The sequence below is a fragment of the Salinarimonas sp. genome (genome assembly GCF_046292825.1).
Classification (GTDB): Bacteria; Pseudomonadota; Alphaproteobacteria; order Rhizobiales; family Beijerinckiaceae; genus Salinarimonas.
This window is the reverse complement of record NZ_JBKBQG010000008.1, coordinates 56,235-113,869: the sequence shown is the minus strand read 5'-3', so window position 1 is coordinate 113,869 and position 57,635 is coordinate 56,235. Positions and strand designations below refer to the sequence as shown.

General features: G+C 66.1%; 48 protein-coding genes (1 of these 48 only partly in view). 33 read left to right on the top strand and 15 right to left on the bottom strand.

Annotated elements, in window-relative coordinates; all coding sequences use genetic code 11:
- On the bottom strand, positions 1–284 hold a 284-nt coding region (locus ACK4UM_RS06630; protein ID WP_409797069.1), incomplete at its 3' end, for a hypothetical protein.
- Between the two features lie 3 nt (positions 285–287).
- Positions 288–581, bottom strand: a complete 294-nt coding sequence (locus ACK4UM_RS06625; protein WP_409797067.1) for a hypothetical protein — start codon at positions 579–581, stop codon at positions 288–290.
- Positions 582–828: 247 nt separating this feature from the next.
- On the opposite strand from ACK4UM_RS06625, the gene ACK4UM_RS06620 reads away from it, so the two are divergent.
- From ACK4UM_RS06620 to ACK4UM_RS06580, 9 genes are all read left to right on the top strand, one after another.
- The gene (locus ACK4UM_RS06620; protein WP_409797065.1) at positions 829–1,656 is read left to right on the top strand and encodes a hypothetical protein; all 828 of its coding nucleotides are present in this window, start codon (positions 829–831) and stop codon (positions 1,654–1,656) included.
- Positions 1,657–2,074: 418 nt separating this feature from the next.
- Positions 2,075–2,269 (top strand): hypothetical protein, encoded by a 195-nt coding sequence (locus ACK4UM_RS06615; RefSeq protein WP_409797064.1) that lies wholly within the window; start codon positions 2,075–2,077, stop codon positions 2,267–2,269.
- 284 nt (positions 2,270–2,553) lie between these two features.
- Entirely contained in the window at positions 2,554–2,919 is a 366-nt protein-coding gene (locus tag ACK4UM_RS06610) for a phosphoglycerate kinase (protein WP_409797062.1), read from the top strand.
- 566 nt (positions 2,920–3,485) lie between these two features.
- Positions 3,486–3,716, top strand: coding sequence for a hypothetical protein (locus tag ACK4UM_RS06605; RefSeq protein ID WP_071923249.1), 231 nt, complete (start codon positions 3,486–3,488; stop codon positions 3,714–3,716).
- A gap of 505 nt (positions 3,717–4,221) precedes the next feature.
- Positions 4,222–4,773, top strand: coding sequence for a plasmid mobilization protein (locus ACK4UM_RS06600; RefSeq protein WP_409797060.1), 552 nt, complete (start codon positions 4,222–4,224; stop codon positions 4,771–4,773).
- Positions 4,763–6,463, top strand: coding sequence for a relaxase/mobilization nuclease domain-containing protein (locus ACK4UM_RS06595; RefSeq protein WP_409797059.1), 1,701 nt, complete (start codon positions 4,763–4,765; stop codon positions 6,461–6,463). Before ACK4UM_RS06600 ends, ACK4UM_RS06595 begins: the two co-directional genes overlap by 11 nt.
- Positions 6,464–6,540: 77 nt before the next feature.
- Entirely contained in the window at positions 6,541–7,158 is a 618-nt protein-coding gene (locus ACK4UM_RS06590; protein WP_409797057.1) for a plasmid pRiA4b ORF-3 family protein, read from the top strand.
- Positions 7,159–7,262: 104 nt separating this feature from the next.
- Complete coding sequence (locus ACK4UM_RS06585) at positions 7,263–7,712, top strand: type II toxin-antitoxin system ParD family antitoxin (protein ID WP_409797055.1); 450 nt, start codon at positions 7,263–7,265, stop codon at positions 7,710–7,712.
- A complete protein-coding gene (locus ACK4UM_RS06580) occupies positions 7,712–7,840 on the top strand; it encodes a hypothetical protein (RefSeq protein WP_409797054.1) in 129 nt (42 codons plus the stop codon). The genes ACK4UM_RS06585 and ACK4UM_RS06580 overlap by 1 nt, the downstream gene beginning before the upstream one ends.
- Before the next feature lie 108 nt (positions 7,841–7,948).
- On the opposite strand, the gene ACK4UM_RS06575 is transcribed toward ACK4UM_RS06580, so the two are convergent.
- The 6 genes from ACK4UM_RS06575 to ACK4UM_RS06550 form a co-directional block, all read right to left on the bottom strand.
- On the bottom strand, positions 7,949–8,281 hold the full coding sequence (locus tag ACK4UM_RS06575; protein ID WP_409797052.1) for a type II toxin-antitoxin system PemK/MazF family toxin: 333 nt from the start codon (positions 8,279–8,281) through the stop codon (positions 7,949–7,951).
- Positions 8,275–8,526, bottom strand: coding sequence for a hypothetical protein (locus ACK4UM_RS06570; RefSeq protein WP_409797050.1), 252 nt, complete (start codon positions 8,524–8,526; stop codon positions 8,275–8,277). Before ACK4UM_RS06570 ends, ACK4UM_RS06575 begins: the two co-directional genes overlap by 7 nt.
- Before the next feature lie 49 nt (positions 8,527–8,575).
- Positions 8,576–8,965, bottom strand: a complete 390-nt coding sequence (locus ACK4UM_RS06565; protein WP_409797049.1) for a hypothetical protein — start codon at positions 8,963–8,965, stop codon at positions 8,576–8,578.
- 15 nt (positions 8,966–8,980) lie between these two features.
- Positions 8,981–10,576 (bottom strand): type IV secretory system conjugative DNA transfer family protein, encoded by a 1,596-nt coding sequence (locus ACK4UM_RS06560; RefSeq protein WP_409797048.1) that lies wholly within the window; start codon positions 10,574–10,576, stop codon positions 8,981–8,983.
- A 272-nt stretch (positions 10,577–10,848) separates the two neighbouring features.
- A complete protein-coding gene (locus ACK4UM_RS06555; RefSeq protein WP_409797046.1) occupies positions 10,849–11,076 on the bottom strand; it encodes a hypothetical protein in 228 nt (75 codons plus the stop codon).
- A gap of 1 nt (position 11,077) precedes the next feature.
- Positions 11,078–11,731: an AAA family ATPase gene (locus ACK4UM_RS06550; protein ID WP_409797044.1), complete on the bottom strand. Its 654-nt coding sequence runs from the start codon at positions 11,729–11,731 to the stop codon at positions 11,078–11,080.
- A 116-nt stretch (positions 11,732–11,847) separates the two neighbouring features.
- Between ACK4UM_RS06550 and ACK4UM_RS06545 the strand changes: the two genes are divergently transcribed.
- The 9 genes from ACK4UM_RS06545 to ACK4UM_RS06505 all read left to right on the top strand — a co-directional run bounded on the left by ACK4UM_RS06545 (position 11,848) and on the right by ACK4UM_RS06505 (position 23,038).
- Positions 11,848–12,597 (top strand): helix-turn-helix transcriptional regulator, encoded by a 750-nt coding sequence (locus ACK4UM_RS06545; RefSeq protein WP_409797042.1) that lies wholly within the window; start codon positions 11,848–11,850, stop codon positions 12,595–12,597.
- A gap of 39 nt (positions 12,598–12,636) precedes the next feature.
- Positions 12,637–13,314, top strand: coding sequence for an acyl-homoserine-lactone synthase (locus ACK4UM_RS06540; RefSeq protein ID WP_409797041.1), 678 nt, complete (start codon positions 12,637–12,639; stop codon positions 13,312–13,314).
- Positions 13,311–13,496 (top strand): hypothetical protein, encoded by a 186-nt coding sequence (locus ACK4UM_RS06535; RefSeq protein WP_409797039.1) that lies wholly within the window; start codon positions 13,311–13,313, stop codon positions 13,494–13,496. The genes ACK4UM_RS06540 and ACK4UM_RS06535 overlap by 4 nt, the downstream gene beginning before the upstream one ends.
- A 120-nt stretch (positions 13,497–13,616) precedes the next feature.
- On the top strand, positions 13,617–14,195 hold the full coding sequence (locus ACK4UM_RS06530; protein WP_409797037.1) for a recombinase family protein: 579 nt from the start codon (positions 13,617–13,619) through the stop codon (positions 14,193–14,195).
- A gap of 126 nt (positions 14,196–14,321) precedes the next feature.
- Positions 14,322–14,525 carry a type II toxin-antitoxin system prevent-host-death family antitoxin gene (locus ACK4UM_RS06525; RefSeq protein ID WP_409797035.1) on the top strand — a complete coding sequence of 68 codons (204 nt, stop codon included), beginning with the start codon at positions 14,322–14,324 and terminating at the stop codon, positions 14,523–14,525.
- A 5-nt stretch (positions 14,526–14,530) separates the two neighbouring features.
- The gene (locus tag ACK4UM_RS06520; RefSeq protein ID WP_409797034.1) at positions 14,531–17,395 is read left to right on the top strand and encodes an SNF2-related protein; all 2,865 of its coding nucleotides are present in this window, start codon (positions 14,531–14,533) and stop codon (positions 17,393–17,395) included.
- The gene (locus ACK4UM_RS06515) at positions 17,395–19,179 is read left to right on the top strand and encodes a site-specific DNA-methyltransferase (RefSeq protein WP_409797032.1); all 1,785 of its coding nucleotides are present in this window, start codon (positions 17,395–17,397) and stop codon (positions 19,177–19,179) included. Before ACK4UM_RS06520 ends, ACK4UM_RS06515 begins: the two co-directional genes overlap by 1 nt.
- Before the next feature lie 2 nt (positions 19,180–19,181).
- Entirely contained in the window at positions 19,182–22,037 is a 2,856-nt protein-coding gene (locus ACK4UM_RS06510; protein ID WP_409797030.1) for a DEAD/DEAH box helicase family protein, read from the top strand.
- A 113-nt stretch (positions 22,038–22,150) separates the two neighbouring features.
- A complete protein-coding gene (locus ACK4UM_RS06505; RefSeq protein ID WP_409797028.1) occupies positions 22,151–23,038 on the top strand; it encodes a hypothetical protein in 888 nt (295 codons plus the stop codon).
- Between the two features lie 69 nt (positions 23,039–23,107).
- Here the strand turns inward: ACK4UM_RS06505 and ACK4UM_RS06500 are convergent, their stop codons facing one another.
- The 4 genes from ACK4UM_RS06500 to ACK4UM_RS06485 form a co-directional block, all read right to left on the bottom strand.
- The gene (locus ACK4UM_RS06500) at positions 23,108–23,329 is read right to left on the bottom strand and encodes a DNA-binding protein (protein ID WP_409797027.1); all 222 of its coding nucleotides are present in this window, start codon (positions 23,327–23,329) and stop codon (positions 23,108–23,110) included.
- Positions 23,330–23,380: 51 nt separating this feature from the next.
- On the bottom strand, positions 23,381–24,514 hold the full coding sequence (locus ACK4UM_RS06495; protein WP_409797025.1) for a tyrosine-type recombinase/integrase: 1,134 nt from the start codon (positions 24,512–24,514) through the stop codon (positions 23,381–23,383).
- 195 nt (positions 24,515–24,709) lie between these two features.
- Entirely contained in the window at positions 24,710–25,468 is a 759-nt protein-coding gene (locus ACK4UM_RS06490; protein ID WP_409797023.1) for a zinc ribbon domain-containing protein, read from the bottom strand.
- A 45-nt stretch (positions 25,469–25,513) separates the two neighbouring features.
- Entirely contained in the window at positions 25,514–25,834 is a 321-nt protein-coding gene (locus ACK4UM_RS06485) for a recombinase family protein (protein WP_409797022.1), read from the bottom strand.
- Between the two features lie 300 nt (positions 25,835–26,134).
- Here ACK4UM_RS06485 and ACK4UM_RS06480 point away from each other — a divergent pair, with 300 nt between their 5' ends.
- From ACK4UM_RS06480 to ACK4UM_RS06415, 14 genes are all read left to right on the top strand, one after another.
- Positions 26,135–31,414, top strand: coding sequence for a DEAD/DEAH box helicase (locus ACK4UM_RS06480; RefSeq protein ID WP_409797020.1), 5,280 nt, complete (start codon positions 26,135–26,137; stop codon positions 31,412–31,414).
- On the top strand, positions 31,411–34,206 hold the full coding sequence (locus ACK4UM_RS06475) for a helicase-related protein (protein WP_409797019.1): 2,796 nt from the start codon (positions 31,411–31,413) through the stop codon (positions 34,204–34,206). Before ACK4UM_RS06480 ends, ACK4UM_RS06475 begins: the two co-directional genes overlap by 4 nt.
- An 18-nt stretch (positions 34,207–34,224) precedes the next feature.
- A complete protein-coding gene (locus ACK4UM_RS06470) occupies positions 34,225–35,691 on the top strand; it encodes a hypothetical protein (RefSeq protein ID WP_409797017.1) in 1,467 nt (488 codons plus the stop codon).
- Entirely contained in the window at positions 35,655–38,180 is a 2,526-nt protein-coding gene (locus tag ACK4UM_RS06465) for an Eco57I restriction-modification methylase domain-containing protein (protein ID WP_409797071.1), read from the top strand. Before ACK4UM_RS06470 ends, ACK4UM_RS06465 begins: the two co-directional genes overlap by 37 nt.
- Before the next feature lie 16 nt (positions 38,181–38,196).
- Complete coding sequence (locus ACK4UM_RS06460; RefSeq protein ID WP_409797015.1) at positions 38,197–39,147, top strand: hypothetical protein; 951 nt, start codon at positions 38,197–38,199, stop codon at positions 39,145–39,147.
- 1 nt (position 39,148) lies between these two features.
- Positions 39,149–39,367, top strand: a complete 219-nt coding sequence (locus tag ACK4UM_RS06455; protein WP_409797013.1) for a hypothetical protein — start codon at positions 39,149–39,151, stop codon at positions 39,365–39,367.
- Positions 39,368–39,461: 94 nt separating this feature from the next.
- On the top strand, positions 39,462–39,944 hold the full coding sequence (locus tag ACK4UM_RS06450; RefSeq protein ID WP_409797011.1) for a hypothetical protein: 483 nt from the start codon (positions 39,462–39,464) through the stop codon (positions 39,942–39,944).
- A gap of 100 nt (positions 39,945–40,044) precedes the next feature.
- Positions 40,045–41,181 carry an ImmA/IrrE family metallo-endopeptidase gene (locus tag ACK4UM_RS06445; protein ID WP_409797009.1) on the top strand — a complete coding sequence of 379 codons (1,137 nt, stop codon included), beginning with the start codon at positions 40,045–40,047 and terminating at the stop codon, positions 41,179–41,181.
- A complete protein-coding gene (locus tag ACK4UM_RS06440) occupies positions 41,174–41,932 on the top strand; it encodes an HNH endonuclease (protein ID WP_409797007.1) in 759 nt (252 codons plus the stop codon). The genes ACK4UM_RS06445 and ACK4UM_RS06440 overlap by 8 nt, the downstream gene beginning before the upstream one ends.
- A gap of 152 nt (positions 41,933–42,084) precedes the next feature.
- Positions 42,085–42,468, top strand: a complete 384-nt coding sequence (locus tag ACK4UM_RS06435; protein ID WP_409797005.1) for a hypothetical protein — start codon at positions 42,085–42,087, stop codon at positions 42,466–42,468.
- Positions 42,469–42,601: 133 nt separating this feature from the next.
- The gene (locus tag ACK4UM_RS06430; protein WP_409797003.1) at positions 42,602–43,576 is read left to right on the top strand and encodes a nuclease-related domain-containing protein; all 975 of its coding nucleotides are present in this window, start codon (positions 42,602–42,604) and stop codon (positions 43,574–43,576) included.
- A 17-nt stretch (positions 43,577–43,593) separates the two neighbouring features.
- On the top strand, positions 43,594–46,584 hold the full coding sequence (locus ACK4UM_RS06425; RefSeq protein ID WP_409797001.1) for a serine/threonine protein kinase: 2,991 nt from the start codon (positions 43,594–43,596) through the stop codon (positions 46,582–46,584).
- A 13-nt stretch (positions 46,585–46,597) separates the two neighbouring features.
- Positions 46,598–48,436, top strand: coding sequence for a hypothetical protein (locus ACK4UM_RS06420; protein ID WP_409796999.1), 1,839 nt, complete (start codon positions 46,598–46,600; stop codon positions 48,434–48,436).
- Positions 48,433–53,358: an ATP-binding protein gene (locus tag ACK4UM_RS06415; protein WP_409796997.1), complete on the top strand. Its 4,926-nt coding sequence runs from the start codon at positions 48,433–48,435 to the stop codon at positions 53,356–53,358. Before ACK4UM_RS06420 ends, ACK4UM_RS06415 begins: the two co-directional genes overlap by 4 nt.
- Positions 53,359–53,599: 241 nt before the next feature.
- On the opposite strand, the gene ACK4UM_RS06410 is transcribed toward ACK4UM_RS06415, so the two are convergent.
- Positions 53,600–55,057, bottom strand: a complete 1,458-nt coding sequence (locus ACK4UM_RS06410) for an ADP-ribosylglycohydrolase family protein (RefSeq protein WP_409796995.1) — start codon at positions 55,055–55,057, stop codon at positions 53,600–53,602.
- Between the two features lie 90 nt (positions 55,058–55,147).
- Here ACK4UM_RS06410 and ACK4UM_RS06405 point away from each other — a divergent pair, with 90 nt between their 5' ends.
- A complete protein-coding gene (locus ACK4UM_RS06405; RefSeq protein WP_409796993.1) occupies positions 55,148–55,816 on the top strand; it encodes a recombinase family protein in 669 nt (222 codons plus the stop codon).
- A 193-nt stretch (positions 55,817–56,009) separates the two neighbouring features.
- On the opposite strand, the gene ACK4UM_RS06400 is transcribed toward ACK4UM_RS06405, so the two are convergent.
- Positions 56,010–56,597 (bottom strand): hypothetical protein, encoded by a 588-nt coding sequence (locus ACK4UM_RS06400; RefSeq protein WP_409796991.1) that lies wholly within the window; start codon positions 56,595–56,597, stop codon positions 56,010–56,012.
- Positions 56,594–57,635, bottom strand: the 3' portion of a protein-coding gene (locus ACK4UM_RS06395; protein WP_409796989.1) for a gamma-glutamylcyclotransferase. Its footprint extends 152 nt past the window's final position; only the last 1,042 of its 1,194 coding nucleotides appear in the window; the start codon falls outside the window, past its right edge; the stop codon is at positions 56,594–56,596. Before ACK4UM_RS06395 ends, ACK4UM_RS06400 begins: the two co-directional genes overlap by 4 nt.

Here is a 57,635-nt window from a genome sequence, read left to right as displayed (position 1 = left end):
CGCACGCCCGAATTGCTGTTGGTCGTGCAGAGCACGCCGTCATTGGCAATCTGATAGGTGCCCCGCGCGCTCATACGGCTATCGTCATACCGATAGGTGCCATCCCGCGAGAACATGAACGTTCCTGTTCCCTGACTCCATGCCCGCCCAACAAAGGTGCTACGCACCTGATCAGCCGTCAGACGGTTGCCGTTATCGGCCGCTGCTGTCTGGCAGGCCATCAGGCCCAGCATGAAAAGCGCGGCGAAGACCGCGCCGCAGCGTGACAAGCTCGGGAACATCATTGTTTACCTCGGTAGCGCGGCTTTGATGCGGTCGAGGATCGTCAGCGACTCCCGCATGGCTCCGGTGTCGTTCTGTTGATGGGCGCGGTCGTGCAGGGCGCGGCCCCTTTCGAGTTGCCGGGTAAGGTCGGCTTTCCTGTCGGCGGGCAACGAGGCGGCGGCCAGCTGGGACGCCACGTCCGGGTATTCCGCCGTACCCCTGCAGGCAAGCGCGCTCGATGCGCCCGCCACGGTGAACATAAGCCCGCCTAAGAGAAGTGCGGCAGGCCACAGGAAATGTTTGTGTTGGTTGGTCATAGGTGGCCCCGGCTTCCGTAAAGATTGTTCATGCCGCCCGCCTCATATGCGAACAGGCGCACGACTGCGACCCGTGCGACGCGCCGCCCGATTATTTTCATAAGGGTGGCTACCAGCAGGTGTCACCGGCAAAGTTGGAAGGCATGGAAAAATCGGAAAACGCGCCGAATAGGCGATCCTTCTCAAAAGCTTGATCGGGAGTCCCGGTCTGGCTAGAAAGGAAAAAAGAGCCGCGTGAGGGGACGGCATGGGGGATAAGTTCGCCAGTTTTGCAGAATGGTGGAAGCTGTTTGATGCTTTGTGCATCGAGCGCGGCCATGTCGATAACGACCAGCTTGCCAGCGAATATTGCAACCTGACCAAGAAAAAGGCGGACGGCGCGTACGAGAGTGCGCTGAAAAGCCTGAACAATTGGCGCAGGGGGTTGCACACCCCCAGCCGCCGCAACTTCCGCATCCTGACCCTGCTGCTTCGCGTGGAGGACATGGCCGATGCGCTGCCGTACTGGCACCGGCTTTATGAAGATGCCCATCGGCGCACGCCTGCCACCGAACAGGCCAACGGCGACGCGAACGGACACACGGGCACCCCCGAAGGGATCGCACCGCCCCATCCTGCTACAGCGTCCCGCCGCGTCCATCACTGGCAGATTGCCGGTATCGTCGCCCTTGTGTTGTTGGCCGCTGGCGGCGGCATGATCGGATTGAGCGGTTGGCAGGAGTCGGAAAGCGCGGCCATCCAAAGGAAGCGGCCCGAACCCGGCCCGCGTGTGATCGACATGACTGACCAGCGCATTTATTGGCGTGAGCTTTCTGAGGTGAGGGTAGGCGAGTCGGTGGTGATCCACGCAAAGCGCGGGCGCTGCGGCGAGCAGCCGCCATCCTGGGAAGATGTGTTCGAGTATCTGCCGGAACTCGCCACGGGCGTTTGGTCAGATGGAGGGGTAGGCTACCGCGTCAGCCGCTCATGTGGCGGAGCGACGCCCGCTAGGGCGGTCGTGTTCACGGCCACGCGCCCCGGAGAAGATCGGTTCATGCTTTACGAAGACCCCATCACGATCCGGGTGGAAGAGTAGGAGCGCTCTCTATACGGACATTGCGGCGAGGCTTGTTCGACGCCCCATGCTTGGCATGGGAGCCGGGTGTGATCGCGGCTATCATCAGGCAGATTCCCTACTTCCGACCTCAGGTCGCTTCCGGTCGTATATTGAGCAGAGGAGCAAGCCAAGCATCAAATGAAGCGCGGCTGTCTCCGAAGACGCCGACCGCCGCCTCGCCGCAGCCGAGGACAGCGACGATCCCGACGACTGGGATGCGTGGAATGAAGCCGACGGCATCGCGACCGGCTTCAAGCTCGCCCTTCAGGAGCTTGCCCGCGAGGCTGCCAATCCTGAGCCGACGCCGCCCGCGCCCGCTCTCAGCTACGACGACTGGCGCGATGCCTATCGCCCCGTCCTGAACACCTTGCGCACGGATGCGCCGTTCGACGGCTGCATGTTTGAGATCTTCGGCCCCGAACTCGATGCTGTTCGTGCGGCCGACCCGGCTTGCGTCTGGACGCTCGTCAGCAGCGATGACGACGACGGCCTCTACGTTCTGAGCGGCTTCCATTTCGTCGATCAGATGGGATACCTCGTCACTGAGCGCCCATGGCAGGGCGACGGTCAGCTCGACATCCGCGTCGACTGACGGTGCGTTCCGCCCCCGTCGCTTTGGCGGCGGGGGCGTTTCGTGTGTCCCATCGGCGGCTCTTCGGCGGAGGGCGCAGGCATCCAGTCCCGATTCCTTCCGGTCGGTTGCCCGTCCTTTGGAGGTTCCGCGTCCCTGGCAGGCGGCGCCTTGCCGTCCATGACCTGCCCGCGCCGGCGGGTCGGTGCCCCGCCCGTGTTGGTCAGGACGGCGGCGGCTCATGCAGCCCGCCCTTTCGGTCGCGTCCGTCAGGACGATCCACCAACGACCGAAAGGAGATCATCATGGGACTGGATATGTACGCCTTCACCACCGCCGAGCCCGTCGCGGCCGCAGTGGACTTCACCACCGAGACCGCCACCGAACTCGCCTACTGGCGGAAGCACCCCAATCTGCATGGCTGGATGGAACAGCTCTATCGCGCCAAGGGCGGCACGGACGCCGACTTCAACTGCGTGAACGTCGCTCTCGACGCGGACGATCTCGATCGACTGGCGCGTGACATCCGCAATCAGGCGCTGCCACACACCGAGGGATTCTTCTTCGGCACAACTCGCCCCGACGAGATCGACCTCGATCTCTCCTTCATCGAGAAGGCGCGCGCGGCCATCGCCGAAGGGAAGACGGTATTCTACACATCCTGGTGGTAAGCGCCGCTCGAACGAGGCCGCCCGCGCCAAGGGCGGCCTCGACCGCGTTTTCCGCCAGTATACCCTCGACGGACGCGGGGTCGGCTGGCCGGTGCGTCATGCGGTCAGACGTGGGCGGCTCCCATCGGGCTCCGCTGGCGCGACGCTGCTTCTGACGAGCGGCGTCTGCGAGGCGCGACGTGGCGAGCTGGCCCCGGCACAGGCGTCGGTCGGCCGACACGGGTCTTATGAAGGTGAAGGTCACCCCGGCGGCTGACATCCTCACGGTCAGCGGGTCGGCGGTCAGGCATGCAGGGCGGGGCTTGTCCCCCTCCGACGCACGCGACCGATGCGGGCCTTCCAACTGGGCAAACTGGCGTCGGCGGCGTCCGCCGCAACGGCGCTGCCCGACTTTCTTCCCCGGCGCCGATGGCGCCTTCCTCGCGGTCGCTGCGCTCCAAGAAAGACCGGCCTCGCCGTCTGCCGCTGCGCTTCGCCCTTCGGGTGCGGCTGGCCGCCCTTGCCGACGCCTCACGTTGCCCATGGAAGGCCGCGGTCGCGGCCACAGCAACGGAAGGAGGCAAACCATGAACACCCTGCACACCATCGACACCGACTACGAGCTGACCTGGGACGAGTTCCTGATCACCGTGGAGGACCTGCACCTTATCGAGACCGGCGCCGACCTGGCCGACGACGACTACGCCACGGTGCTCGCCGCCTTCGAGCGCGGCCTCAGCCCGAACGGCTGTGTCATGAGCATCATCGACGCCCGCCGCCCGTTCGACGCGCGCGAGCACTGGTTCCACGCCGCCTGACCCGGCGGCGGCCGGAAACCCCAGCCCCGTCGGGTCTCCCGGCGGGGCGTTTCGCGTGCCTGTCCGCCGGCAGTGTTCGGGCGGCCGCGACGGCGCTGACGCGCCTCCGTCCGCCCGCTGGCGCTGTGCCGGGTTTCGGCGGCGATGTTGTGTTGGTGGCCGTTGGCAGGTGTTGAAGCTTGTGGAGAATGGCGATTGCGGTTAGTATCGCGTTGTCCATCGTTGAGATTAAGTGTCTGACCTGTCAGTCCGAATCCACTCCACCCTGTGGACCGACCCCATAAGTGGGGGAGGGTTTTCGTGTCACAGGGGGGGAGGCAAGATGGATGTTGTGTTACAAAAACTCCCGCGTCGAGGCTGCCGCCCCGACACCGGCCGCGGCTTCGCCGACCGGCCCGGCGGGAGTTTTCTCCAACCAACAGCGCCCGCATTCGACCCCCTGACGGGGTCTCAAGCGCAGCTCATCTTGCTCTGCGAGGCGACCGGAAGAGGGGGCATCTGAGCCATGGCACGGCCAACCCTCGATCCCCAGCGCAGGCGCTCCGAGACCCTCAACCTTCGGCTCTCCCCGACCGAGATGTACGACCTGCGGCGCCGGGCGGCCGAGGCCGGCGTGACCCTGGCCGACTATGCCCGCGCCACCCTGACGGGGCGGCGGCCGAAGCCGAAGCCGGTCAAGGACCGGGTCATGGCAGCGCTGCTTTACGAGCTGTCGTCCATCGCCACGAACCTCTCCCAGCTTGAGGATGCCACGGGCGAAGCCAACTTCGGCCAATGGGCACGCTATGTCGGCGGCGAGCTGGTCGAGCGGGTGACCGACCGCCACGAGCTGACGCCCCTCATCGAGGAGCACCTGGAGGCGATCAACGGCGCCGGGCACATGGTCAACGCCTTGGCGCGGCGCGCCAACATGGGCAAGCCGCTGGACGCGGGCGAGGTCGAGGAAACCCTCTCCATCCTCCGCCGCGTGCTGGAGCCGATCCACCGTGCGGTGAAGCGACCGGCCAAGGCAGGCGACGGCGTGCCCGATCCTGGAGACGGGCCGGATGCGCTTTAAGGTGCCCGCCCGTCAGCCCGAAAGCTTCCGGGCCTCCGCCCTCTATCTCGCCGGCCGGGTGAAGGGCCTGTCGCCCGACCGGGTGGAGTTCGTCGAACGGCGCAACCTGCACACCGACGATCCGCGCTCGGCGGCGGCCGTCATGGACGCGACCGCCCAGAAGTCGGCGCGGTGCCGCCAGCCGGCCTACCACTTCATCGTCACCTTCGATCCTGACGACGCGGCGGCGGGGAAGGTGACGCCGGAGCTGAAGCGCCGCGTGGCGCAGCAGGTCATCGAGCGGATGGGGCTTACCGAGCACCAGCTCCTCGTCTATTCCCACACCGACACCGACCACCCCCACCTGCATTTCCTGGTCAACCGGGTGCACCCGACGAAGCACATTGCCTACGACCGGCATCAGGACGGGCGGCGACTGACTGGCATCGTGCAGGAACTGGCGCGCGAGCACGGCCTCAACATCCTGCGTAACCGCGAGTACGAGCGCCAGCTCGGCCGTGAGGTGGTGGAAGATTTCGGCCCGGCCCCGACCGATGCCGAATACTGGCGCGCCCGGCGCGAGGACCGCGAGGCGCAGCGGCCCTTCGACAAGGATGCCGTCACCGACCTGCGCCGCCGTCTGAAGGACGACTTCATCCGCGCCCGGGAGTGGGATGACCTGGCCGAACGGCTCGCGGCCAAGGGCATCACCATGGAGCGCAAGGGGCAGGGCCTGGTGCTTACCGACGGCGAGCGCTTCGCCAAGCTCTCCGACATGGGAAAGGGCGTGCGCTTCCATGTCCTGGAGGAACGCTACGGCGAGAGCTTCGACGACCACATGGCCCGCCGCGCCGCCCGCGTCGCCGAGCGGGACCGGGGCAAGGAAGATCGCGCCCCCGACACCAGCGGCATGGCCCCGGCCGAACGGCGGACGGTGGAGGGGATGTTCGACGAGGAGCCCGATCGCGATTCAGCCGAGGCCGCCGTGCGGCGCTTCGACCAGGCGGACATGGAGTTCCGCTACTGGAGCCAGATCGAGGCGTCCTACCGCTCTGCCGCCGGCAAGGTGCGCTACGCCGAACGCCAGCAAGCCTTCAACGAGAAGCAGGTGCACCGGGACGAGGCGTGGCTTGGCAAGCGCAGCCGCAGCCTCGACGAGATTCTGGGCAAGGTCTATCGGGACGCCGCCAAGGCGCGGGCGATCTGGGATGACTTGGAGGAGAAGTTCGGCATCCGCGACGCCGAGCGGATGATCGAGAAGGACCCCTTCATCCTCGGCGCGGCGCGGGGCATCCGGCTGGGCGACACCCGCACGGCCGATCGGCGGGAGGCCAAGCGCTATTTCCGCTACATCGTCGAGCGCCGCCAGCGCTGGCGTGATGCGAAGAACCGGCTGGAACACACCCGCGCCGAGATCGAGCGCGCCCGCCAGCGGGTGAAGCTCGCCGTGCGCGAGTACGAGCTTCTCCAGCATGTCGCTGGCTCACCGCAGATGCTGCGCGAGACCATGCTGGAGAAAATCAAGGCGCGGGCACGCGCCCTGTCGCGGGTGACCGAAAGAGCCATCGAGCGCAGCCGCCTCGCCGACGAGCGGCGCGAGCAGTTGCACCGTGCCTGGCGCGTGGCCAAGGAAAAGCGGCTAGAGCGGGAGCGCAAGCGCGAGCGAGGCCGGGCGTTCGGGCTCGACCTCGATCTCTTCGACAAATATTGATCGTTGGTGTGCACGCCGTTTTGTCGAATGTTCGAGTGACCGGCAGGGTCGATGGCGACAAAAGAGGGGAACAGAGTATGCCCAGCAAGAGGAAGCCCGCTGTCGCAAACACGGCATTTCAGCTCAAGGTTCGGATCGAGGGCATCGAGCCGGAAATCTGGCGGCGCCTCATCGTCCCGGCTTCGCTGACGCTGCGGGAGCTTCATGCCGTCCTGCAAGGCGCCATGGGCTGGCAGGACTACCACCTGCACATGTTCGAGATCGACGGAAAGCGTTTCGAGGTGCCGGAAGATGACAGGATCGGGCCGGAGGACGGCTATGCGGACGAGCGGAAGCAGGCGCTGCGGTCGATCCTCTCCAAGGGGATGCAGTTCCTCTACGTCTACGATTTCGGCGATGATTGGAGACATTTGGTCACGGTCGAGGATATCGCCGCTTCTGCCTCTGTGCGCCAATTCCTGCCGCGCTGCATCGCCGGCGCGCGCGCATCCCCGCCGGAGGACTGCGGCGGCGTCCATCGCTACCCGGAGTTTCTGGAGGCGCTGGCCGAACCCGACCACCCGGAACACCTGGACATGGTCGATTGGGCAGGCGGCTTCGACCCGGAGGTCTTCAGCTTGTCGCAGGCAAACGCACTGATTGGGGCGCTGTGTGCGTTGTACCGGGAACGCGGCTGGGGCTTTGACGCAGCGTGATGCGGCTTGAGGCGCGCAGGCCCGGCGTCTCGCTGAGCAAAAGTAACAAAGATTGATATTATTGGACATCGCACCTATCCTCTTGCTTGGAGAGGTATAGGCCGATGAACGTCTCGTTGACATCGAAGCTGGAAGAGTTCGTCCGACGCAAGGTCGCGTCCGGGCTGTACAGCAATGCCAGCGAGGTGATCCGCGAAGGGTTGCGCCTCCTCGTCGAACGGGAGGGCGCTTCAGAGGCAGCCCAGCACGCCCGCCCGCCGCGCAAGGCGGAGCTTCATGCGCAACTCGCGGCGCTGGAAGGGCCGCTCCGCGAGAAGGGGATCACGTCTCTTGCGCTGTTCGGGTCGGTGGTCCACGGGGATGCGCGGCCTGACAGCGATATCGACGTCCTGGTCGATGTCGATCCGAAGGCCCGCTTCAGTCTCGTCGATCTCGTGTCCGTCCAGAACCTTCTCGAAGAACGCATCGGCCGCAAGGTCGATGTCGTGACACGGCAGGGTATCGAGCCAACCATCAGGGACCGCGTGTTCAACGAAGCCGAAAGCGTCTTCTGATGGCGAAAGACCCGAAACTTTACGCCGACCATCTTCTCGAAGCGATCGCCAATATCGAGGAGGATATCGCCGGAATCGGGAATATCCTGCGTCACGATTACCACGACAGCCATCCGGTCATCTTGTAGGAAACCTGCAAGAAAGACTTGGCCCGTCTCAAGGCTGCCGTCATTCGCATCCGTCGCGAACTCGCGCGAGAGAAATCGCGGGACAGGGACTTGAGTCTCTGAGGCGACTTATTCGTAGGCGAACATCTGCTGGAGCAGGTCGGCGACCTCGCGGCAACGTGGCTCCGGCAGGCGCCCGAGATGCTTGGCGAGGCGCGCCTTGTCTACCGTCCGTACCTGGTCAAGCACGACCTGTCCCTTCTTCCGCTGGAAGGTGACATCGACGCGGGTCGGATAGTCCCGCCGCACGGAGGTCATGGGGGCGATGATGACCGTGCGGATATGCCGGTTCATCTCGTCCGGCGAAATGACCAGGCACGGTCGCGTCTTTTGGATCTCCGAGCCCAGCGTCGGGTCGAGGTTCACCAGATACACATCATAGCGTCGGACATCGGCTACCACTCCCATTCCTCCTTGTCCCAGTCATGGTCCATCGTGTCGGGGACAAGCGGGGCGTCGTCCTTGGCCGCGGCCATCTTCGCGAACGCGCCGTCCCAGCCATCGCGAGTGCGGCGGGCGGGCGCCAGCACGACGATGCCGTGCTCGACGCGCATCTCGATCTGGTCGCCGAAGCCGCATTCCTTGATGACCGAGCTGGGAATCCGCACGCCCTTGGAATTGCCGATCGGGATCAGGTTCACTTTCATGTCCAAGTCCTCCTATGTAATCACAATGTAATTACCTTGGTTGGCAATGTCAATGGTTTGCCCTGTCCGGCAGCGACGGGGGCCGCCCGTCGCCCGTCCAGAACGGGATAGCGTTCCGGCGGTCGTGCCAGCCGATGGTGAAGCCGATATGTGCCTCCCCGGCGGTGGTCACCACCGTGGCGATGCAGCGCCGGTAATCCCCAATGGCGCCGCGCCGCAGTTCTGTTGCGCCGTAGAGGCCGAGAACGGTTTGGCCGCTCTGAGCGTCGAGCGCGGCGCGCACCTGATCGAGGGAGCGGGCCTCGTCGCAGCGCGGAAGTTCCGTTGGGCTCCCATGCGCGTCGCGATGGAGGGACACCGCGAGCGGGATGGCCCAGACCGTGGCGACCAGCAGGCCGAGGAAGGCATACCCGCCGATATCGTGATTGAACGGTTTCATCCTTTCGTCCTTTCGTTATTTCATCATGTCGGCGGAGATGACCGTACCGGGGTCGTCCTCTGCCGCTTCCATCCGCCACGGCGACCAGCGCCCTTTGAAGGCGCGTTCCTCAAAGTAGCGGAGCTTCTGCGCCAGGATCGGCCGGCAGCCTTGCACGAACAGCAGCTGACAGCTCTCCGGCAGCAGCATGATCTCGGACGGCGCCAGCAGCGGGCGACCGATCTCGCTCTGGTGCTCGCTGTAGGTCGAAGCGAAGGTGAGGAACGGCAGCCGTCCGCTCTTGCCGCCACTGGTGACGGGGATGGTACGCTTGCCCAGCATGGCGGAGAGAAGCTGCGCCGTGTCGCTGTCCTGCACGTTGAAAGCTTGCCGCACCGCGCAGTTGGCGATCATCGAACGCCATTTGCGGTAGGTGCTCTGGAGCTGGTCGAGGTCTTGGACGAACAGCCACAGATGCGCGCCGTAGCCCGCGAGGTAGCCGATGCCGTCCTCGATGGGCCGCATCGAGCCCAGCGTCGGCAGCTCATCCAGCAGGAAGAGCACCGGATGCCGGGGCACACGCTTGTTGCGGGTCATGGCCGCCGTGGTTAGCCCGACCATGAGCCGCAGGAAGGGCTGGTAGACCGTCGCGTATTCCGGCGGGACGATCAGGAAGATCGACATGACGCCGTTCTTCAGGTCTTCGAGCCGGAAGGTCGAATGGTTGGTGATCGCCGCGAGCTGGGGGCTGTCGAACACCGCCGTGCGCGTCTGGGCCGTCGAGACGACGGCCGACCGCTCCTTGGCCTCCTTCTGCGAGAAGCCGTCGGCGATGCGCTGGACGATGGGGTGCTTGCTGTCGCCCATGTGGGCGAGCACAGCGTCGAACTTCTCGCGCGAGCGCATCAGGAGGACGCGGAGTTCGCGCAAGTTCCGCCGGTGCGGCGGCATGTCGAGGGCGATATGGAGCAACAGGCCGGTGACCAGCACACGGGCCTCTTGCTCCCAGTGGTTCGGTTCGTGGCCTTCGGGAGCCACGATCATCTCGGCGATCAACCGCGCGTCGTCCACATCGTTGACGGTTCCGGCGCGGATGAACTCGACGGCGTTGTAGGAGGCGCTTTCGATGCCGGGGTCGAAGGGTGCGAAGGCGTGCACCGGCCCGAGCGTGCCGCGATAACGAGCGGTGATGCGGTAGTTTTCGCCTTTGATGTCAGTAACCACCACCGAGCCCGGATGGTCGAGCAGGTTGGGGATGACGACGCCGATACCCTTGCCCGAGCGGGTCGGCGCGAAGGTGAGCAAATGCCCCGGCTTGCCGAAGCGGATGAAGCGTCCGCCCTTGCGACCGAGGATCACGCCGCCCGAGCGTAGCCCGGCGCTGCGGATGTCACCTGTCGTCGCAAAGGCCGCCGACCCATGTGCATCGGACGGCTTGCGCGAGAGGCGATAGGCGAAGAAGAGGATCGCCGCGAAGGCGGCGGCTCCCGTCGTGCCCAGCACGACCAGCCGGTCGGCGCCGATGGTCAGGTTGTCGATGATGGTCCAGATGAGTGCTGCGATGAGCAGGCAGATGGGCAGCTCGACGAGGACAAGCCTGACGAGACGCCACAGCAGACATAAATGCCCCATGGTGCATTCCCTTGGTAGTTGACTTTGCCAAGGGTTTATGGGGCGGCGAAAAATTACTTTGGCTGACGTGTGGAAATTGTTCGAGATCGGAGCAATAATGGAAGTGTTGCCGGCTCCGTTCGTCGCATTCCCAGTTGACGACTTTGCCAAATGAGGAGTCGGCAACGCCTTCCTGATACAGTTATTGGCATCGAGATTGTGCAGGAGAACCTGTCAACCCTTACAGCTTGTATTTCCAGAAGAAATACCTATATAGCGATTTCGTTATTTCTTCATCCGCGCCGCTGTTTCACCAGCGCGAATCCCTCCTTCAGCAAGTCCAGCATCGAGATGCCGTGCACGGCCGCATAGGCTTTGAACTCGCGGTGAAACTCGGGGCTGACCTTAAAGTTGAGCGGCTTCGTGGCGCCGGCCTCGGCGCGATCGAGGTTGTGCACGACCTGAACCGGGGCGGGCGGCAGGCCCTTGCTCGTCCTCTGGGGTGGCAGAATCTTCGTCATCTCAGGCAGCCTCCCTGTTGGCGCGTGATTGCATCAGCTCGGCAATCTCTTGGGCGATCGCTTCGGCCCGCTCGTTGAGAGACGGGAAGCGCGTTTCGGTCGGCGCGCGGCCTTCGTCGCTGGCGCGGCGGAACCCGGTCTTCTCCGGCAGGACGTTCGCTAGGGAACGGTAGCCCGCCTGCCGCACATAGGCGCTGGCCTCGGCCAATTCGCCCTCGCTGTCGCCCACGCGGCAGAAGGCGACGACGATCTTCTCGGCCGGTATACCTTTCCGGGTCAGCTCATGCGCCAGCAGGACGGTCGGTTCGAGGTCGTCCAGGGCAAGCCCGGTGGGCAGCACGACGAGCGTGCTTGCTTCGGCGATCTGGAGCGTGCCCATGGTGGCGTGCGGCGGGCCGTCGAGGATCATCAGGTCGTATCCGGCCGCCGCCTTCACGGCCTGGCCGACGGTGCCGAAGCGCTCGACCGCGACCACCGGCTCGACCGCGCGCTGAAGACGCCGCGCCTGCCAGCTGAAGCTGGTGCCCTGCTGGATATCGAGGTCCGCGATCTTCACGTTCCAACCAGCAAGCGCGTACTCGCGGGCGATGAGCCGCGCCAGCGTGCTTTTGCCGACGCCGCCTTTCTGAGAGACGATTCCAATGAAGAGAGTCATGTCCGATCTTTCTTGTTGTTCTTGTTGAAAGGACGAATTGAGGAAATCATGACATATGGAAATCGTTATTTCACGCATTTTCGGCGAAGCGCATAAGTATCGGTGAAATAAAATGTTTGGAGGAGCCGCGCATTCGGCCGAGCGTCATCGCCTTTCTTGACCAGATACGCCATGTGGAGGATGTGGCGTCGCTCGAAGCTGCCTTCTCGAAGGCGCTCTGGGATCTCGGATTCCGAGAATGGGCCTACCAGGTCATTCGCACCAATGCGCTCCCAGACGAGAAGCCGCTCATCCTCACGACCTACTCCGATGCCTGGTACAACCACTACATCGACAGCGGCTATCACCACATCGATCCGGTGATCCAGAATGGACCGTTGCAGGTCGCGCCCTTTACCTGGAGCGCCATGTCATTCGGCATCGAGCCGTCGCCGGAACAACGGCGCCTGTTCGCAGAAGCCGCCGAGTTCGGGGTCGGCGAAGGCGTCGGCATCCCGATCCATGGTGCGCGCGGCGCGCTGGCGATGGCGTCCATGGTTTCCGACCACGGCGCGAACGGTCTCGACCGACTGATGTCGGCCGTCGGGCAGGATGTGCATCTGCTTTCGCTGGCCTTCCACAATCATGCCCGCGAGCTGCTCGCGCTCGGCCGCATGGGGCGCACCACCGTCAGCCTGACACCGCGCGAGCGGGAATGCCTGCTCTGGACCGCGGCCGGCAAGTCGGCCTGGCAGACCGCGCAGATACTCGGGATATCGGAGCGCACGGTCTATTTCCATCTCGCGAACGTCCGCGCCAAGATGGGCGTAGCGAACGTCTATCACGCCGTGATGAAGGCGATCATGGAAGGCATCATCTCTCCCTAAAAGCGCTTTACTCGCCGGTAACCTGTGGAGGTTGACAGGATGGCAGGCGGGTTTTTATTTGGCTCAATGCTCCCAAACAAATTGGGAGGAAAGCCATTGCTTCACATCATATCGAAAGAGAATGCACACCTGCACTGGGATGCGCTCGCATCCATGCACCAGCTTCGCCGCGCGGTCTTCAGCGAGCGGCTTGGTTGGAGCGTCACCGTCGTCAACGGGTTGGAGCTCGATCAGTTCGACCTGCCCGAGGCGCATTACCTTGTTCACTACGCCGCCGACGGCCGCGTGAACGCCTGCACCCGGCTCCTGCCGACCACCGGCCCTTATCTGCTGGCAAATGTGTTCCCGGCGCTCGTCGATGGCGAGATGCCGCGCGCAGCCGATATCTGGGAGAGCACTCGCTTCTGCGCCGACCAGGCCACGGCGCCGGGTAACATCGCGGCCATTCTCATGGCCGGCATGCTGGAGTTCGGGCTGTTCACCGGACTGCGCGGTTATGTGTCGGTATCGGACGTCCGCATGGAGCCGATTATGCGCCGTGCCGGATGGAATCCCGTCCGCCTGGGCGGAACGATGGAGACCGGCACGGATACCGCGGCTGCCGAATGGCTGGAGGTGTCTCTGGCCTATCTCGGGCGGGTCCGCGAGCGGGCTGGCCCCGTCGCGCCGATCATCTCCAACCTGGACGAGATCGATCAGGGGAGGGCTGCGGCATGACATACGACACCGAATGGCCGGCGTCGCCGCCACAGACTAGCGAACGGCCCTCCCGCATCGAAGCCGACAGGCTGGCCTGGTGCATCCGGTATCTGGCGGATGAGGCGCGGCGGAGCGGTTTCGATGAAACGGCTGCGGCCTTGGAGGCAGTAGAAATGCATCGCAAAAACGACCGTTTTTGAGAGAGCTGGCACCGCCCGAGGCGGGCGAGGCACCTCTCACTGATTCAGGCTATCAAAAAAGTATCTCGAAACCGACATCTCAATTTGGTACCATGTACCTTGAGTTTTGAGGGGACATGCATGCTCATCGGCTACGCCCGCACATCCACACTGGACCAGAAGCCCGAGCTCCAGCTGGACGCTCTGACGCATGCTGGGTGCGAGAAGGTGTTCGTTGAGCAAGCCTCGGGCGCGCAGCGGGAGCGTCCCCAGTTGAAGGCGGCGCTTGAGTTCGCTCGCGAAGGCGACACGCTGGTGGTCTGGAAGCTCGACCGTCTGTCGCGATCCCTGAAGCAGCTGATCGAGACGGTGGAACTGCTCCAGACGCGGAGCATCGCCTTCCGCAGTCTGACCGAGGCAATCGATACGAGCGGCGCCGGCGGCCGTTTCGTCTTCCACGTCTTCGGCGCGCTGGCCGAGTTCGAGCGTAGCATCATCAAGGAAAGGACGATGGCGGGTCTCGCGGCGTCGCGCGCTCGCGGGCGTCGCGGCGGCAGGCCGAAGCAGATGACGACGAAGAAGATCGCGATGGCCAAGGGCATGCTTTCCAACCCGACCATCACCATGGACGACGTGGCACGAGAACTCGGGGTCTCCATCGCGACGCTCTATCGGCATCTGCCTGGAGGGCGTGGTGCCGTGCAGGACGGTTCCGCCTAGCTGCCATTGAGAGACCGAAGCGTCGCTGAATCGACAGAAGGGTGGGGCTAGCGCCCCGAGACCAAGGTTGTTACCGGTTGGCGCTTGTGCCTATTATGGCCACAATGTCCACAGCGGGCGGACGCCATGAAAACCATGTCTGCGAGGGAGGCCAAGAACGCCTTCGGTCTTCTGATCGACACCGCGAGGGCTGAGCCGGTGATGATCGAGAAGCATGGCAGGGGGGTGGTCGTGGTCGTCGCCGTCGAAGAGTACGAGCGTCTCGCAGAACATGCGCAACGATCGGGCACGGAGGCTAAGAAGAAAGAGAACGAAAAGCGGGGGACATAAGGGCGGTGCAGCGGGGCTTCAGTCAGCATCAGGCGAAGTACTTCGCCCACTTCCTAACTCGGGAAGGCTTCGAGGACGGTGACGCGCTCACCCAGTCCCTGTCTTCCGCACGCGTGGACCTGAACCCTCATCAGGTCGATGCCGCTATGTTCGCCCTTCGCTCACCGCTCTCCAAGGGTGTGCTGCTGGCCGACGAGGTGGGCCTCGGGAAGACGATCGAGGCTGCGCTTGTACTCAGCCAGTACTGGTGGAGCCGCCAGCGGAACCTGCTCCTCGTCGTTCCGGCCTCGCTGCGCAAGCAGTGGGCCACCGAGCTGATGGAGAAGTTTTCGCTTCCGTCCGAGATTCTCGACGCGAAACGCCTGAAGGACATCACGGCCAGCGGGCGCCCGAACCCTATCGGGCGGGGCGAGAGCATCGTCATCCTCTCCTACGAGTTCGCCGCCCGAATGGCTGACGCCATCCGGATGGTCCCGTGGCACCTGGTCGTGTTCGACGAGGCGCACAAGCTCCGAAACGTCTACCGAGCCGCCGAAACCTCACGGGCTGCCGTTCTGCGGGACGCGCTGGCCGGTCGCCAGAAGCTCCTGCTGACGGCCACACCGCTCCAGAACAATCTGATGGAGCTGTTCGGGCTGATCAGCGTCATCGACGACACCTACTTCGGGTCCGAACAGGCGTTCCGCGCCGAGTTCGGCGGGCGGGAAGAGGTTGCCTCGCAGGCGCTGCTGGCCCGCCGCCTTGAGCCGATCTGCAAGCGCACGCTTCGGCGTCAGGTGCAGAAGGCGGGCCTGATCAACTACACCAACCGCCTGGCCAAGACCTTCGACTTCACGCCCGCCCGGCTGGAGACCGACCTCTATGACCTGATGTCGGCCTATCTCCAGAGGACCGACACCATCGCGCTGGGACAGAACGGGCGGCACCTCGTGACGCTGATGCTGCGGAAGATCCTCGGATCATCGTCCTTTGCCGTGGCCCAGACCCTCGACAAGATGGTCAAGCGGTTACAGGGCAAGCTGATCGTCGATGACGAGACGCTGGACGACATCGACGGCTTTGCCGAAGAAGCGGAAGACTGGCGCGATGCAGGCGGAGGGGCGGAAGCCGATGCCGTCGAGGATCACGAAGACGATGCCATCGAGCGCATCGATCCGAAGAAGCTTCAGGCAGAAATCGACGAGCTGACCCGCTATCGCGACCTTGCCATGTCCATCGCGGACAACGCGAAAGGCCGCGCGCTGCTGGACTGCCTGCCGCACGTCCTGACCGAAATCGTCGGCAAGGGCGGGCAGCGCAAGGCGGTGATCTTCACTGAATCCGTGCGGACGCAGTCCTATCTGCGCGACCTTCTGGAGGCGAACGGCTTCCAGGGGCAGACGGTCATCCTGAACGGCTCCAACGCCGACAAGGACAGCAACGCGATCTACAAAAGCTGGCTGGACAAGCATCGCGGCACCGAAGCCGTGTCGGGGTCGAAGACCGCCGACATGAAGGCCGCCATCGTCGATGCCTTCCGCAACGACCGGACAATCCTGATCGCCACAGAGTCAGGGGCCGAGGGCATCAACCTTCAGTTCTGCTCCTTGCTGATCAACTACGATCTGCCTTGGAACCCCCAGCGCGTTGAACAGCGGATCGGGCGCTGTCACCGTTACGGGCAGAAGATCGACGTCACCGTCATCAACTTCCTGAACCGGAAGAACCATGCCGAGGCCCGCATCCACCAACTGCTGGAACAGAAGTTCAAGCTCTTCGAGGGGGTGTTCGGGTCCTCCGACGAGGTGCTCGGGGCCATCGAGTCCGGCGTCGATATCGAGCGGCGCATCCTCGACATCGTGCAATCCTGCCGGACCAATGACGAGATCAACGCGGCCTTCGACCGCCTTCAGTCCGAGTTCAGCGTCGAGATCGACGAGGCCAAGAAGGATGCGCGCAACAAGCTGCTCGCCGAGATGGACGACCGAGTGATCGAGCGCCTCCTTGGAAGGCGCGAGGCCGTCGTCTCCGCCATCGGCGACTTCAAGCGGGCGCTTCTCGGGCTCGCGCGGGCCGAATTGCCCGATGCGCGCTTCCACAATGACCACGCGCAGCGCTTCGACTACGCGGGTGAGACATGGTCCACCGAATGGCCCGAGGCCGACGAGCGGGGCTGGCGGTTCTTCCGGCTTGCCGATGGGGGCTTGGCCGACCGGCTGATCGCCCAGGCCAAGGAGCGGCCGCTCGCGCCTGCATCTTTGGAGTTCGACTATGCGGCCTATCTCGGCAATCTGGCCGACGTGGCAGAGCTGCGGGGACAGTCGGGTTGGATGCGGGTCGCGCGGCTGACGCTCCACACCCCGGCGAAGACCTATGACGAGATCATCTGCGCCGCCTTCACCGACGATGGCCGAGAGGTGCATTCCGAGACGGTGGAACGCCTGTTGCAGGTGCCAGCGCAGGAGACGGGCGCGGCAACGGGGGCGGTGCCCGATGATCACCTGTCCGGCGTCATGGATGCCCGCCAGACGGCTGTCGTTGCGCGCGCGCAGGAGCGGCTGGGCGAGTTCCTGAACGAAGAGGAAGAGCGGCTCGACGCTTGGCGCGATGACGCCAAGGTCCTGTTCGACCAAAAGATCAAGGCGCTCAGCAAGGAAGCAAACGAAAAGAAAAAGCTCGCGCGCTCCACGGCCAATCTTGAATCCAAGCTGGCACTTCAGCGCGAAGCGAAGCAAATCCAGCGGCAGGTTGATGACCTGCAACACCAGCTTTACACGCGCCTTCGAGAAATCGACGATGAGCGGGAGCGCATGCTCGACGAAATTGCCGATCAGTTGAACCTGACGCCGGCACTGACCACGCTGTTTACAATAAGATGGAGCCTTGTCTGATGGCCGCCAAAACCAAGCTCGAACTCACCTGGATTGGCAAGGACATCCGGCCTCGGCTCGAACCGCGCATCCTGATCGAAGAGCCGGAGCTATCCTACCATGCCAAGGCCCGCCGCGATGGCGACATCTTCGACAACCTGTTGATCCATGGGGACAATCTGCTGGCACTAAAGGCGCTGGAGACGGACCCGGCCGTGCGTGGAAAAGTGAAGTGCATTTATATCGATCCGCCATTCAACACTCAGCAAGCATTGCCGAATTACGACGATGGCCTTGAGCACTCGCTTTGGCTTTCCTTGATGAGAGAGCGTTTGGAAATCCTAAGCAATCTTCTGAGCGAAGATGGATCAATCTACATTCACATAGACGACAATGAGCTTGCCTATCTGACGGTGATGGCCGATCAGATTTTCGGCAGAACAAATCGAATATCGATCGTTACCTTTAAGCAGGGGTCTGCCACCGGCCATAAGTCGATCAACCCAGGCGTTGTGAGCACTTCAAATTTCGTTCTGATCTATGCAAAAAATAAGTCGGCGTGGAAACCAAATAGAATATTTGTAGAAAGGTCGGGCGGACGCGACGCTCGATACAATCAGTTTATTGTAAATCGGGATGAAAACCACACGCTTTGGCGTTTCACGACGTTGATGAAGGGGTTCTCTGAATGGCTTGGCCTCCCAGAGCGCGGCCTCAAAAAAGAGCTTGGTGACGAATTCGAGCAGAAAATTACTGAGTTCGTCCACCAGAACGCAGACGCTGTGATCCAGCCTGCCCGTCCTGACTACAACTCTGTCAGTTCAGCAGCGCGAGAGATGATCGATGTGTCACGTGCCGACCCCTCTAAGGTCTATAAGCTTGAGCGAGGTGAAGGTCTATCTGATATGTACTTCATTGGCGGGCAGCGCCTCTTATTCTATCGGGACAAATTGAAACTGATTGATGGTGAGTGGGTTTCCGGCGAGCCGCTAACTTCAATCTGGGACGACATTCTGTCCAACAACCTGCACAACGAAGGCGGCGTCGAATTTCCGAAAGGTAAGAAGCCGGAAGCGCTCATCAAGCGGTGTATTGAGCTATCGTCAAACGTCGGTGATCTGGTTCTAGATTCATTTGGCGGTTCGGGAACCACTGGAGCGGTAGCGCACAAGATGAGGCGCCGATGGATAATGGTCGAGCTCGGTGATCACGCCAAGACGCACATCGTGCCACGATTGCGCAGCGTTATAGATGGAACCGACAAGGGCGGCGTGACCGAGGCCACGGGCTGGAAGGGCGGCGGCGGCTATCGCTTCGCCCGCCTTGCGCCGTCCCTGCTGGAAAAGGATGCCTGGGGCAACTGGGTCATTCGCAAGGAGTACAACCCGGCTATGCTGGCCGAGGCGATGTGCAAGCATTTCAACTACACCTATTCGCCCTCGACCGAGCATTTCTGGATGCACGGGCACAGTTCCGAGACGTCCTACATCTATGTCACCACCAACAGCCTGACCGGCGAGCAGCTCCGCGCTTTGTCGGAGGAGGTAGGCGAGCATCGCAGCCTTCTGATCTGCTGCAAGGCGTTCGAGGAGCAAAGCGCGCGCGCCCTGAGCAACCTCACGATCCGGAAAATCCCCGGCGCCGTGCTGGACCGATGCGAGTGGGGCAAGGACGACTATTCCCTCAAGATCGAGTCCCTGCCGATGATGCAGGAGGAGGAGGAAGACGCAGGCCCGGCCCCGAAACGCGCCAGCAAGGCCGACACGTCCACCGGCGACCTCTTCGCCGATGAGGCGGAGGGCTGAGGATGCAGACTGTCGATCCCAAGCGCGCCGTCACCCAGATCACCCAACGCCTGTCGTTGCGCAAGCCGCAGGCCGAAGCTCTGCGGCGGCTCGACGATATCGTCGACCTGATCGCCCCGTCGAAGGATACCAATGTGGAGGCCGCGCGAAAAGCCGTGCGCCAAGTCTATGGGCCGATGCCCGATGCCCGGTTCGAGGAGTTCGAGCGGGACTTCCCCTCGATCTGCTTCGCGCTCGCCACCGGCGTCGGCAAGACGCGGCTGATGGGGGCGTTCATCAGCTACCTGTACATGATCGGAAAGAGCCGGAACTTCTTCGTTCTGGCCCCGAACCTGACGATCTATGAGAAGCTCCTCGCCGACTTCCAGCCGACCAGCCCGAAATACGTGTTCCGGGGGATCGAGGCTTTCGCGCATCAGGCGCCACTGATCGTCAACGCCGAAAACTACGAGGAAGGGCGCGGCGTTCGCGGCACCGACCTGTTCGGCCGCGAGGGCGCGATCATCAACATTTTCAACATTTCCAAGATCAACTCCGAGGTTCGTGGCGGCAATTCTCCTCGCATCAAGCGTCTTCAGGAATACATCGGGGACAGCTACTTCGCCTACCTCTCCGGCCTCGATGACCTTGTGTTGCTGATGGACGAGGCGCATCGCTACCGCGCGTCCGCTGGCGCCAAGGCTATCGCCGAGCTGAAGCCGATCCTCGGCCTGGAGGTAACCGCGACACCGAAGAGCGTCGGGGCGCGTTCGGCCGAGTTCAAGAACGTCGTCTATCGTTACGAGCTGCCGGACGCGATGGAGGATGGCTACGTCAAGGAGCCAGCCGTCGGCACGCGAGCCAATTTCAACCCGAAATCGGTCGATGAGGCGACGCTTGAGCGGATCAAGCTCGAAGACGGCGTCAATTACCACGAGCATGTGCGTGTCGCGCTGGAGACCTACGCCTTGCAGCACCAGACCCATGTGGTGCGCCCGTTCATGCTGGTGGTGACGCAGGACACGACGCATGCCCGGCAAGTCAACGAGTTCGTCCAGTCCGACCAGTTCTTCGACGGGCGCTACAAGGGCCGCGTGATCGAAATCCATTCAAAGCTGACCGGCGAGGAAAGCGACGAGAACGCGCAGCGCCTTCTGAACATCGAGAAAAGCGGCGACACGGACATCGTCATCCACGTCAACAAGCTGAAGGAAGGGTGGGACGTCACCAACCTCTTCACCATCGTGCCGCTCCGGGCCTCGGCGTCCGAAATCCTGACCGAGCAGACCCTCGGGCGCGGCCTGCGGCTGCCCTACGGCAAGCGCACAGGTGTCGAGGTCGTCGATACCCTCACCGTCATCGCCCATGAGCGATTCAACGAGCTGATCGAGAAGGCGAAGGAAGACAACGGCGTCACACGCAAGCTGAAGGCGGTGACGATCGGCGAGGGCGGCGACATTCCCGCCTCGAAGCCCATCATGGTGACCGCGCCGTCGCTGGTCGAGCAGATGGTTCTACAAGCGGCTGAGGGCGCACAGGCCGCAACGGCCGCGCCGGACGCGTCGTCCGTGAAGGGTGGCGTGGCGGTGACCCCGCCACGATTCGAGACGCCGACCGCGCCCCCGTTCAAGTATGACAAGCCCGAGGAGATCGGGCTGGCCAAGACCGTCCTCAACGTCGTCCTGCCGCAGATCAGCAAGCAGGTGTCCTCGATCAGGGATCTCGAAGACCCGAAGGTCGTGCAGCGGATCGCGGAAGCGGCGATGGCCGCCCAGAAGTTCGAGGAAGGCTTGCTTTCGACGATGACGGCGGAACAGGCCAAGGCCGTGGCGGCGGAGGTCTGCAAACAGTTCGTCCAGCGGACGATCGCCATCCCCATGCTGACGATCACGCCCGAGCAGCATGTCTCCTTCGGCTTCCGGCGCTTCGACGTCGATTTGAAGTCCTGGAACTATCAGCCGCTCTCGCGCGAGCTGCTGATCCAGATCCTCCGGACGGAGGAGCGCAGCGTCATTTCCGGCGATGCAGGCGGCGAAACGCCGTCGCGGCTGGAGGATTATGTCGTCGCCAAGCTGATCGACGTGCCCGAGATCGACTACGACGCCCATGCCGCCATCCTCTATGACCTGGCCGGTCAGGTGGTCGCCCACTTCCGGGCGAAGCATGCGGATGACGAGCAGGTGCGCTCGATCCTTCAGGGCCATGCGCGCCAGATCGCCGAAGCCCTCGTCGCCCAGATGAAACTCCACATGTGGCGCGAGCAGACCAATTACCGCGTCACGCGGGTGTCCGCCTTCGATCAGCTCAAGCCGCAGACGTTCGATGGCAGCGGAAAGGACGCAATGCGTGATTATCGCAGCCCGCCCGAACGCCTGAGCGACATGAAGCGCTTCATCTTCGTCGGCTTCGAGAAGTCCTGCTACAACATGGCCAAGTTCGATTCCGACCCCGAGCGGCGGATGGCGGCCATCCTGGAGCAGGACCCCTCCGTGCAGCTTTGGATGAAGCCGGGGCCGAACCAGTTCAAGATTTATGACGAGGACAACGCGCCCTACCAGCCCGACTTCGTCGTCGAGACCAAGACGGACAAGCTCATCATCGAGACGAAACGCGCATCGGAGATGACCAACCCCCTGGTTGTCAGGAAAGCCGATGCCGCCGCCCTGTGGTGCCACATCGCCAACCGTGCGAACGGCGAAGGCACGGCCGACAAGCCGTGGTCCTACTTGCTTGTCCCCGAAACCGCTGTACTGCCGAACGCCACGATCAGTGGATTGATGGCGACGCACACCCGGTCGGTGGATGCCGATCTGATGTCCCGATACACTCTGAGCGAGAAAGGCCTCAGTCACAGTAACGAGCACGCCGAAACGACATAGCAAATGAGCACAATACAAGGCGAGGCATCGCCAGACAGCCAGTATCAAATATTTTTCTATCTCGTGGTGGAGAGATTCCGTATTATAGAGAAAAACTAAATGCGTAAGAGTAAATGAAAATATTCCCATCAAATTTTCCAGCCAAGAGGCTAAAGAACCCGAAGTATAGAGCTGAGCTTTCATTCTTTAATGAATTATCGAAAGAATATATTGATGTTGACGCCGTTCAGGTCTTTTATTCTCCGGTATTCACCGAGCCTAACGAAAAACGGGACATTGATTTCGTGATAGTCGATGAATCGCGAGGCGTCATTTTCATCGAGTTGAAGGGTGGAGCTCAGGTCAGATCAGGATCAGTTTGGCGACGAGACGGCGAGTGCATTGATAACGAAGTCGATCGACAGATCAATTTTCAGCGGGTTGTATCGGCTCGCATCTTCCGCGATGTCCGGTTTGAAACCGAACACAATGGCGTACCGTTCTATCATCTTCTTGCTGTGCCGGACTCGCTCCTCAGATTCGAGCGAAACAGGCTAACGGGTCTACATGGAATCATTGACCACACTGCAATCGAAGGAGGTATCCGCAATTACATTCGGTCAGCAATTCCAGTTCGTGAGCGCGATGGATATGTTAATCGTATCTCGAAGCGAGAATTTGAGCAAATTTGGTTCAAGTTTGCTACTGCGGTCTTAAGCAACGAGGAATTAGATGCTGGAGAAGAACTCGAAGAAATAACTGGAGTCCCGCTCGGTGAGATTACACAATCAATTTCACGCGACGAAGAACCCACGAACCACGGGAAACCTTGGACGATGGACGACGAAAGGTACTTATATAATCTCTATCTGGCGAACCCGGACCTTCAAAAAATCGCAGAAATCATGGAAAGGCGCTTAGGTGGAATTAAGGCAAGACTTCAACGGCTCGGATTGCTCGACAGGTCTGGGCAGAAAGTTGATCCGGTTCCGGAGTTCAAATCCTACTCGCGACGAAAGTAGCTGAGTTTTTACGCAACCACAAAGAAACCCCGCCTCGCGGCGGGGCTCCAGTCGTCGATCAAGGCCGTGTCAGGCCGCGGGCTTCAACGGCTTGGGAGCCAGACGCTGGCCCTCCAGCCACTTGTTGAATTCGGCGCGGTCGATGTAGACCCGGCCACCGATCTTCAGCAGCGCGGGCTTCAGTCCATTCGTCTCCGCATGGAATATCCACCAGCGCAACGTGTGCTCCGTGATGACCGGCGAATCCGCCGCAACCTGCTTCACGGTAGCGAGGTCCCTGTAGTCCACCATGTTAACCTCATGGTTCGGGGCCTATAAACAGCAGGAAGCCTCATCTATGCCTCAGAACATCTTTTCGTTCAATTCCTTGACCACGCCCTTGACGTGACTCTCGGAGAGGTGGGCATACCGCCGGACCATCTGGAGCGTCCGGTGGCCGAGGATTTCGGCAATCTCGACGAGGCTGGCTCCATTCATGGCCAGATAGCTGGCCGTCGAGTGCCGGAGGTCATGGAAGCGTAAGTCGGCGATCTCCGCCGCGTCGCGGGCGTTCTCCCAGGCCGTGCGAATGTCGATCGGCGCTTCGCCGTCGCGGCGCGGGAACAGCCAGCGCGGCCCCGGCGGTGAGCCCAGCTCCTTATAGATACTGTTCACCTTCTCGACCTGACCTTCGAGCACGTCGCGCAGGTGGTGGACGACCGGCACTGCCCGCGTGTCGCCGTTCTTGGTATCGCGCAGCACAGCCGTGTCACGGTCGAGGTCGAGATCGGCCAGCGTCAGGCCGAGGATTTCACTCTTCCGCGCGCCGGTGGAGAGCGCGAACACCACCACGGGATACAGGTGCTCGTTGTCGCTGGCCTTGCAGGCATCGAGCAGGCGCTTGCGCTCGGCATCGCTCAGGTAGCGCATCCGCTCGTTCCTGATCTTGGTGATCCGGTTTACACCATCCAGCGGACTCGACCCCGTCCAGCCCCACTGGACCGCGTACTTGAATAGCACCGCCAGCATGTCGCGGTAGTGCTTCATGGTCTTGCGGCTCTTAGGCTTGGGCACCGCCTTCGGCGCTTTGGCCTCTTCGCCTTCCTCCGGTGGCTTGCGCCGACCATCGCCGGCGGCGGCAAGCTCAGCGAGCTTGTCGCTGACCATGTCGGCGGTGATGTAGGCGAGGGAGTACTGCCCGAGGGTCTTTTCCCAGTAGGCGAGGAACGAGCCTTCCGCCCGCTTGGTGCTCTCCGCCCGGTGGACGAACACTTCCTTCCGGAAGCGGTCGATCACATCCTGGAGTGTTTTGCTGGCGGCCGTGCGGACGACGTTCTTGAATTCACCCTTGCGGATGCCGCTCTCGGTGTCCGATGCCCACTGTTTGGCGTCCGTCAGCCGCTTGAAGGTGCGGACCTGGTCGGGGAAACCCTTCATCCGAACCATGACCCGATAGGACGGGCCTTTCTTGCCTTCACGCTTCTGGATGGTCGCCATGGTGTGCCTCGGGAACACGAGGAAGAGAGGGGTGGCGCAGATGTGCCAAATCGTTTTTGGCACACTTTTGGCGCACTGAGAAGCAAAAAACCTCAATAAGAGCCTGAAGAGCTCAATCCGAAAATCAAGCTATTTCAGCGGGATGGCTGTTGAGAGTTGTTGGCGGTTTGTGCCAAGAATGGGCTTACGCTTGGCTCATAACCTGAAGGTCGCAGGTTCAAATCCTGCCCCCGCAACCAACTTCACTTGCCTCTGGAAATCGGTGGCGTATGGGTCGTCGACGCGCTCCGCCGCCAGCTCGAGAATACCAGCGAGCTGCCCTCCGAGATCGGTGCGCAGCCCGCCCCTCGCCTCCGCGTCCGGGGTCGAGACGACCCTTTCGATCAGGCCCCTGATCGCTTCGCGCGCCGCCCCGAACTCGTCCTCCTCGGCCAGCGTCCTGACGAGGTCGCCGATCCTCCTACGATAGACGTCGGCCATGCCCGGATGCAGCCGGATCGGGGACGGCTTCTTCATGGCCTCGATCGCCGCGACGAGTTCGTGCTCATCCTTCTCCAATTGCGCCATCGGCCTTACCAATGGCCCCGCCGGCGCCCCGTCGCGAATGGCGGTGACGAAGCGAGCAAGCTCGCGCCGGATTCGCGCGAGCCGGTCCTGCTTCGTGTCGAGCGCCGCGCTGGCCTCTCGCCGCAGGCGATTGCTTTCCTTCGTGTACTCCTCGCAGAACAGCGCCACCAGCGCCGGATCCATCAGGCGCTCCTGCAGCCCATGAAGGACCGCCGTCTCGACGGCGTCGCAGGTGATCGTGCGCCTGTTGTCGCACACCGCCTCGCCGTCGTTGCGCGCGGTCGAGCATCCGAAGCGCGTGCGCGCCATCTTCGAAAACCCGCCGCCGCAGACGCCGCAGGCCATCAGCGCTGAGAGCAGATGCCGGGGGCGACGCCGGTCCCACATGCCGACCCCCTCCCCCCTCGATCGCGTTCTCCTTCTGCCGCGCCCTTAAGCGTCCCACAAGTCCTTATCGACGATGCGCAGTTCCCGAACCTCTTTGACGATCCAATCCTCTCTGGCGTTCATCCGTGCCTGACGCACGCGCGTGTCGGGATCCCTGACAAAACGTTGGCGGTTCCAGACGAGCTGCCCGATATAGAGCTCGTTGTTCAGGATGCCGGTACCGCGCTTCTTGTTGCCGAGTCTCGTGGAGAAGCCCCAGGTTCCGCCCCGCGGGCCGGCGACATCGTCGGCGTTCAGGCGGCTCGCGATCGCCTTCGGCCTAGTCGTCCCTCTCCGAAGCCGCGAACCAATCCATTCGCGCCGCATTCTGCGCCAGAGCGCGTACCAAAGGGTACGAGCCCTTCAGGTGCGCGCGGACGCTTCCCAGACGCTCCAAAGGCCAACCCTCGGGCTCGCGATCCTGCCGCTCCCGCCCCACGCTGCCAAGCCTAGCGCGGGGATGATGATCCCTTTCGCGTGCGGTGTTCACGCCGGGCGGGAGATCCCGAATTTGAGATGACACGACGCGATCCTGTCCTTGCGCGTCATTCCCGCCTTGGCGGCTCCCGACCGACAGCGTAGGATACGCCCCAGGACGAACAAACAACAGAAAAAGGCGGGGAGCGGATGGATATCTTCGATCTCGACCGAGCCGTCGTGACCGAGTACGCTTCCTTCTCGCGATCGTTCGGACAGGTCAAGGCACATGACCTGAAGGCCGGCATCGACGCTCACTACGCTGGCCGAAAGTTCTGGCCGGAGCCGCTCGTCCAGCTCAATCCGCATTATGCCGACGGCGGCTCGGTCTCGGATCTCGTCGCCTCCGACGTGCTCGACCCTGCTTGTGCGGAGTATTTCTTCGACGCGCGCGCGGGAGCCGGCGATCCCGACACCTCGCTGAAGCTTCGTCGGCACCAGCGCGAGGCGATCGTGAAGGCGCAGGCCCGCAAGAGCTTCGTCGTCACGACGGGCACCGGCTCCGGCAAGTCGCTCTGCTTCTTCATCCCGATCGTCGACGCGGCGATCCGTGCCAAGCGGGCCGGGGAGCCGCCACGGACCCGCGCCATCGTCGTCTACCCGATGAACGCACTCGCCAACAGCCAGCTCGGCGAGTTGGAGAAGTTCCTGCGCCCGCGCGAGGGCGTGCCGCGCGTGACCTTCGCCCGCTATACCGGTCAGGAGAGCCAGGAGGAGCGCGAGCGGATCAGGCGCGATCCGCCCGACATCCTGCTCACGAACTTCATGATGCTCGAGCTGTTGATGACGCGGCAGAGCGACCTCGACATGGCCGTCATCCGCAATTGCGATGGTCTCGATTTCCTCGTGCTCGACGAGTTGCACACCTATCGTGGCCGTCAGGGTGCGGATGTCGCGATGCTCGTGCGGCGCGTCCGCGAGAGGCTCGAGGCGCCTGGACGGGCGATCCGGTGCATCGGAACCTCGGCGACCATGGCATCGGAGGGTGGACGAGCCGACCGCGACGCGGTCGTGGCCGAGGTCGCGTCGCGCCTTTTCGGAACCCAGATCCCACCGGATTGCGTCGTCGTGGAGACGCTGCGTCGGCGCACCGACGACACAAGCGACGCGGAAAGCGTGCGCGCCGAGCTCGGGAACGCGATCGACGCCCCCCTTCCGGACGCCATGAGCGACGAAGCGCTCGCGCATCACCCCTTGGCCATCTGGGTCGAAACGCGGCTCGGCCTCTCGCGCTCGGAAAGCGGCGCCTGGGAGCGCGCGCGTCCGCTCACCCTCGAGGAAGCAGCCGGCGCGCTCGCGGCGGATGCCGGACGCTCGGAGGCCACGTGTCTCGACGCGCTCGAGCGATTGCTTCTCGTCGCCTCGCGCGAGGAGCGCGATCGCGTTCCGGGTGGCGGCGAGAGCGCGTTCTTCGCCTTCAAGCTCCATCAGTTCGTCGCGGGCGCCGGCCGCGCCTACACGACGGTCGACGCGCCGGGGAGGCGCGCCGTCGAGGTCGACGGTCAGCTCCTCGATCCCAAGGATTCGTCGAAACGCCTCTACGCGCTCCACTTCTGCCGCGCCTGCGGCCAGGAGTTCCACCCGGTCAAGCTGCGCGACGAGAACGGCCGCAAGGAGATCATCGCGCGTGCGATCGACGATCAGGCCCGCGTCGACGACGACGAGCCGGAAGACGACGAGGTGCGCGAGACCTACGGCTTCCTCACGCCGGCGACGGACGATCTCGCGTTCGACGGGAGCGACGAGACCTATCCGGAGGCCTGGCAGGAGAAGCGGAAAGGAGGCGAGATCCGCCTGAAGAGCTCGTATCGGAAAGCGCGCGCCCGCGAGCTGCGTGTCTCGACGGGTGGGGTGGTCGGCTCCGGCGAGCGCTTCTGGTTCCTGCCGGGGCGCTTCCGGTTCTGCCCCGCCTGCGGGGACGTTCACACCAGCGCCGGGCGAGACATCAACAGATTGGCCGGCCTGTCGGCGGAAGGCCGCAGCTCGGCGACGACCGTACTCGTCTCGTCGATCTTGCGGTGGATGAGCGGGCTCGACGAGGCGGCGGTGCCGAAACGCAGCCGCAAGCTCCTCGGCTTCACCGACAATCGGCAGGACGCCTCGCTCCAGGCGGGCCATTTCAACGATTTCGTCTTCGTCGGCCAACTCCGGGCATCGATTCTCGCGGCCCTCGCCGGCGCCGGGGCGGACGGTCTCGACGAAGCGCAGGCGGCCGCCGCGATGCAGGCGGCGCTCGGCTTTTCGCGCGATCGGCAGGAGCGCCTCTCCGAGTGGCTCATCGAGCCCGGCCTGAAGGGCGCGAACCTGATCAATGCGGAACGGGATCTGCGCGCCGTCCTCCTGCACCGGTTCTGGGTCGATCAGCGGCGTGGCTGGCGCTTCACGCATCCGGGGCTGGAGGAGCTCGGCTTCCTCGCGACGGACTACCTCTCGCTCGACCAACTCGTCGCCGACGAGGCCGCGTTCGCGAGTGCGCCCCCTCTGCTTCGTGACGCCGGTCCGGATCTCCGCAGGTCCGCCTATCGGGAGCTCCTGGACTTCCTGCGCAAGGGCCTCGCGGTGGAGACGGAAGGCCTGGACGAACATCGGCTCGAAGCTCTCCGCTCCCGCTCGTCCGCCGTTCACCGCGCGCCCTGGTCCATGGCGCGCGAAGAGGAGCCGCGGCCCGCGCGCGTCATGCTCCTCGATCCGCCGAAGCGCCGCGACGTCAAGATCAAGGACGAGGCGCTCCTCCTTCGCGGGAGCGCACGCAGCCTGCTCGGACGACGATTGCGTGCGCGCAGCCTCTGGGGCACCGGCGTCGCCGAGAAGGACTACGATCCGCTCATCGAGGCGATGCTGGAGGCAGCCGCTCTCTACGGGCTCGTGACACGAACGTCCTCCCCTTTCGGCGACGCGACAGGTTGGCGATTGCAGGGCAACGTCGTGCGCTTTTTCCGCCGCACGCCGGGCGCGGACGCCGGCCGCGTTCCGAACCCCTATTTCGTGGCGCTCTACACGTCTCTCGCGGAGACGCTGGCATCCGGTGGCGCGGTGCGAATGGAGGGGCGCGAGCATACGGCTCAGGTACCCGGTGCCCTGCGGGAGATAAGAGAGGAGCGCTTCCGCTACGGAGACGACGACCTGCGCAAGCTTGCCGAGCGCGCGACGCAGCTGCGCGATCTCCAGGAGGACGATCGCTTCCTGCCGGTGCTCTTCTGTTCGCCGACGATGGAGCTCGGCGTCGACATCTCGGCGCTGAACGCGGTCTACCTCCGCAACGTGCCTCCGACCCCGGCGAACTATGCCCAGCGCAGCGGACGAGCCGGTCGAAGCGGTCAAGCGGCCCTCGTGCTCACCTATTGCGCCGCCCAGAGCCCTCACGACCAGTATTTTTTCGCCGACCAGCGCGCGATGGTCCATGGCGTCGTGAAGCCGCCCGCGCTCGATCTGGCGAACGAGGACCTCGTCACGAGCCATCTCGCCGCGATCTGGCTCGGCTCGACGGGCACGGAGTTGAGTTCGTCCGTCGCGGACGTGCTCGACGTGGCCGCCGAGGGGCAGCCGCTGCGGGACGATCTCGCGCGGGAACTCGCGGATCCGCAAGTCGCCACGCGGGCTGCGCCGCGCATGGAGCGTTTCCTCACGCAGCTGGAGGCGGAGCTGACGCCGGAGAAAGCACACTGGTTCGAAGGTCGCGAAGAGACGGCACATCGTGCCGTCGAGAGCGCCTTCGGCAGGCTCGAGCGTGCGTTCGGCCGCTGGCGCGACCTGTTCCGTGCCGCCAACCAGCAGCTCCAGGACGCGCACCGCGTGATTTCCGATCATTCCGCCCCGCCCAAGGAGCAGGCGGCGGCGAAGAACCGCTATCGTCAGGCCGCCGAGCAGCTGGAACTCCTCAAGCGCCAATCGACGAGCCAATCGGGCGACTTCTTCACCTACCGCTATCTCGCGACGGAAGGGTTCCTGCCGGGCTACAACTTCCCGCGTCTTCCGCTCATGGCGTACGTCCCCTCCGGACGCGATGGCGCGAGCCGCCAGACCTTCCTCCAGCGCGCGCGGTTCCTGGGCATCTCCGAATTCGGGCCGCGCAGCCTGATCTATCACGAAGGGCGGGCCTACAGGGTCGCGAAGGCGATGCTCACCCCCGCCAACCGGAGCGGCGAGGGACTTGCGGTGCGCGCCCTCCAGGTTTGCGCAGAATGCGGCGCGGCTCACGAGCATCGATCGCGCGAGACCTGCCACGCCTGCGGCGCGCCGCTGTCGGGAGCGCCGATCATCCGCGACGCGTTTCGCGTTGAGAACGTCGAGACCGTCCCCGCCGAGCGCATCACGATCAACGACGAGGAGCGGCAGCGCCAAGGCTTCGACATCCAGACGCTGTTCGCCTGGTCCTCGCGAGGCGGTCGGCTCGACGTGCGCAAGGCCACGTCCCGAGACGGGTCGGACGCCGTCGCGGACCTCTCCTTCGGGCCGAGCGCGACGATCACGCGCCTGAACAAGGGCCTGCGCCGCCGCAAGGACAAGGCCGATCTCGGTTTCTGGATCGACCCGCGCACCGGCTATTGGTCGAAGGCCGACGACGAGGACGACGGCGGCGCGGAGGCCGATCTCGCTGCCAAGCAGAAGGTCGTGCCCTTCGTCGAGGACGCCAAGAACGCCTTGCTGCTACGCCCTGCGGGCACGCTCATGGGGCTATCGGACAACGGTATGGCGACGCTCCAGCACGCGCTCCTGCGAGGGATCGAGACGACCTTCCAGCTCGAACAAGGCGAGGTGCTCGCAGAGCCGCTCCCCGCCCGCGAGGACCGTCGCTGCATCCTGCTCTACGAGGCGACCGAGGGCGGGGCGGGCGTGCTTTCTCGCCTCATCGGGGAGCCGGATGCCCTTGCGCGCGCGGCGCGAGCGGCGATCTCCATCATGCATCTCGATACGCCCGCCGACCTCGCCGGTGCCACCGCCGACGACCTCGCTGAACGGAGCGATGCCTGCGCCGCGGGCTGCTATCGCTGCCTCCTGTCCTACTACAATCAGCCCGACCACGAGCGCATCGACCGCCGCGAGGCCTCCGTCCGCAACGCCCTCCTCCACCTCGCGCGCGGCCGGGTGACGCCCGTACGGCGAGCCGAGGAGGTCGGCGGCTCGGCCTCGCGCGAGCGCGGGGCACCCGGGCCGGAAGACGGCGCCTCGGCGACGGATGCCCCGGCCTGGCTCCTCGATGCGCTCGACGAACGCGCGCTGCCGCGCCCCGATCGGGAGCCCCTGATGTGCGAGGGTATCGCCGTGATCGTCTGGAGCGAGCACTGCGTCGCCCTCCTTCCGGCCGAATCGCCGGAGAACCTGATACCGGCGCTCGTCCGCCGTGGCTTCGACCCGGTTCGCCTCGGCGCCGGCGGCCTCGACGCCGCTCTCGATCGCCTCGCCTCCCTTCTCCCGACCGTGACCTCATGAACGCACCCGCTTTCACCCCCGGCTCCCTCGTACGCGCCCGCGGCCGCGAGTGGATCGTCCTGCCGGCACCGGGCGAGCCCTTCCTGCGCCTGCGCCCGCTCTCCGGCTCGGAAGAAGACGTTCAGATCCTCGACCCGCGGCTCGAGCCCGACGGCGTCGACAGCGCCCGTTTCGCCCCGCCCTCGGGCGAGGTGCCGGGCACGCAGGCGGACGCGCTGCTCCTGCGCGACGCGCTCCTTCTCTCCTTGCGGCGCGGGGCGGGACCGTTCCGGAGCGCCGGGCGCATCGGCTTCGAGCCGCGCGCCTATCAGCTCGTACCCCTGATGATGGCGCTCAAGCTCGATCCGGTCCGCCTCCTGATCGCCGACGACGTCGGCATCGGCAAGACCATCGAGGCCGGCCTCGTCGCGCGCGAGATGATGGATCGCGGCGAGATCGACCGCATGGCCGTGCTCTGCCCGCCGCATCTCGTCGACCAATGGGTCGGCGAGCTCGATGCCAAATTCAACATCGCCGCGATGGCGGTCACGAGCGCGAGCGCCGGGCGCCTCGAGCGCGATCTGCCGCCAGGCGAGCGCATCTTCGACGTCCATCCGGTCACGGTGGTGAGCCTCGATTACGTGAAGAGCGCCCGGCGCCGCGACGACTTCCTGCGCGCCTGCCCGGATTTCGTCGTCGTCGACGAGGCCCATACCTGCGCCTCCGGAACCAAGGGCCAGCACCAGCGCTACGAACTCCTCTCCGGCCTCGCCGAGAAGGCGACCCGTCATCTCGTGATGCTCACCGCGACGCCGCACAGCGGCGACCAGGAGGCCTTCGCCCGTCTTCTCGGCCTGATCCACCCGGATTTCGCCGGCCTCGTCGAGGCGGGCGAAGCCGAGCGCAGAGGCTTGCGCGAGCGGCTCGCCGTCCACTTCGTCCAGCGTCGGCGCGTCGACATCGACGCCTGGAAGGACGGCGGTTCCTTTCCCAAGCACGAGACCCACGAGAAGACCTACCGACTCGCCGGCGAGCACCAGCGCTTCTTCGAAGACGTGCTCGATTATTGCGCCGAGGTCACCGAGAGCGCCGGGGCGGACGACCGCCGCCGCCGCCTCGCCTTCTGGGGTACGCTCGCGCTGATGCGCTGCGTCGGCTCGAGCCCTGCCGCGGCGCTGCGCGCGCTGATCACCCGCGCCGATCTCGATGCCGACCCCGCCGACGACGAGATCCTGCGCGCGCGCGTCCTCGACGGCGAGGCCGACGACCTCGCCGACGACGATGCCGAGCCGCCCGCGGCGATCGAGGATCCCCGCCTCGCCGGGCTGATCGCACAGGCCCGAACCCTCGCGGCTGAGCCGAAGCGCGACCCGAAGCTGAAGCTCCTTCTCGAGGAGGTCGGCGGGCTCGTGGCCAAGGGCTTCAACCCGGTCGTCTTCTGCCGCTACATCGCGACCGCGCAGGCGGTGGGCGAGGCTCTGCGCGGGGCCCTCAAGGACGTCGCGGTCGACGTCGTCACGGGCGAATTGCAGAGCGGCGAGCGCAAGGAGCGCGTCGACGCCCTCGCCGAGAACGAGAAGCGCCTGCTCGTGGCGACCGATTGCCTCTCGGAGGGCATCAACCTCCAGAGCGCTTTCGACGCCGTGGTCCATTACGATCTCTCCTGGAACCCCACACGCCACCAGCAGCGCGAGGGGCGGGTCGACCGCTTCGGCCAGCCGAGCAAGGTGGTGCGCTCGCTCCTGATCTACGGCGAGAACAGCCCCGTCGACGGCGCGGTGCTCAACGTCATCCTCCGCAAGGCCGAGACCATCCGCAAGGAGACCGGCGTCCCCGTGCCGCTGCCCGACGACGAGCGGCGGATGACGGAGGCGCTGATGCAGGCCGTGCTGCTGCGCCGCTCCTCGCAGCGGCAGATGACGCTCGACTTCGCGGCCGAGCCCGCGGCGCGGGAGATCGACGCCGTCTGGCGCGATGCCGCCGAACGCGAGAAGCGCAACCGCACCGTCTTCGCGCAGCGCCAGCTCAAGCCCGCCGAGGTCGAGCCGGAATGGGAGAAGGCGCGCGCGCTGCTCGGCGGCCCGGCCGAGACCCGCCGTTTCGTCGAGCGCGCCTTCGCGCGCCTGCGCGCCCCGCTGGAGCCGGCAGGCAAGGGCTTCAAGACGTCGCTTTCCGCCCTCGTGCCGATCGCGCTGCGCGAGCGGCTCGCGGACGAGGGGTTCGAGAAGACGATCCGCGTCGCCTTCGAAGAGGCCGCCGCCGGCAACCGGATCCGCCTCCACCGCGCCCATCCGATCGTCGGCCTCACCGCCGAGGCCCTGCTCGAGACCGCACTCGACCCCGCCTCCGATCAGGACGATCCCGCGACGCTGCCGCGCGCGGCCGCCTGGCGCTCGGCCGCGGTCGCGGAGATGACGACCGTCCTCATGCTGCGCATCCGCCACCGGCTGGAGACCACCACCCGGCTCGGCGGGCGCGTCGTGATCGCGGAGGAGGCCGCCCTCGTCGGCTTCGATGCCGACGGACGTCGTCTGCCCGACGAGCGTCTGGCGGAGATCGTCGAGGCGCCCGCCGCCGGCGACCTGCCCGAGGCCGTGCGCCTGAGGCGCATCGCCGGCGCGCTGGAGCGCCTGCCCGAGTGGAAGGCAGCGCTCGACGACGTCGCGGGCGCCCGCGCCGAAGCGCTCGCCGCCGACCATGCCCGCCTGCGCCAGGCCGCCGACAGCCGCCAGGCGCGCGTCGGCGGCACGGTCACGGTCGAGCCCGTCCTTCCGGTCGACGTCGTCGGCCTCGTCGTCCTCGTTCCCGCGTAAGTCACAGGCGCAAGATCCATGGCCCGCCAGACCCGCACCCGCCGCGCCTCCACGATCGCCTTCGACGCGATCGCGATCGAAGGCGGCCTGATCGCGCCCGACATGCTCTCGCGCATCGCGACCCTCGACGCGTCCGATCAATCCGCCCCGGATTACGAGACCCCCGAGGGGCTGACGCTGCGCGACGAGATCGGCCGCTATTTCCGCATCGGCGAGGCGCTCTGGCAGCGCTTCGACCGCGTGCGGGAGCGCGATGCAGGCGGGCTCGCGACGCGGGACTTCTGCACGCAGCTCCTCGCGAAGGTCTTCGGCTTCACGACGCTCGCCCCCACCGAGCCGCTGCGCGCCGGCGAGCGCGCCTATCCCGTCGGGCAGGCGGCGCTCGGCGGGCGCGTTCCGATCGTCATCGCGCCCGTCGCCCGCACGGAGGACGGCGATCCGAAGGCCGGCCTCGACCGCGCGCATCCCGCCTTCGCCGACGGGACGCGCCGGCGCTCGGCGACGCTGCTCCTGCAGGAGACGCTCAACGCCACCGACACGACGCTGTGGGGCCTCGTCCTCGACGGACGGCGCCTGCGGCTGATGCGCGACAACGCCTCGATGACCCGCCCGGCCCATATCGAGGCGGACCTCGATCGCATCTTCGGCAACGGCCTCTTCGCCGAATTTTCGGCGCTCTGGCTCCTCATCCACCAGAGCCGTTTCGGCGCCCCCGGCGCCCCGCCCTCCGACTGCGCCCTCGAGCGCTGGCGCGAGGCGGGCAAGCAGGAGGGCGTCCAGGCACGCGAGCGCCTGCGCGAGGGCGTCGAAGAGGCTCTGACGATCCTCGGCGCGGGCTTCCTGGAGCACCGCGACAACGGCGACCTGCGCCGCGCGCTGGAGGAGGGGCGGCTCTCGGCGGACGGGTACTTCCAGGAGCTCCTGCGCCTCGTCTACCGGCTGATCTTCCTGTTCACAGCCGAGGACCGCGACGTCCTGCACGCGCCCGACGCCCTGCCGCGGTCGCGCTCTACCGACAGGGCTACTCGGTCTCGCGCCTGCGCACGAAGTCGGTGCGCTCGCTCGCCCGCGACAAGAACCACGATCTGTTCGAGGGCGCCCGCATCGTTCTGCGCGCGCTGGAGCGCGGCGAGAAGCGGCTCGGCCTGCCGGCGCTCGGCGGCCTGTTCCTGCGCGAGCGCACGCCCACTCTCGACGCCGCCCGGCTCGAGAATCGCGCGCTGCTCGCCGCCATCGACAAGCTCGCCTGGCTGCGCGACGACGGCGCGCGCGTGCGCGTCAACTGGCGCGACATGGAGACGGAGGAGCTGGGCTCGGTCTACGAGAGCCTGCTCGAACTCGTGCCGCGCGTCTCGCTCGAAGACAAACGCTTCTTCTTCGCCGAGGCCGGCGAGAGCAAGGGCAACGCGCGCAAGACGACGGGCTCCTACTACACGCCCGACAGCCTCGTGCAGCTCCTCCTCGATTCGGCGCTCGATCCGGTGATCGAGGACACCGTCGCCGCCAATCCGGACCGCCCGGTCGAGGCGCTGCTCGATCTCGACGTCTGCGACCCCGCCTGCGGCTCGGGCCATTTCCTGCTGGCCGCCGCGCGGCGCATCGCGACGAAGATCGCCCAGCTGCGCGCGCCGGGCTCGCCCTCGGCGGAGGATTTCCGGCACGCGCTGCGCGAGGTGGCGCGCCATTGCCTCTACGGCGTCGACAAGAACCCGATGGCGGTGGAGCTGTGCAAGGTCGCGCTCTGGATCGAGACGGTGGAGCCCGGCAAGCCGCTCTCCTTCCTCGACGGCCGCATCCGCTGCGGCGACAGCCTGGTGGGCGTTTTCGACTATTCCATGCTGGCGAAGGGCATCCCGGACGAGGCCTACAAGGCGTTGACGGGGGACGACAAGGCGGTGGCGAGCGAGCTGAAGAAGCTCAACAAGAAGCAGCGCGACGGCGTGCGCGACCAGTATCGCCTCGGCTTCGCCGGCGCGCCGACCGACATCGCCGAGGCCTTCGCCCGGATCGACGCGATGCCGGAGGACACGCTCGACGAGGTCGCCGCCAAGGCGCGCGCCGACGCGCAGGCGCGCGCGGGCGACGGCTGGTGGCGGGCGAAGAGCGCCTGCGCGCTCTATGTCTCGGCGTACTTCATGCCGAAGGTGCGCGAGCCGGGCCGGGTCGGCCGGCTCATGATCCCCACGACGGACGACGTCTGGCGCGCGGCGGCGGGCGAGGTCCCGCACAACCAGCTCGTCGCCCGCGCCATCGACCTCTCCGACGAGATCCGCGCCTTCCACTGGCCGCTCGAGTTCGCCGACGTGATGCGGAAGGGCGGGTTCGACGTGATGGTGGGGAACCCGCCGTGGGAGCGCCTGAAGCTCCAGGAGCAGGAATTCTTCGCCGCCCGCGCGCCGGCCATCGCGGAGGCGCCCAACAAGGCCGCGCGCGAAAAGCTGATCAAGGCGCTCGCCGCCGCGCCGGACGGCTCGGCGGAGAGGCGGCTGCACGAGGATTTCGAGTTCGCCAAACGCGCGGCGGAAGCGGGCAGCCTGTTCGCACGCGAGAGCGGACGGTTTCCGCTGACGGGCACCGGGGACGTGAACACCTATGCTTTGTTCGCCGAGCTGTTCGCGGATGCGAGCCGGCAGCGGGCGGGGGTGATCGTGCCGACGGGTATCGCGCTCGACGACAGCACTAAGCGGTTCATGCAAATGATTGTCGCGAAGAGTCGCCTATCTTCGCTCTTCAGCTTTTTCGAAGTCCGCAAGTGGTTTCCTGAGACTGACGACCGAAAGTCATTCTGTTTACTTAGTCTTTCACGAAACGTCCATACGCCGATCTTCGCGTTCGAGCTGAAAAGCGTCGCTGATGCGAAAAATTCGGAGCGCTGTTTCTCGCTCTCGGCAGCTGACATTGCCAGCCTCAACCCCAACACGCACACCGCTGCCGTTTTCCGCTCCAAGGCGGACGCGGAGCTGACGAAGATGATCTATGCGCGCGTGCCGGTACTGATCGACGAGGCGAAGGGGGCGGCGGGAAACCCGTGGGGGATCGAATTCTCTGCCATGTTCCACATGGCCAACGACAGCCACCTCTTCCGGACCGCCGCGCAGCTCCAAGCGGCGGGCGCGGTGCGCGATGGTAGCGAATGGTTGATGGAGGATGCGGCACGTGACGTTTCGGCGGGCCGGTGGGTTCCGCTCTACGAAGCGAAAATGATCCACCATTTCGACCATCGCTGGGCTACATACGACGGGGCGGACAGCCGCGACGCGATGCTGGAGGAAAAGGCTGCGTCGGATTTCGAGGTGGCGCCGCGTTATTGGGTCGAAGAGCTTGATGTCGACGCGCGGCTGACCGCGAAGGGTTGGCGCCGCGGCTGGCTGATGGGCTGGCGGGATATTTGCCGGTCGACAGATGAGCGGACGGTCATAGCTGCCGTGATGCCCCGCGTCGCCGTAGGGCATACAAACCCCTTGTTTTTTATTGATGCGTCCCCGCCGCTCTGGGCAGCGTTCCTCGCCAGCTGGTCGACCGTCGTCTTCGATTACATCGCACGGCTGAAAGTTGGCGGCACGCACCTCACATACGGCTACCTCAAACAACTCTCCACCCTCCCCCCCTCCGCCTACACCCCCGCCGACCTCGCCTTCATCGTCCCCCGCGTCCTGGAACTCACCTACACCTCCCATTCCATGGCCCCCTTCGCCCGCGACCTCGGCCACGACGGCCCGCCCTTCGTCTGGGACGAGGATCGGCGCGCCTGGCTGCGGGCGGAGCTCGACGCCTATTGCGCCCGCCTCTACGGGCTGACCCGCGAGGAGCTCCTCTACATCCTCGATCCCCGCTTCGTGAAAGGCGACGACTACCCCTCCGAGACCTTCCGCGTCCTGCGCACCAACGAGGAGCGCAAATTCGGCGAATACCGCACCGCGCGCCTCGTGATGCAGGCCTGGGACGAGCAGGCGCGGGGGGCGCGGGTGGCGTGAGGAACGGAGTGCACCGATGACGTCGCCGGCGATAAAGAGACTGCGCAGGCAACTGGCCGGAAGCCAGGACCGCCTTCTCGACGAAGCGCGTCGCCTGCAGGGTCGAGCGACGTGGATCATCACTGCCGGCGGCGCCATGGCGGCGATCGGCGGCGGCCTGATCAGCTTCGACGAGGCCCTGCGCACGTGGGGGCTCTGGTTGCTTCTCACCGGCGTCTTGTTGATCGGCGTCGGCACGTGGTTGTCCAACACCATTTCACCGCTTTCCGCCGCGACGCTCCAGCAGGCGCACTCCGTCATCGATCGCGCGGACGCGGCGGAGCGAACGGTGTCCGAGCTTCGCGGCGACTTCGGCTGGATCGCGACGATGCACGCCGTCGGACAGTCCATGCGGGAAGTCGTCGAAGCGGCGACGCAGGACGCAGGCGATCGAAACACGCGGGATCAACGCTATCTCGCGATGCTCGGCTCGTTGGTGGACTACAAGCTGACCCTGTTCGGCATCGGCGACGAAGAATGGAACTTCGCCATCTATCTGTTCGACGAAGATGCCGGGAATCTGGTCTGCCGAGCCTGCAGACGCTGGTCGCCGGTGGAGGAGGCGAAGCCCCATCGCATTTGGAAGCCAGGCGAAGGACATGTCGGCTTCACGTTTTCGAAGGGCGTCGAAGTCGTGTCGGACGACACGATGCGAGCTGATGTCGCACCGCTCTTCGCGGCGCCGGAGCACGCGAAGAAAGACGACGACCACGTACGATACCGGTCGGTGGCATCGCTCCCGCTCAAGCTGGACGGCCGCGCGTTCGGCATTCTCGTCGCAACCAGCGACGTGCCTCGGCGTTTCTTCCAGAAGACGGCCGCATCCGATGCCGCCTTCGATCCCGTCGAGCCGCTGCGATCGGCCGCTGGTCTTGTTGCGCTGCTCGCACACATACAGCATGATGCGAATCATCGGAGCGGAGGCTGACATGGCGAAGGATGCGTCTCGCGAGCGGGACATCGGCGTCGCGGAGCCGGCTCGCGTTCAGAACGAGATCGGGCAGATCATGTCGCGTGTCGCGGCCGGGAATCCGCGCCAATCGGACCTGAGCGAGCTTCGGGTGCTCGTCGACCGCAGGGTCGAGCTGCTCACGCCTCGAATCTTCCGCGGCGGGAAGGCGTCTTCGCCGAAGACGCGCAGTCGCTGACCCCGTTGGCCGTTACGGTCATGATACAATCGGATCGACCAGTGTGAGCGCGGGTCCCTACTCGAGGGAGGCGGTCGCTCGCACGATCGCTCGCTTGCCCGAAACGGGCAGCGGCGAAATCCGCACCCTTCGCGAGCGCGCGCTCGCCAAGAACCTCCCCGATCTCGTCGCCGCCTGCGATGCCGAGTTGGCGCGACGGCCGATCGATGTCGATGGCCCGCAGGCCGCTCGCCATGCCGAATGGGCGCGCGCCGCAGCCGGCCTCGATCTGCGCCGCACGACCGCGATGGCCTTCAGCGCCTGCAAGCCGAGCGCACAGGAATCCATCATCCTCCCCTTCATCGCCGCCAATCCCGACGCCACCTTCCAAGCGCTCGGCAAGGTCTACGGCAAGGGCGACCTCGGGCTCGCGATCGGCCATCTCGTCTACGACCGCTACGGCTTCTTCCAGCACCTGTTCGAGGAGGGGAAGGACCAATCGAGCGTCCTGATCCAGAAGCGCCCCTCCCCCGAGGGCATCCGGTACACGCTGCGGCCCGAGGCCGAGGCGGCGTTGCGGGAATTGGGGGTGGTGTGAGCGGGAGCGAGCAGTTCCGAAAACGTGCGGACCTTGATCTCGAAAGCTCGACAGTTGCATCATCGCCCTCCATTCTCGACGTCGAGATGAAGGACGCCCGATGCCGCGGACGAGCCCGCCCGACGACCTCTTCGATCGCCACGTCGCAGCTGGTGTCGCGCTGTGGGCCGACGCCATCGCGGCCGCGGCCGTCGGCGACCCGACGGGCGGCATTCCGGCAATGCTCGTCGACGAGTGGGAGTGCGACGAAGACGTCGCCGCCTATGTCGGCGAGCGTCTCCCGGAGGTTCGACTGAAGCTCTGCTTCCGCGCCATCGAACCGTTCCCCGATCCGAGGGCCTGCCATCCGGCGGAGCTCGTCGAACTCATGAGCGCGCGCTACGATCTGATCCGATCTCGCGCCGACGGGCCCGAGCGCGCGCTCATCGATCAGCTCATCGCGGCAACGAGGCTCTACGATACGAGGGAGACGGTGGGCGAACTGGTCGACTTCCTGATCAGGCTGCGCGCCTTCGCCCCCTTCAACGCCATGCTCCTCCACATCCAGAAGCCGGGGCTGACGCACGCGGCGACCGCCGGAGACTGGTGGCGGCGCTTCAGGCGCGTCCCGAAGCGGGGCGCGCGGCCTCTGCTCGTCTTGCGGACGATGGGGCCGGTCGACTTCGTGTTCGACATTCTCGACACCGAAGGCGACGCCGTACCAGACGACGCTTTCGCATTCCCCACCCTCGGCACCATGACGGAAACGCGATTCGAGATCATCGTGCGGACGGTCGCCGGCGACGGCATCGACTTGGTGCCCGTCGACGCGGGAGACGCGCATGCGGGCTGGATCGGGGTTGCTGCGCATTCGACATCGCGAAAGGGGAAGCACCGCTACGAGATCGGGTACAACAAGAACCATACGCCTGCGACGCGTTTCGTGACGATCGCCCACGAGCTCGCCCACCTGTATCTCGGCCATCTCGGAGCGGACCCTGGCCGACGCATACCCGACCGACGGCACACGCCGCACGATCTACGCGAAGTCGAGGCCGAGACCGTCGCTTACATCGTCGCGAAGCGAAATGGCCTGACGCCCCGAAGCGAGAGCTATCTGGCGTCATACACCGGCGCACTGGGCGATTTCGACCTTCATGCGGTCACGCGAGCCGCAAACGCGGTGGAGACGCTCATGGGTCTTTCCGCGCAGGCCCTTTGGAACGAGAAGGGCCGTCGGGGAGGTTTGGATGTCTGACCGGCTCTCCGCCGCCGCCCGTTCCGAGATCGAGCAGGCCGCCTCGCGCAACGGCTTTCCGTCCGAGGCGGTGGTGGAAGGAGAGTGGCTGCGCCTGCGCAGCCCCTGGACCCGCCACGAGATCCTCGCCGGCCACGACGGCTCACGCTTCCTCGTCGCCATGCGTTCGCCCACGATCGCCCGCGAACTCGAGGGCGAGGGCCTCGTCGCCGTCGAGCCCGATGCGGGGAACGCCTCTGCATGCTTCGCCGCCGCGGACGCGACGCGCCTCCACGCCCTCCTCCAGAGGATCTATCAACTCGCCCGCTCCCTCCCGCCGGAGCCGCTCGTCGCCTTCGAGGCCCGCACGCGCGACCTCCCGCGTGCCACGGAGGCCGAGCGCCTCGTCGTCCAGCGCATCGGCCAGGACGTCTTTCGCGAGAGCTTGATGGAGTATTGGGGCGGACGCTGCCCCCTGACCGGAATAACCGACCCGGAGCTCCTGCGCGCGTCGCACATCGTGCCATGGGCGGAATGCGAAAGCGATGCGGAGCGGCTCGACGTTCACAACGGGCTCCTACTCTCCGCCCTCTGGGACGCGGCCTTCGATCGTGCCCTGATCTCGTTCGACGACGACGGCGGCGTTCTCGCGAGCCACAAGCTGTCTGCCACAGCGCGTGCAGCGCTCGAAATCGATTTCGCGCCAACGCTCCGTCTCGCGGATGGGCATCGTGGGCGTCTCGCGCGGCACAGAGCCCGTCTCAACGGATGATGGAACGCCCGAGCCGGGAGTAAAGCTCTGTGGCGGTTGCCGCCTGATCACGAGGCACGGAAGAAGGAGCTGGAAGGTTGCCTCGCGTATCAGAATCGATGCACCATGTGATGCGAAAGATCCTGCAGCCAGTCCGGAGTGGGGGCCGGATAATGAACGATCTCGAGGAATGGGAAAGGCGTGCTCTCAGCGGCGACTTCTCAGCCCTGCCAGACCCGCTGCGATGGGATCAAACGGCTAGGCTCGCGCACTTCATCGACGGTTACGAAGAAGTCGGTGGATTCGAACAACTTGTCGAGCTTGCCGACGGGCGATCCGAAGAAGCACGAAAGACGGGTTCGTGGCACGGGACCGCGGACGAGCTCTGGGTTTGCCTTTTCGCAGAGCATCGTCGCTGGCGCTTCTACGGATACGAGCCGGAAGGCGAAGCGCTCGCGCATCTCCAAGGGCTGTGTTCCGCCCTGCGAACGGCCTTGCAGTCGCTCGAGGCGAAGGCGGGTCTCGCGCTCAAGTCCAAGTTCCGCACTCGAAAATAGTCGAAGATAGCTCTCCGAACATCTCGGAATCCCCCCCCCGGGGCACGCTTCGGAATCTGGTGAAAAGTCGCTCTTGGGTAGCACTCCGGAAAGGACTTCGTGACTAGATCTTACTTCCGAAGGGATGAAGAGAATGTATGTTTCGAGGATTCCGTGCGGGCCGTTCGCCAACCAAAGCGAGGAGCGAGCCGCAAAAGCCGTCGACCTCGCTCTTCGAGCCGTCGAAGGAAACGCATCGGCCGCCGTTCTCACGAACGTTCAGGTATTCTCGGGGACGGGGCAGCCCGACGAAGTCGACCAGATATTGATCGGCCCCGGGGGCGCCGTCGTCGTCGAGGTCAAGCATTGGGCGCGCGCGAAGCTCAAGGACGCTGCGGCGGTCGATGCGGCCTGCGAACTCCTCGTCGCCAAGTGCAAGCGCATAGCGGGCAAACTCAGGAAGGTCCGGCCGGATATCGGCTTCGTCGCGCCGGCTTTGCTGCTGACCGTCGACACCCAGTCGCTCGCGCGCAACGGCGCTCTGGAACGGCGGAACGGCGTGATCGTGTACGGGCTCGCCGACGCCGCGCGGCTCGTCTCGGAGGTCGCACGCGGTTCGCTGCCTGCGACGGCCGTCGAGCAACTCGCGCGGCTTCTCGCACCGCGGCAGGCGGTGCTCGCCTCGGACGTTCCAACGCGTTTCGGGCGCTTCGACCGCCTCGCGCTCCTGAGCGAAGAGGGGGACCGTTTCGTCCGCATATTCGATGCGCGCGACTTCGAGAATGGCGATCGTGTATTCTTGCACGTGTACGACCTTTCGGCCGCCCCGAGCGCGCTTCGCGATGTCGAAACATTCGCCAAGCGCGAATACGATGCCGTCCAGCGCCTCCAGAAATCGCCTTACCTGCCGAGCTTGGTCGACAGCTGGCAGCCGCTCCCGAACTACCACGGCGAGATCTTCTTCTTCACGCTCACGCACAGTGCGGCGCCTTCGCTCGAGGAGATCCGATCAGATCCGAACTGGAGCGAAGGCGACCGTTCGGCTTTTGCCGCGCGGGCGCTCCGCGCGTTGGCCGAGCTGCACCGCGGCGGGGCGACCTGCCGGGCCAGGTCGTCCACCGCTCGCTGAGCCCGGAGACGGTCCGCGTGAAGGCGGATGGCTCGCCGCTCTTCGCAGGCTGGCGATGGTCCCGCCTCCCGCAGTTCCGGACCATTGCCGGGTCGGGCGCCCACGGCCCCGACGCGGCCTTCTCTGCGCCCGAAGTCGTCCGCGGGGGACTGTCCGCAGCAACGGCGCGCTCCGACCTCTACAGCCTCTGCAAAGCCCTTGCGACCGCGTTCGACCCGACCTCCGTCCTGGGTGCACAGGCGGTCGCGGCGCTCGCGCACGGGACGCACGAGGACGAGACCCTTCGCACCGAAGCCGATGTGATCGCGGGCAAGATCGAGGGCCTGCTTCGGCCACAGGCCTCTACGGAACCGGCGCTCTCGCCTGCGCCGAGCCAGGTGGGCGCCAAGCGATGGGACGAAGGTTTCGCCTTCGACTGGGACGGCGACCGCTACCAGGTCGTCTCGCTCCTCGGTCAGGGCGGCGCAGGCCGCACCTTCAAGCTCGAGCAGCTCGACCCACGCACGGGCGATCCCATCGGCACCTGCGTCGGCAAGGTCGCATTCGACCCCGACATCGGCCCGCACGCTCTGGAAGCCTACCGCAAGATCCGCTATCTCGCCGACCACCCCTGCCTCTCGGGTGTCTTCGCGACGAGCAAGACCTGGTCTGCGGATGGGCTCATGGCCCTCATGCGCTGGCGTCGCGGCGCGCCGCTCGACGCGTGGAGGGGCGAACACCTCCCCGTTCTCGCGGAACTCGTCGGGGAAACGGATGCGGAGACGCTGCTGTTGCGCTGGGCGCAAGACCTCTGCGGTGCGCTCGACGTGCTCCACATGCAGGGCTGGGTCCACAACGACGTGAGCCCCGGCAACGTCATCGTCGACGACGACGGCGCCGTCGTCCTCATCGACTACGACCTCGCGGGTCCTGCGGGAGCGGTCGCGCGCACGCCCGGGACGCTACCCTTCACCTCGCCCGAGCGTCTCGCCGGAAGACCCGCGACCTGCTCCGACGACGTCTACGCTCTCGCCTCGACCCTTCTCTATCTGGCGAGCGGGCACATTCGCTCGACCGGGTGCTCGCCAGCGGACGACGTCGACATCGACGCCGCTGCCTGGCCGCGACTGGCCGCCTTCGCCCGCCTCGCGATGCACCCCGATCCGGGACAGCGCTTCGAGAGCGGCGGAGCGGCGCTTCGTTTCCTGAGGAGCAGCGACGCGCCGAACCCGCCAGTCGCTGCCCTCGCCGAGCCCCCGCGCCTGACGCCCAACGAGGTGCCACGCGTCCGGCACATCTTGCAGGCCTACCCGGGCAGCCGTTTCGGCAACGTCGAGACCCGCGGCCTCGATACCGATTTCGCCGAGCAGACCTATGTCGAAACGTCGCTCGACGGGGCGCTGCTGTCGGCGATCCAGGCGGGTGAGGTGTCGCTGGTGATCCTGTGCGGAAACGCCGGGGACGGCAAGACGGCGTTCCTCCAGCACCTCGCCGCGGCGCTCGGGCTTCCCGCATTTCCATCGAGCGATCGCACCTGGTCGGGGCGCCTGGGCGATGCCCAGGTCCTCGTGAACCTCGATGGCGCGGCGTCCTGGAAGGGGCGAAGCGCGGACGAACTCCTCGACGACGTTTTTGGACCTTTCCTCGACGGCATGCCCCGCGAGCGTCGCATCCACCTCGTCGCCGTCAACGACGGACGACTGATGGAATGGATCGAGAAGCGCGACGAGACCCCGCTTTCCCGCGCGCTCGCGGAGGCGCTCGGCCAGGGTGGCGCGGGCCTCCCCTCGCATGTGCGCTTGATCGAGCTGAACCTGCGCTCGCTGGTCGGCGGCTTCTCGCAGGACGGTGCGCTCAGGTCCGAATTCGTCGACAGCCTCATCGACCGCCTCGTCGGCGGCCAGGAGGCGCAGCGAATCTGGGCCGCATGCGAGACGTGCACCGCCCGCGCCCGCTGCTCCATGCGGCGCTCGGCGCGGATGATGGGTGCGTCCGCCGATCCCGAGGAGCGCGCCGCCGGAGCGCTCATGCGCGCGCGTGTCACCGCGGCGCTTCAAGCGGTGCACCAGCGCAACGAGGTCCACATCACCGCGCGCGAGCTCAAGGCCGCGCTCAGCTACATCTTTTTCGGCCTCCACGACTGCCGCGACCTCCACGAGAATGCCGACATCGCGCCTCACGAGCCTGCACGCTACGCCTTCGATCCGACGTCGGAGCGTCGGCAAGGAGAGCTCCTTCGAGAGCTGGCGCGCCTCGACCCCGGCCTGGAAGCGCATGTGCGGATCGACCGATATCTGGGCGCGCTCGGCCCGCCCGACCCTGACCACGGCGCTCCGCGCTTCCCTGCGCTGAGCCGGGTCGAGGCCCGACGGAAGGCCTATCTCGCGTGGACGGACGAACAGATCGAGCGTGTCGGCGGCGAGCCGCACGCGCTCACTCTCAAGGACGGCCGCCACCTCGCAAGCTTCCGAGATTTCCCCGTCCTGTCTGAGCAGGCGCGCGAGAAGGTGCGTGACGGCCTGTGCCGCGGCCTGTCGCGGCTCGAGCGGCTTCCCGAGATCGCCTACAGGACGGCGGGTTCGATCCCGATACGCATCTCGCCGAAGACGCCCACCGAGACCGCCTTCTGGGTCGACAAGCCGCTCGAGCACTTCGCCCTGGTGGCCGAGACCTTCGAGGCTTGCTACGGCGTACAGACGCTGCACCGCCATCTCGAGCTGTCCTACACGGCGCGAGGCGGACGCACCGAGCGGCTCGTCGTCACCCTCGACCTCTTCGCGCTCCTCATGGATCTGGCCGACGGCATGCAGATCCTCGACGCCTTCTCGGACGACGTCTTCGCCAACTTGAACGTCTTCACGCAGCGATTGGCGCAGGAGGACGAACGCCGGCTCCGGGCCTGGAATCCCTCTCAAGAGCACGCGGTGTTCACGATCGCGATAGACCGCGACGACGGCGTGCAGCGAATCGTCCTGGAGGACGGAGCCTCCACCCGGCCGCCCGCCGCGGCAACCGCAGCGCGCGCCTAGGAGATCGCCTGAAATGGCCAGCGAAGCCCGCAAGATCGTCGAGGACGTGCTCACGAGCCACGTGACGCGTCTGGTTTGGACGAGCGCCTACGCACCTGTTTTTCCGTTCACGCCGCAGGGGTACTCGGTCGGCGCGGTCCTTCCGATCCTCCTGTACCTCTTCCGCTGGGGTCATCGCCGCGGCAAAGGACGAGTACAGAAGGCATTCGGCGACAGCGGCAAGCCGACGATCGCGACGGTGGCGGCTCGGCTGGCGAAGGAGCCGACGGTCGCGGGTTTCGACAGCCGCGTCGGCCAGACCATCCTCGGAGACCTCCTCCTCTGCTCCACCTTGGAGAACAAGCGGCATGCCGAGGGACACGACGAGCAGGTCCAGCGCTGTTTCCCCAACCACTACATGGCATCGTGGCTCGACCTTCCCTACGACACGTCGGCGGTGCGCAACGTTCCCGACAGCATCGTCGCCCTGATCGCCAAGCAGGAAGGGGGCGAGAGGATCGAGCCGCAGAAGGTGCGCGGCCGCTATCCGGTGGGCGCAAGGGTCGAGGACAACGCCTTCCTGCGGGCCTTCGCTCCGGGGATCGTCGCCATCGGTGAGCAGCAAAGCAACGTTCGCTCGGATCGGTTCGACGAGGATGTCGACGTCGGCCTCGATCAGCTCCTGACCGTTCGGCTCGCGCAGATCTGCGGCGAGCCGCCGGCGAAGGCGTCGGGAAAGGGCGAGCCGGGGCCGATCTCGAACCAGCGATCAATCGCGCAGGCGGCGTCCGCCGCCTTCCGTGAAGACCTGCTGACGTTCTTCGATGCCTACGGCTCCGCCGGCACGGTACCGCGCGCGGCCCTGCTGTCGATGATCGAAAGCGCGATCGCGCTCGGTATGACGACGATCGGCCTGGCGACGGTCGCCATCGTCAACAAATGGGCCGAGACCGGCGAAATCGCGCCGACGGAGGCGCAGCAACCCTACCCGCTCTTCGTGGATTGCTCGGGATCGACCGATTCGCAGCTCCGCGGCTATTCGGAACAATCGAGCCTGATCATGCGCCAGGCGACCGCACGCGTACCGGCGACGCTGATGTACATGCGCCTGCTCGACTACTATCTCGAGTACGAGAGCGACGTGCCTCGAGCGCAGCAGCCCCCGCGCGGCCCGGACGGGAGCGCGCGCGTGCGACTGCTGGGCGACATCGCGTCGGGCCGTCACGAGGAGGCCCGCGACGCCGAGAAGTATTTCCGCAGCCTCGCGCGCAAGCTCGCGGATGCGGCGCGCGAGCAGGAGTCATCGGCTATTCGCGCGGACATTCTCGAGGACGAGGAGGACGGGCGAACGCACGGCCGCCGCCTGGCCGAGGTCCTCCACCTCGCCTACGCGTCCGTGGCCGGAGGCGACAAGCTCAACCAGTTCGTCAACGCGTCGTTGATGGCGGATGAGCCGAACGGCCTCGCTCGCAAGCGACGCGTGGACTTCAGGAGGGCCCCGTCGCTCGGCCAGACACGCACCGGGGAGGTATATTCCTTTCAGCTCAGCAATACGGTGCTCGACTACCTCGTGCACCGACACCTTTGGAAGTCGACGAAGCGGGGCAAGCTCGACGACCTCTCATTCCCCCGGTTCCTGTCGCTCCTCCGGGAGCGCTATGGACTTTTCGTGGACCGGTCGCCTCCCGACGTCGAGGTGCCGAGCGAACTCCTTCATCGCAACCGGGCGATCCTGGAGCGCCGTCTCCGGGACCTGGGCCTCCTTGTCGGCGTCAACGACGCCGAGACCATGAAGAAGTTGCGAGCTCGCTACGTCGCCCCGGCCCACGGCCAGGCGACCGTGGGCGACGACAAGGTGGGAGATGCAGCGTGAGCGGATCGTTGGGCGAAGAACACCTGTGCCTGGCACTCGAGGAGCTGCTCGGGCCGCCCCAGCCCGGCAGCGTCGCCTTCCTGCGGTGCCTTCCGGGAGACCAGCTCGATGCGCTGATCGACGAGCCCGGCTTCGACGTGCCCGGCTGGACGAGCTACGCCGTCGTCGACGCACCGGGGTTTCGGCGGATCACCGCCGACATGGCGGTGGAGCTGCGCGAGGACAAATCCGATCCGATCCTGCTCCTGATCGATCCCGCCCGCGCAGGCGCAGGGCTCGACGGCATCTACAGCGCCGCACGCGAACTCGGCGAGCGCGAGCTGTTCGAGGCGGCCGTCGAGCATGCGCGCGCGAGGATCGAGTCCAAGGGGCTCCTGGCCCAGGCGATCCGAAAGGCGGAGCGCATCGGGCGAAGGCCCAAGCTTCCGCTTCGCCAGGTCTTCGACTTCACGCGCGCCGCCGCCGAGGAGGGCCTCGGCGCCGCCCTCTCGCGCATCGGCCTCTGGCCGATCGCCGAAGATCGCCCCCTCGCGGAACGCGATCTCGACCTCGCCGCCTCCATGGCGGAACGCCTGATCTTCGCTCAGGACCAGCGAACCGTGGCCGATCGCGTCCGCGCGTTGCTCCTCGAAGACCCCGACGGCGCACAGACCAGGGCGCTCGAGCGGCTGCTGCACGAGGTCGGCGCACTCGCGCCCATGGCCGCGATGGCTCGTCTGGCCGAGCGTCGCGACCTCTGGCTCGGCCCAGTCCGGCCCGGATATGGGCAAGAGACGCTCCGAGCCATCGCTCTCGAAAGCTGGCGCGACACGAAAGGCGCGTTGCGCAAATGGTCGGGGCTGACGCCGTCCGAGGAGGTCGGAGGCAAGCCTCGTCTCATTCTCGATCGCGCGTCGGAGTCGAAAAGCGACCAGGCGCGCCTCGTCGTGCGCTGGAGCACGGAGCCCGTCCAGCTGGCGCGCGCCAGCGTCGATTACAAGGTCGCCGTCACGACCGGGGCCGATGTTCTCGCCGAACAGGTGGTCACCCACAGGGACAAGCAGCCCCAGCAGGCCGTCTTCGCCCTCGAGCATTTCGACGGTCTCGACGACGACGCGAAGTTCGAGGCCTACGTCACGGTCGCGCCGATCGGGGACGAGGACGCGCAGCAGCAGAGCGAGGAGTTCGTCCTCGAATTCGGAGAAGCTCAGGGCATCGCCCAGTCCAGCTCCGGCGAGATCAAGCGCACGCTCGTCGACGGCGCGGCCTGGCAATGTGCCAGCCGAGAGCAGCTCGACGCCGCCGCGACGCCCGGCGGAGCGACGGGACGTCTGAGCGCCGACAAGAAGGGCTACCTGAGCTGGCGCGGCGAGAACGGGCGCAGCGTGCGCGTGGCGCGGCCTGACCTCATCCGGCGCATGGAGGAAGACTTCGTCGCCCGAGGCGGCGCGCCGGGCCGTTGGATCCAGAAGGTGCGCTCCGACGGCGTCGCGGACGGCCCGCTCGACTTCGTCCCGATGCCCACCGGAACGTCCTCGGCGAAAAGGCTCGTCGAAGTCGGCATGCGCCTCGCAGCCGAGATCGGCCCGTTCGGACTTCTCGGCCAGCTGCGCCTCGGCAAGGGGCGCGCGGACGATTTCGCCACGGCGTGGGTCGCCGCCGTCGAGGACGACCCGCAGATCGCCCTGCACGGAACGGTGGAGGTTCAGACGCTGTCGGGTCGCACGATCGGGCTCGTCGTGACGCCGCTCCACCCTGTCAGGCTCGCGTGGCAGAGCGTCTACGATTGCGTCGCGGCGCATGCCCGGTTCGAAGAGGGAAGTCGGCAGGCCGACGTCGCCCGAGCCCTTTCCGCAATCGACGGCGCTCATTTTCCGGGCTGCCTTCCGGGCATTGGCGGGACGGCCGCATTCACGTTCGCCGACGTTCTGGGCTTCCATGCGGTTGCGATGATCGCTGACGGCGAGCCAGAGCCGAAAGCGGCAGTGGCCATGTTGGAAGCATGCCTCGGGACAGGGCATGCGGAGGCGGCGGCGACGATCGGGCAAGCCAGCGCCGGCGCTCTGGCGCGCGAGATACGCCACTACGTCGAATGCTGCTCGCAAGGTGGCCGGGAGCCGCCGCAGCTTCTCGACATCCAGGCCTGGAAGCCGGGGGACGGCGCGACCGTCGGGCGTGCTCTGGGCCTGGCGCTCCGACAAGACGGTCCGAGGCCGGAGGACGAGCAGGATCGGGGCGATGCGCATCGTCTCTGCTTCACGCTGGACCTTCATCATCCCGAATCATCTTCTGCGTCGGGGCGCTTTTTCGCGGACGTCGCGCGGCGCCGACGCTCCGGCGGCGGCGTGCTCGATCCCAACGATCGCTGGATGACGACGACGGCCGTCCGGCCAGGAGACATCGTGGTCCCGCGCCTGCGCTGGGCGCTCAAGGGCGAGGGAGCGACGCTTCGTCCGACGCATCTCGCGCTCTTGTTCGACGTCTTCGAGACGCGTCTGGAGCCGAGACCCGCGGAGGCGCTCGGCGGTACGCGCCCCCTTCACGCCTTCGGTCTCGTCAAGGTTCTCGAGCGTGACGTCGACCTGGATGGAACGCCCGAATGGCTCGTTTACGCGCCTCCGACGCTCTCCGGCGAGAGAGCGCCCGACAATCGCGCGGCTACCGACAGGCTGTTGCGCGCCGACGCCGCAGCCTCCCGCGCGACCGCGCGCGCGCTGGGCGGCGGCGAGGGTGACTGGCCGGTCCTCGTGACGCGGCTGTCCGAGGCGGCCGCGCGCCTGATCGACGAACTCCACGAGTGCAGCGACTGGGTCGTGACCATGGACCGCAACGCTTGCGTGGAATATTTCGACTCGCCCCGACGATTGCCACGGGTCGCCGGCCGGTTCGTCATCGACGCGGTGCCCGAGCGCGCCGATCTCGGCTCGATGCAACTCGTGACGTCCACCACCAACCTGGACGCTCTACGCGAACTCGTCGACGCGACCCTCGGCGACATGGGCCTCAGCAAGAGCGAGCGGAACTGCCGCTTCCTGATGACGCAGCTGAAATCGCTCAGCGGACGTCTCGCGATCCGACTCGCCAACGCCTCTGGCCGGACCGGAGAACTCGTAGCGCTCGCGCTCGTGCAGGCGCATTGCGCCAACGCCGCTGGCGCCGACGACGTCTGGATGCCGCTCGAGACCGGCTTCTTCGTTCCGATCGACGAGATCGTCGATCAGCTTCCGGAGCTTTTCCTCAAGGGAGACGAGGCCGGCGCCCGACGGGCCGATCTCCTCTACGTCCGTGCCGCCGGGCGCAGCGGGCTCGAGTTTCGCTTCGTGGAGGTCAAGCACCGTCAGCACCTCCGCTCGGCCCGATCCGCGGAGCTCGTCGCCGACATCGCCGAGCAAACGAGCGCATTGCGCTCGCGGTGGATGCGCTGGTTTTTCGAGGAGGCGACCGGTCCGGTGCAGAGCGCGGTGCGTAGGTCGCGGCTCGCGCGCATCCTTCACTTCTACTGCGATCGTGCCGCACGGCACACGCTGTCGCCGCAGGCGCACGCGCGTCTTCACGTGGAAATCGACGCCCTCCTCGCGAGCGACGTCGCCAAGCTCTGCGTGGCGGAGGGTGCCGACCGCGGCTACATCTTCTGCCCCGAGCATCGCCTCGAAGCGCCGGAGCACATCGCTCATGGCGCGGAGGACGGGTGCGACGTGATCCTGTTCGGCCCGGCGATGCTGCCCGACGAGATCGCGAACTCGGAGCGTCGTGCCGAACGGGGGATGGTCTCGCCCGAGGGCCCGGCGGCGGGAGGGGACGAGGACGGTTCGGCCGGGGACGCAGAAGAAGAGGATGCGCACGGACATCCGTCCGAGCACGATGCGGGCGGCGTGACGACGTCCGTCGACCGGGCGGCGCTGCCGGTCCATGCCGACATCGTTCTCGGCACGGCCGTGGGACGGAGCGACGACGTCGAGTGGCGTCCCTCGATCCGCGCCAATCCGCACCTGATGATCGTGGGGCTGCCCGGAATGGGCAAGACGACATGCCTCGTCCGCATCTGCCGCCAGTTCGCCGAGGCCGGTGTGGCGCCGATCGTCTTCTCCTACCACGAGGACATCGACGAGAAGCTCGAAGCGGCGCTCGGCCCCGTGCGCCACGTCGACGTCGACGGTCTCGGGTTCAACCCGTTGCGAGTCGACGGCGATGCGCCGCGTGGGCACGTGGACGTGGCGGGCACGCTGCGCGACATCTTCGGCTCCGTCTTCTCGGATCTCGGCGACGTACAACTCGAGGAGCTGCGCCAGGCGATCATGCAAAGCTACACGGAATCGGGATGGGGCGGGGCGGAAGCACACCACACCGCCCCCGCGCCGGCCTTCGAACGCTTCTATCGCATCCTGCAGACCCGCCCCAAGCCGAACCTGAACCTGCTCGCCCGGCTGCGTGAACTCCACGATTACGGCTTCTTCTCGCCCGCGGTGGACGATGTCAGACTGCTCGACGACCGAAGCCCCACCGTCATCCGTCTGCATCGGTCGACGAACGGAATGCTTCAGGGCGCCTTTGCTGCCTTCATGCTCTACAGCATCTACAAGGACATGTTCCGCCGCGGGCCGCAAGCTGGATTGACGCATGCCGTCGTCTTCGACGAAGCTCACCGCGCGAGCCGCCTGAAGCTCCTGCCCCAGCTCGCGAAGGAGTGCCGGAAGTTCGGGGTGTCGCTCGTCATCGCGTCGCAAGAGTCGAAGGACTTCGACGCCGGCCTCTTCGCGGCGATCGGCAGCTATCTCGCCCTTCGGCTCACCGACGCCGACGCGCGCTCGCTCGCCAAACTGACGGCGCCATCGGACGACGCGAAGCGCATCGCCGACCGGCTCAAGGGCCTCGAACGCTACACGGCGATGTTCTTCCGCGAGGGGGCCAGCCGACCGAGCACGGTGGCGCTCGCGGGAGATTGAGGCGGCATAAGTGTGAATCGGCGCGGGCGTAGAACCCCTTCTCGACGACGAGAGCAGTCGCTGAGCGAGGGATCGCCGCATGGGTCGCGATGCCGATCGGCACGGTACCCCGGCGCCGATCCACAACCAGGCGCGCATCAACGACCTGCCGCAGTCTCGCCTTGGCGAACTGCCGCCGTGGAACTGAAAAGCCCTTCGAGCCGAGGCCGCAGCGGCGTAACCCGCGGCGCTCTCCGGATACTTACGTCGCCGGCGCTCCAAGGCTTTCCCCATAAAGGGCCGCGGCGGCCTCCTCGATGCGCCCGCGCCAGGCGAGCCGATCGAGCCACGCGGTGGGAATGCCGCAGGCGCCGTAAAGCGCGCCGGCGAGCTGGCCGGCGATGGCGGCGGTTGTGTCGGAATCCTCGCCGAGATTGGCCGCGAGCAGCACCGCGGCGCGAAAGTCCGTGGTGCGGGCCACCGCCCAGAGCGCCGCCTGCAGCGAGTGGACCACGTAGCCCGATCCGCGCACGCTCTCGCGCGGCAAACCGAGGAAGCCGCCCTGGACGCGCTGGGCCGCGGGCGTCTTCAGCACCGTCTGCGCCGGCTCCCCGGCGATGGCGCGGGCGATCAGCTCGGCGTAGATCTCGGACGCCGCGATCGTGTCGGGCGAGCCGTGGGTGGTGCGGGTCTGCGAAGCGGCCACGCGGACGAGCCGGGCAGGGTCGCGCCAGTGCCGGATGGCGACGGGCGAAAGCCGCATCAGCGCGCCGTTGCCGGAATGCTCCGGGCGCGTCGACCCGGCGATCGGGTCGCCGGTGCGCTCGAACGCGCCGAGCGCCCGGCTCGTGGCGATGCCGATGTCGAAGCAATGGCCCGTGCAGGAATACGTCCCGTCGCGCCACCAGGAGACGAAGCGCGTCATCAGGTCGGCGGGGTCGAGGTCGGGATCGGCGAGGAGGCTGTCGGCGAGCGCGAGCGCCATGGCCGTGTCGTCCGTCCATTGGCCGGGCTCGAGGCCGAAGGGGCCACCGCCGACCATGTCGGACAGGATCGCGACGTCGGGCCGGGGCGAGAACTCGATCGCCGCGCCCACCGCATCGCCGACCGCGAGCCCGATGAGCGCGCCGATCGCCCGGTCGCGCCGGCGCTCCTCGTCGTCGCGCGTCTCGCCACGGGACGGCGCGACGGGCCGCGCGACCCAATGCTCCTGGGCCCTGGTCTCGATGGCCCCCGGCCGCGCCGCGCGGACGGTGCCGATCGCCGCGTCGGCCGCGACGCCCCCCTCGACCAGGAGCCGCGCGGCCACCGACCCCGCGCGACCGAGCCCGCCCTTGCAATGGACGAGAACGCGCCCGCCGCAATCGAGGAGGCGCCGCAGGCGCGCGGACAGATCGGGCCAGGCCGCCTCGAAGGCCGCGTCCGGCACGTCGCCGTCGACGATCGGATGGTGATGCCATTCCATGAAGCGCCGGCGCACCTCCTCCCCCAGGGTCGGGATGGCGAGCGCCTCGAGCTCGAAGGGTTCGACCAGCGTCACCACTGCGGCGGCGTTCCAGGCGGCGATCGCGTCGAGATCGGCCGCGAGATCGCGGGCGTGCGCGCCGGAGAGCGCGTGGGTCTGCGTCTTGCCGGGGGCGAAGGTGACGCCGATGATGCCGTCGCTTTCGGGCCAGGCGATCTCGGCGATGCGGAGCGGGTCGTGTCGGTCTTGCGTCATTTCCATACCTCCATCTGACACGCTCCGGTTTATCGTTCTATCGAGCATGGCGGCAGACGCTACCGGATTTTTCCGGATTCGGAGGGGGCGATGCGGGACGTGGACGGTCGGGACACGAGGGGACGGGACGCGGCGGTCGGCTTCTACTGGACGCGGCCGGTGAACTGGGCGGGGTTCACGCGCCTGCCGCGCGACGTGGAGGAGGCGGGGCAGGCGAGCCGCACCATCCGGTATCAGATGGAGCGCGTCCGCGCGTGGGCGCGGGACAATGCCGTCGCGCTCGTCGAGGAGGTACCTTTCCTCGACTTGCGCACCGATCGCGTCACCGACGCTTGCGGCGAGGCCCTGGCGAAAGCGCGGGCGCGCTGCGCCGAGCGGGCGCCGCTGCTCCTCTGCGTCCGGTTCGATTACGGCTCCAGCCCGTGGCGCAGCCACCCGAAGCTGCGGGAGATCGCAGGCGAACTCGGTTTCTTATTGGTCGAGCTGGAGCCGATCGCGGTCGACGTCGATGGGATGCGTTTCGATCCGATACGCCATTTCGAGGAATGGCGCGATCTGGACGAGGTTACGCGGGCCGGGTTCCGCGCGAATGCCGAGGCGAAGCTGATCGAAGCTGCGGAGCGGATCGTGCAGACACGCGGGCGCTACGCGGCGATCGCGGATCTCCTCAACGCCGAGGGTGTGCCGACGAAGACCGGGAAGGCTTGGACGGAGGAGACCGTACGCAAGATGCTCCGGCAGACGATGTGGTCGACTTGAGCCGGTTGCGCGGTCTCTCACCACTATGCGGTCGAGGGAGGGCTAACCGCTGCGTCTCTCCGATGCCGCTCCCGCTGGATCGAGGCTCGAGTCCGAGGCAAGCGACTCCGTGCGAGGTCCCATCCCGAGCGGCGTGGGCGCCCATTTAGCGACGGCCAAGTGCGCAACCTTCCGCGCCAGCAGGGTCTACCGGTCACCTCAGGTGGATGCGTGCGCTCCCGACACGATATGCGCCGTGTCGCACCTCGAGCAGGCGGCCTTCGCGGTCGTGCAACACGCAGCGCGCCAGGCTGTAGTTCACCGCGAACCCGGTGACGGCGCCGAAGGCGATGACCGTCTCCGGCATGCGCTCTCGCGCCTGGGCGACGAAGGTGTCGGGCCGATGCCGGTCGACGAAGTCGACGCGCAGCAGGCGATCGACGCCGATCGCTGCGGCGACGAAGATCGGCCGGGGCACGTTACGCACCGTGAGCCAGACCGCATGGGGAACGAAGCGCGCCCGCCACGAGGCCTCGGCGCGCGCCTCGCTTACCGCCGCCTCGGCTGCCGCCTGTGCCGACGCCGTGGCGATCGCGTCGGTCAATGCGGCCTCCTCCATCTCGAGCGCGGCCGAAATCTCGGCCGCGCTCGCGCGAGCGACCGCCGCATTGCCCGCACACAGCTCCTCGACGCGTCGAAAGCCCTTTGCGCGGTTCGCGTAGCCGAGTCGCGCCACCAGGTCCGCACGAACGAGGCCGAGCGCGTCCATGCGGGCGCGGACAAGTGAACCGATCGGGCTCATGCGGCGTCTCCAATCGCCTCCGGGTCATCATCGTCGTGCTTATTGAAGCTGTCCTGCGAACCCGGCTCGTCAGGCGACCCCGCGGCCAGAACCGCCCGAGCCTCCTTCAGCGCCTCCGGGCCGAAACGGATCCCCCAATCGTTCGAAGCGCGGGCGAGCACGCGCTCGCTGACCTCCCCGGCGATCACCGCGTCGACGAGCTCCGGGAGCGAGCGGACCGGCGCCGGCTCTAGGTCGAAGGAGTGCGTCGCCTCGGTCGCGACCCGCTGCGCGAAGTCCGCGACGCCGCGGGCATGTCCCAGGATCACCGCCGCGATCGCCTCGCGCCGGCGCCCGCGAGAATGGCGCCAATCGCCCTCCTCGATCGTCGGCATGGACGGGTCCCTCACCGTGTAAACCCAAGCCTGGCGAAGACGATTGTCGCCGACGTGGACCATCACCAGCGTGCGGTCGAACAGGTTGTCCGGATCACCGAAGCCGGAGAAGCCCTCGATCGCATCCAAGGCACGCAGCACCGGCCCGATCTCGCGAAAGCGAACGAACTCGCCTCGAATGCGGCGATTCTCGTCGAGCACGAGCCCCGGATAGGCGCCATGGTCGCACAGGCGACCGGAGACGTCGGCGAGAAGCACGCACTCGGCGCCGCGGTCGGCCCAGGCATGGGCGCGCATCTCGCCGCGCATCAGCGTCCCGTAGACGAAGACGTTCGCGATCGTCCCCGTCGGCCGATCCTCGGCCGCACGCGCGAGGTCGCTCACGGACAGACCGAAGGCTCGACGACCCTGCAAGCAGATGTCGAGATAATGCTTGTTCGGCGCATGGAAGGCGCCGCGCTTGGCCGGCACGACTCGATAGGTTTGGGCTTCGATCGCCTCGCCGTCCTCGTCGATCACGTGCACCGTTTCGCGCTCGTAGTAGTTCGGGTGACCCTCCTTGGCGTCGAGCGCCGCCCAGCCGTCCTCCGTCACGAGGAACAGCATGCCGTCGACCGCCGCGCCGATCTTGCGCGCGATATTCACCGCGCCACCCTGACGACCG

Coding starts and splice junctions, on each gene's coding strand:
- ACK4UM_RS06625 (WP_409797067.1), bottom strand. CDS start 581: ATGACCAACCAACACAAACATTTCCTGTGGCCTGCCGCACTTCTCTTA.
- ACK4UM_RS06620 (WP_409797065.1), top strand. CDS start 829: ATGGGGGATAAGTTCGCCAGTTTTGCAGAATGGTGGAAGCTGTTTGAT.
- ACK4UM_RS06615 (WP_409797064.1), top strand. CDS start 2,075: ATGTTTGAGATCTTCGGCCCCGAACTCGATGCTGTTCGTGCGGCCGAC.
- ACK4UM_RS06610 (WP_409797062.1), top strand. CDS start 2,554: ATGGGACTGGATATGTACGCCTTCACCACCGCCGAGCCCGTCGCGGCC.
- ACK4UM_RS06605 (WP_071923249.1), top strand. CDS start 3,486: ATGAACACCCTGCACACCATCGACACCGACTACGAGCTGACCTGGGAC.
- ACK4UM_RS06600 (WP_409797060.1), top strand. CDS start 4,222: ATGGCACGGCCAACCCTCGATCCCCAGCGCAGGCGCTCCGAGACCCTC.
- ACK4UM_RS06595 (WP_409797059.1), top strand. CDS start 4,763: ATGCGCTTTAAGGTGCCCGCCCGTCAGCCCGAAAGCTTCCGGGCCTCC.
- ACK4UM_RS06590 (WP_409797057.1), top strand. CDS start 6,541: ATGCCCAGCAAGAGGAAGCCCGCTGTCGCAAACACGGCATTTCAGCTC.
- ACK4UM_RS06585 (WP_409797055.1), top strand. CDS start 7,263: ATGAACGTCTCGTTGACATCGAAGCTGGAAGAGTTCGTCCGACGCAAG.
- ACK4UM_RS06580 (WP_409797054.1), top strand. CDS start 7,712: ATGGCGAAAGACCCGAAACTTTACGCCGACCATCTTCTCGAAGCGATC.
- ACK4UM_RS06570 (WP_409797050.1), bottom strand. CDS start 8,526: ATGAAAGTGAACCTGATCCCGATCGGCAATTCCAAGGGCGTGCGGATT.
- ACK4UM_RS06565 (WP_409797049.1), bottom strand. CDS start 8,965: ATGAAACCGTTCAATCACGATATCGGCGGGTATGCCTTCCTCGGCCTG.
- ACK4UM_RS06560 (WP_409797048.1), bottom strand. CDS start 10,576: ATGGGGCATTTATGTCTGCTGTGGCGTCTCGTCAGGCTTGTCCTCGTC.
- ACK4UM_RS06555 (WP_409797046.1), bottom strand. CDS start 11,076: ATGACGAAGATTCTGCCACCCCAGAGGACGAGCAAGGGCCTGCCGCCC.
- ACK4UM_RS06550 (WP_409797044.1), bottom strand. CDS start 11,731: ATGACTCTCTTCATTGGAATCGTCTCTCAGAAAGGCGGCGTCGGCAAA.
- ACK4UM_RS06540 (WP_409797041.1), top strand. CDS start 12,637: ATGGCAGGCGGGTTTTTATTTGGCTCAATGCTCCCAAACAAATTGGGA.
- ACK4UM_RS06535 (WP_409797039.1), top strand. CDS start 13,311: ATGACATACGACACCGAATGGCCGGCGTCGCCGCCACAGACTAGCGAA.
- ACK4UM_RS06530 (WP_409797037.1), top strand. CDS start 13,617: ATGCTCATCGGCTACGCCCGCACATCCACACTGGACCAGAAGCCCGAG.
- ACK4UM_RS06525 (WP_409797035.1), top strand. CDS start 14,322: ATGAAAACCATGTCTGCGAGGGAGGCCAAGAACGCCTTCGGTCTTCTG.
- ACK4UM_RS06515 (WP_409797032.1), top strand. CDS start 17,395: ATGGCCGCCAAAACCAAGCTCGAACTCACCTGGATTGGCAAGGACATC.
- ACK4UM_RS06510 (WP_409797030.1), top strand. CDS start 19,182: ATGCAGACTGTCGATCCCAAGCGCGCCGTCACCCAGATCACCCAACGC.
- ACK4UM_RS06505 (WP_409797028.1), top strand. CDS start 22,151: ATGAAAATATTCCCATCAAATTTTCCAGCCAAGAGGCTAAAGAACCCG.
- ACK4UM_RS06500 (WP_409797027.1), bottom strand. CDS start 23,329: ATGGTGGACTACAGGGACCTCGCTACCGTGAAGCAGGTTGCGGCGGAT.
- ACK4UM_RS06495 (WP_409797025.1), bottom strand. CDS start 24,514: ATGGCGACCATCCAGAAGCGTGAAGGCAAGAAAGGCCCGTCCTATCGG.
- ACK4UM_RS06490 (WP_409797023.1), bottom strand. CDS start 25,468: ATGTGGGACCGGCGTCGCCCCCGGCATCTGCTCTCAGCGCTGATGGCC.
- ACK4UM_RS06485 (WP_409797022.1), bottom strand. CDS start 25,834: ATGCGGCGCGAATGGATTGGTTCGCGGCTTCGGAGAGGGACGACTAGG.
- ACK4UM_RS06480 (WP_409797020.1), top strand. CDS start 26,135: ATGGATATCTTCGATCTCGACCGAGCCGTCGTGACCGAGTACGCTTCC.
- ACK4UM_RS06475 (WP_409797019.1), top strand. CDS start 31,411: ATGAACGCACCCGCTTTCACCCCCGGCTCCCTCGTACGCGCCCGCGGC.
- ACK4UM_RS06470 (WP_409797017.1), top strand. CDS start 34,225: ATGGCCCGCCAGACCCGCACCCGCCGCGCCTCCACGATCGCCTTCGAC.
- ACK4UM_RS06460 (WP_409797015.1), top strand. CDS start 38,197: ATGACGTCGCCGGCGATAAAGAGACTGCGCAGGCAACTGGCCGGAAGC.
- ACK4UM_RS06455 (WP_409797013.1), top strand. CDS start 39,149: ATGGCGAAGGATGCGTCTCGCGAGCGGGACATCGGCGTCGCGGAGCCG.
- ACK4UM_RS06445 (WP_409797009.1), top strand. CDS start 40,045: ATGCCGCGGACGAGCCCGCCCGACGACCTCTTCGATCGCCACGTCGCA.
- ACK4UM_RS06440 (WP_409797007.1), top strand. CDS start 41,174: ATGTCTGACCGGCTCTCCGCCGCCGCCCGTTCCGAGATCGAGCAGGCC.
- ACK4UM_RS06435 (WP_409797005.1), top strand. CDS start 42,085: ATGAACGATCTCGAGGAATGGGAAAGGCGTGCTCTCAGCGGCGACTTC.
- ACK4UM_RS06430 (WP_409797003.1), top strand. CDS start 42,602: ATGTATGTTTCGAGGATTCCGTGCGGGCCGTTCGCCAACCAAAGCGAG.
- ACK4UM_RS06420 (WP_409796999.1), top strand. CDS start 46,598: ATGGCCAGCGAAGCCCGCAAGATCGTCGAGGACGTGCTCACGAGCCAC.
- ACK4UM_RS06410 (WP_409796995.1), bottom strand. CDS start 55,057: ATGACGCAAGACCGACACGACCCGCTCCGCATCGCCGAGATCGCCTGG.
- ACK4UM_RS06405 (WP_409796993.1), top strand. CDS start 55,148: ATGCGGGACGTGGACGGTCGGGACACGAGGGGACGGGACGCGGCGGTC.
- ACK4UM_RS06400 (WP_409796991.1), bottom strand. CDS start 56,597: ATGAGCCCGATCGGTTCACTTGTCCGCGCCCGCATGGACGCGCTCGGC.